This window comes from Kribbella sp. NPDC051718 (genome assembly GCF_040681515.1).
Lineage (GTDB): Bacteria > Actinomycetota > Actinomycetes > Propionibacteriales > Kribbellaceae > Kribbella.
The window spans coordinates 735,982-791,070 of record NZ_JBFAYZ010000002.1; the positions used below are offsets into that span (position 1 = coordinate 735,982).

At 65.7% G+C, this 55,089-nt stretch carries 63 protein-coding genes, 1 tRNA gene and 1 other RNA gene (2 of these 65 cut by a window edge); 18 read left to right on the forward strand and 47 right to left on the reverse strand.

Features of this window, described 5'->3' with window-relative positions:
• Both nadE and ffs read right to left on the reverse strand, forming a co-directional pair.
• Positions 1 to 155: the 5' portion of an ammonia-dependent NAD(+) synthetase gene (gene nadE, locus AB0M15_RS10110; protein ID WP_363815959.1), read on the reverse strand. Its footprint begins 664 nt before the window's first position; 155 of the gene's 819 nt are visible here — the first part of the coding sequence; its start codon is at positions 153 to 155; its stop codon lies off the left edge, out of view.
• A 79-nt stretch (positions 156 to 234) separates the two neighbouring features.
• An RNA gene (gene ffs / locus AB0M15_RS10115) (signal recognition particle sRNA small type) lies at positions 235 to 331 on the reverse strand.
• 216 nt (positions 332 to 547) lie between these two features.
• On the opposite strand from ffs, the gene AB0M15_RS10120 reads away from it, so the two are divergent.
• Entirely contained in the window at positions 548 to 1,396 is an 849-nt protein-coding gene (locus AB0M15_RS10120) for a TIGR03620 family F420-dependent LLM class oxidoreductase (protein ID WP_363815961.1), read from the forward strand.
• Here AB0M15_RS10120 and AB0M15_RS10125 read toward each other — a convergent pair.
• The 3 genes from AB0M15_RS10125 to AB0M15_RS10135 are packed head-to-tail and all read right to left on the reverse strand — an operon-like array spanning position 1,373 to position 2,521.
• Complete coding sequence (locus AB0M15_RS10125) at positions 1,373 to 1,894, reverse strand: GNAT family N-acetyltransferase (protein ID WP_363815963.1); 522 nt, start codon at positions 1,892 to 1,894, stop codon at positions 1,373 to 1,375. The genes AB0M15_RS10120 and AB0M15_RS10125 overlap by 24 nt on opposite strands.
• Positions 1,891 to 2,175: a hypothetical protein gene (locus tag AB0M15_RS10130; protein ID WP_363815965.1), complete on the reverse strand. Its 285-nt coding sequence runs from the start codon at positions 2,173 to 2,175 to the stop codon at positions 1,891 to 1,893. The genes AB0M15_RS10125 and AB0M15_RS10130 overlap by 4 nt, the downstream gene beginning before the upstream one ends.
• 4 nt (positions 2,176 to 2,179) lie before the next feature.
• Positions 2,180 to 2,521, reverse strand: a complete 342-nt coding sequence (locus tag AB0M15_RS10135) for a hypothetical protein (protein WP_363815967.1) — start codon at positions 2,519 to 2,521, stop codon at positions 2,180 to 2,182.
• Positions 2,522 to 2,600: 79 nt separating this feature from the next.
• Between AB0M15_RS10135 and AB0M15_RS10140 the strand changes: the two genes are divergently transcribed.
• Positions 2,601 to 2,688 (forward strand) — tRNA-Ser (locus tag AB0M15_RS10140).
• 145 nt (positions 2,689 to 2,833) lie between these two features.
• Here AB0M15_RS10140 and AB0M15_RS10145 read toward each other — a convergent pair.
• The 16 genes from AB0M15_RS10145 to AB0M15_RS10220 form a co-directional block, all read right to left on the reverse strand.
• The gene (locus AB0M15_RS10145; protein WP_363815968.1) at positions 2,834 to 4,168 is read right to left on the reverse strand and encodes a site-specific integrase; all 1,335 of its coding nucleotides are present in this window, start codon (positions 4,166 to 4,168) and stop codon (positions 2,834 to 2,836) included.
• A gap of 12 nt (positions 4,169 to 4,180) precedes the next feature.
• The gene (locus AB0M15_RS10150; protein ID WP_363815970.1) at positions 4,181 to 4,408 is read right to left on the reverse strand and encodes a helix-turn-helix domain-containing protein; all 228 of its coding nucleotides are present in this window, start codon (positions 4,406 to 4,408) and stop codon (positions 4,181 to 4,183) included.
• A 53-nt stretch (positions 4,409 to 4,461) separates the two neighbouring features.
• Entirely contained in the window at positions 4,462 to 5,772 is a 1,311-nt protein-coding gene (locus tag AB0M15_RS10155) for a DUF3631 domain-containing protein (RefSeq protein WP_363815972.1), read from the reverse strand.
• A complete protein-coding gene (locus AB0M15_RS10160; protein WP_363815974.1) occupies positions 5,769 to 6,644 on the reverse strand; it encodes a bifunctional DNA primase/polymerase in 876 nt (291 codons plus the stop codon). The genes AB0M15_RS10155 and AB0M15_RS10160 overlap by 4 nt, the downstream gene beginning before the upstream one ends.
• A gap of 24 nt (positions 6,645 to 6,668) precedes the next feature.
• Complete coding sequence (locus AB0M15_RS10165) at positions 6,669 to 7,109, reverse strand: RRQRL motif-containing zinc-binding protein (RefSeq protein WP_363815976.1); 441 nt, start codon at positions 7,107 to 7,109, stop codon at positions 6,669 to 6,671.
• A complete protein-coding gene (locus tag AB0M15_RS10170; protein ID WP_363815978.1) occupies positions 7,106 to 7,444 on the reverse strand; it encodes a hypothetical protein in 339 nt (112 codons plus the stop codon). Before AB0M15_RS10170 ends, AB0M15_RS10165 begins: the two co-directional genes overlap by 4 nt.
• Before the next feature lie 197 nt (positions 7,445 to 7,641).
• Positions 7,642 to 9,843, reverse strand: coding sequence for a cell division protein FtsK (locus AB0M15_RS10175; RefSeq protein WP_363815980.1), 2,202 nt, complete (start codon positions 9,841 to 9,843; stop codon positions 7,642 to 7,644).
• A gap of 1 nt (position 9,844) precedes the next feature.
• Positions 9,845 to 10,663: an ABC transporter permease gene (locus AB0M15_RS10180; RefSeq protein WP_363815982.1), complete on the reverse strand. Its 819-nt coding sequence runs from the start codon at positions 10,661 to 10,663 to the stop codon at positions 9,845 to 9,847.
• Entirely contained in the window at positions 10,660 to 10,899 is a 240-nt protein-coding gene (locus AB0M15_RS10185) for a hypothetical protein (RefSeq protein ID WP_363815984.1), read from the reverse strand. The genes AB0M15_RS10180 and AB0M15_RS10185 overlap by 4 nt, the downstream gene beginning before the upstream one ends.
• On the reverse strand, positions 10,896 to 11,513 hold the full coding sequence (locus AB0M15_RS10190) for a Pycsar system effector family protein (RefSeq protein ID WP_363815986.1): 618 nt from the start codon (positions 11,511 to 11,513) through the stop codon (positions 10,896 to 10,898). Before AB0M15_RS10190 ends, AB0M15_RS10185 begins: the two co-directional genes overlap by 4 nt.
• Entirely contained in the window at positions 11,510 to 11,758 is a 249-nt protein-coding gene (locus AB0M15_RS10195) for a DUF6284 family protein (RefSeq protein ID WP_363815988.1), read from the reverse strand. The genes AB0M15_RS10190 and AB0M15_RS10195 overlap by 4 nt, the downstream gene beginning before the upstream one ends.
• 200 nt (positions 11,759 to 11,958) lie before the next feature.
• On the reverse strand, positions 11,959 to 12,441 hold the full coding sequence (locus AB0M15_RS10200) for an HIT family protein (protein WP_363815990.1): 483 nt from the start codon (positions 12,439 to 12,441) through the stop codon (positions 11,959 to 11,961).
• Positions 12,438 to 13,229 (reverse strand): GntR family transcriptional regulator, encoded by a 792-nt coding sequence (locus AB0M15_RS10205; protein WP_363816590.1) that lies wholly within the window; start codon positions 13,227 to 13,229, stop codon positions 12,438 to 12,440. The genes AB0M15_RS10200 and AB0M15_RS10205 overlap by 4 nt, the downstream gene beginning before the upstream one ends.
• A gap of 131 nt (positions 13,230 to 13,360) precedes the next feature.
• A complete protein-coding gene (locus AB0M15_RS10210) occupies positions 13,361 to 13,708 on the reverse strand; it encodes a hypothetical protein (protein ID WP_363815992.1) in 348 nt (115 codons plus the stop codon).
• Between the two features lie 350 nt (positions 13,709 to 14,058).
• Positions 14,059 to 14,652, reverse strand: a complete 594-nt coding sequence (locus tag AB0M15_RS10215) for an RloB family protein (protein WP_363815994.1) — start codon at positions 14,650 to 14,652, stop codon at positions 14,059 to 14,061.
• A gap of 22 nt (positions 14,653 to 14,674) precedes the next feature.
• Positions 14,675 to 15,943, reverse strand: a complete 1,269-nt coding sequence (locus AB0M15_RS10220) for an ATP-binding protein (protein WP_363815996.1) — start codon at positions 15,941 to 15,943, stop codon at positions 14,675 to 14,677.
• Positions 15,944 to 16,645: 702 nt separating this feature from the next.
• Here AB0M15_RS10220 and AB0M15_RS10225 point away from each other — a divergent pair.
• Complete coding sequence (locus AB0M15_RS10225; RefSeq protein ID WP_363815998.1) at positions 16,646 to 16,864, forward strand: hypothetical protein; 219 nt, start codon at positions 16,646 to 16,648, stop codon at positions 16,862 to 16,864.
• Positions 16,865 to 16,944: 80 nt separating this feature from the next.
• On the opposite strand, the gene AB0M15_RS10230 is transcribed toward AB0M15_RS10225, so the two are convergent.
• Genes AB0M15_RS10230 through AB0M15_RS10240 form a run of 3 tightly spaced genes read right to left on the reverse strand, consistent with a single transcriptional unit; the run spans position 16,945 to position 19,824 of the window.
• Entirely contained in the window at positions 16,945 to 18,078 is a 1,134-nt protein-coding gene (locus AB0M15_RS10230; protein WP_363816000.1) for a histidine kinase, read from the reverse strand.
• A 16-nt stretch (positions 18,079 to 18,094) separates the two neighbouring features.
• Complete coding sequence (locus AB0M15_RS10235) at positions 18,095 to 19,252, reverse strand: hypothetical protein (protein WP_363816002.1); 1,158 nt, start codon at positions 19,250 to 19,252, stop codon at positions 18,095 to 18,097.
• Positions 19,253 to 19,281: 29 nt separating this feature from the next.
• Positions 19,282 to 19,824, reverse strand: coding sequence for a hypothetical protein (locus tag AB0M15_RS10240; protein ID WP_363816004.1), 543 nt, complete (start codon positions 19,822 to 19,824; stop codon positions 19,282 to 19,284).
• Positions 19,825 to 19,979: 155 nt separating this feature from the next.
• Here AB0M15_RS10240 and AB0M15_RS10245 point away from each other — a divergent pair, with 155 nt between their 5' ends.
• The gene (locus AB0M15_RS10245) at positions 19,980 to 20,639 is read left to right on the forward strand and encodes a response regulator transcription factor (RefSeq protein ID WP_363816006.1); all 660 of its coding nucleotides are present in this window, start codon (positions 19,980 to 19,982) and stop codon (positions 20,637 to 20,639) included.
• 51 nt (positions 20,640 to 20,690) lie between these two features.
• Here AB0M15_RS10245 and AB0M15_RS10250 read toward each other — a convergent pair whose 3' ends face one another.
• Entirely contained in the window at positions 20,691 to 21,569 is an 879-nt protein-coding gene (locus AB0M15_RS10250; RefSeq protein WP_363816008.1) for a class I SAM-dependent methyltransferase, read from the reverse strand.
• Between the two features lie 195 nt (positions 21,570 to 21,764).
• Between AB0M15_RS10250 and AB0M15_RS10255 the strand changes: the two genes are divergently transcribed.
• A complete protein-coding gene (locus AB0M15_RS10255) occupies positions 21,765 to 22,403 on the forward strand; it encodes a GPR1/FUN34/YaaH family transporter (RefSeq protein ID WP_363816010.1) in 639 nt (212 codons plus the stop codon).
• A gap of 32 nt (positions 22,404 to 22,435) precedes the next feature.
• Here the strand turns inward: AB0M15_RS10255 and AB0M15_RS10260 are convergent, their stop codons facing one another.
• Positions 22,436 to 22,696, reverse strand: coding sequence for a hypothetical protein (locus AB0M15_RS10260; protein WP_363816012.1), 261 nt, complete (start codon positions 22,694 to 22,696; stop codon positions 22,436 to 22,438).
• A gap of 642 nt (positions 22,697 to 23,338) precedes the next feature.
• Between AB0M15_RS10260 and AB0M15_RS10265 the strand changes: the two genes are divergently transcribed.
• From AB0M15_RS10265 to AB0M15_RS10285, 5 genes are all read left to right on the forward strand, one after another.
• Complete coding sequence (locus tag AB0M15_RS10265; RefSeq protein ID WP_363816013.1) at positions 23,339 to 24,535, forward strand: glycosyltransferase; 1,197 nt, start codon at positions 23,339 to 23,341, stop codon at positions 24,533 to 24,535.
• Between the two features lies 1 nt (position 24,536).
• The gene (gene helR, locus AB0M15_RS10270; RefSeq protein WP_363816015.1) at positions 24,537 to 26,726 is read left to right on the forward strand and encodes an RNA polymerase recycling motor ATPase HelR; all 2,190 of its coding nucleotides are present in this window, start codon (positions 24,537 to 24,539) and stop codon (positions 26,724 to 26,726) included.
• A gap of 84 nt (positions 26,727 to 26,810) precedes the next feature.
• Positions 26,811 to 27,731, forward strand: coding sequence for a sugar ABC transporter permease (locus AB0M15_RS10275; RefSeq protein ID WP_363816017.1), 921 nt, complete (start codon positions 26,811 to 26,813; stop codon positions 27,729 to 27,731).
• Between the two features lie 9 nt (positions 27,732 to 27,740).
• A complete protein-coding gene (locus AB0M15_RS10280; RefSeq protein WP_363816019.1) occupies positions 27,741 to 28,685 on the forward strand; it encodes a carbohydrate ABC transporter permease in 945 nt (314 codons plus the stop codon).
• 7 nt (positions 28,686 to 28,692) lie between these two features.
• Positions 28,693 to 30,078, forward strand: coding sequence for a sugar ABC transporter substrate-binding protein (locus AB0M15_RS10285; RefSeq protein WP_363816020.1), 1,386 nt, complete (start codon positions 28,693 to 28,695; stop codon positions 30,076 to 30,078).
• On the opposite strand, the gene AB0M15_RS10290 is transcribed toward AB0M15_RS10285, so the two are convergent.
• The 8 genes from AB0M15_RS10290 to AB0M15_RS10325 all read right to left on the reverse strand — a co-directional run bounded on the left by AB0M15_RS10290 (position 30,079) and on the right by AB0M15_RS10325 (position 37,076).
• Complete coding sequence (locus AB0M15_RS10290; RefSeq protein ID WP_363816022.1) at positions 30,079 to 30,792, reverse strand: phosphatase PAP2 family protein; 714 nt, start codon at positions 30,790 to 30,792, stop codon at positions 30,079 to 30,081.
• Positions 30,729 to 31,424 (reverse strand): phosphatase PAP2 family protein, encoded by a 696-nt coding sequence (locus AB0M15_RS10295; protein ID WP_363816024.1) that lies wholly within the window; start codon positions 31,422 to 31,424, stop codon positions 30,729 to 30,731. The genes AB0M15_RS10290 and AB0M15_RS10295 overlap by 64 nt, the downstream gene beginning before the upstream one ends.
• Before the next feature lie 37 nt (positions 31,425 to 31,461).
• Positions 31,462 to 33,165: a N,N-dimethylformamidase beta subunit family domain-containing protein gene (locus AB0M15_RS10300; protein ID WP_363816026.1), complete on the reverse strand. Its 1,704-nt coding sequence runs from the start codon at positions 33,163 to 33,165 to the stop codon at positions 31,462 to 31,464.
• A 110-nt stretch (positions 33,166 to 33,275) separates the two neighbouring features.
• Positions 33,276 to 34,055, reverse strand: coding sequence for an MBL fold metallo-hydrolase (locus AB0M15_RS10305; protein ID WP_363816028.1), 780 nt, complete (start codon positions 34,053 to 34,055; stop codon positions 33,276 to 33,278).
• A 20-nt stretch (positions 34,056 to 34,075) separates the two neighbouring features.
• Positions 34,076 to 35,542: an ATP-binding protein gene (locus AB0M15_RS10310; RefSeq protein ID WP_363816030.1), complete on the reverse strand. Its 1,467-nt coding sequence runs from the start codon at positions 35,540 to 35,542 to the stop codon at positions 34,076 to 34,078.
• A gap of 91 nt (positions 35,543 to 35,633) precedes the next feature.
• Positions 35,634 to 35,888 (reverse strand): hypothetical protein, encoded by a 255-nt coding sequence (locus AB0M15_RS10315; protein WP_363816603.1) that lies wholly within the window; start codon positions 35,886 to 35,888, stop codon positions 35,634 to 35,636.
• On the reverse strand, positions 35,777 to 36,316 hold the full coding sequence (locus AB0M15_RS10320; protein ID WP_363816032.1) for a nitroreductase family deazaflavin-dependent oxidoreductase: 540 nt from the start codon (positions 36,314 to 36,316) through the stop codon (positions 35,777 to 35,779). Before AB0M15_RS10320 ends, AB0M15_RS10315 begins: the two co-directional genes overlap by 112 nt.
• Positions 36,255 to 37,076 carry a hypothetical protein gene (locus tag AB0M15_RS10325; RefSeq protein ID WP_363816034.1) on the reverse strand — a complete coding sequence of 274 codons (822 nt, stop codon included), beginning with the start codon at positions 37,074 to 37,076 and terminating at the stop codon, positions 36,255 to 36,257. The genes AB0M15_RS10320 and AB0M15_RS10325 overlap by 62 nt, the downstream gene beginning before the upstream one ends.
• Before the next feature lie 124 nt (positions 37,077 to 37,200).
• Between AB0M15_RS10325 and AB0M15_RS10330 the strand changes: the two genes are divergently transcribed.
• Positions 37,201 to 37,743, forward strand: coding sequence for a TetR/AcrR family transcriptional regulator (locus tag AB0M15_RS10330; RefSeq protein ID WP_363816036.1), 543 nt, complete (start codon positions 37,201 to 37,203; stop codon positions 37,741 to 37,743).
• A gap of 296 nt (positions 37,744 to 38,039) precedes the next feature.
• On the opposite strand, the gene AB0M15_RS10335 is transcribed toward AB0M15_RS10330, so the two are convergent.
• The 4 genes from AB0M15_RS10335 to AB0M15_RS10350 form a co-directional block, all read right to left on the reverse strand.
• The gene (locus AB0M15_RS10335) at positions 38,040 to 38,945 is read right to left on the reverse strand and encodes a carbohydrate ABC transporter permease (protein WP_363816038.1); all 906 of its coding nucleotides are present in this window, start codon (positions 38,943 to 38,945) and stop codon (positions 38,040 to 38,042) included.
• Positions 38,938 to 39,882, reverse strand: a complete 945-nt coding sequence (locus tag AB0M15_RS10340) for a sugar ABC transporter permease (RefSeq protein WP_363816040.1) — start codon at positions 39,880 to 39,882, stop codon at positions 38,938 to 38,940. Before AB0M15_RS10340 ends, AB0M15_RS10335 begins: the two co-directional genes overlap by 8 nt.
• Positions 39,879 to 41,156: an extracellular solute-binding protein gene (locus AB0M15_RS10345; RefSeq protein WP_363816042.1), complete on the reverse strand. Its 1,278-nt coding sequence runs from the start codon at positions 41,154 to 41,156 to the stop codon at positions 39,879 to 39,881. Before AB0M15_RS10345 ends, AB0M15_RS10340 begins: the two co-directional genes overlap by 4 nt.
• A gap of 117 nt (positions 41,157 to 41,273) precedes the next feature.
• Positions 41,274 to 42,353, reverse strand: a complete 1,080-nt coding sequence (locus AB0M15_RS10350; RefSeq protein ID WP_363816044.1) for a LacI family DNA-binding transcriptional regulator — start codon at positions 42,351 to 42,353, stop codon at positions 41,274 to 41,276.
• A 78-nt stretch (positions 42,354 to 42,431) separates the two neighbouring features.
• On the opposite strand from AB0M15_RS10350, the gene AB0M15_RS10355 reads away from it, so the two are divergent.
• From AB0M15_RS10355 to AB0M15_RS10370, 4 genes are all read left to right on the forward strand, one after another.
• On the forward strand, positions 42,432 to 43,067 hold the full coding sequence (locus tag AB0M15_RS10355; RefSeq protein WP_363816046.1) for a DUF624 domain-containing protein: 636 nt from the start codon (positions 42,432 to 42,434) through the stop codon (positions 43,065 to 43,067).
• Between the two features lie 60 nt (positions 43,068 to 43,127).
• Complete coding sequence (locus tag AB0M15_RS10360) at positions 43,128 to 44,618, forward strand: DHA2 family efflux MFS transporter permease subunit (RefSeq protein WP_363816048.1); 1,491 nt, start codon at positions 43,128 to 43,130, stop codon at positions 44,616 to 44,618.
• Between the two features lie 261 nt (positions 44,619 to 44,879).
• Positions 44,880 to 47,375 carry a Tex family protein gene (locus AB0M15_RS10365; RefSeq protein ID WP_363816050.1) on the forward strand — a complete coding sequence of 832 codons (2,496 nt, stop codon included), beginning with the start codon at positions 44,880 to 44,882 and terminating at the stop codon, positions 47,373 to 47,375.
• A 123-nt stretch (positions 47,376 to 47,498) separates the two neighbouring features.
• Positions 47,499 to 47,900, forward strand: a complete 402-nt coding sequence (locus AB0M15_RS10370) for a VOC family protein (RefSeq protein WP_363816052.1) — start codon at positions 47,499 to 47,501, stop codon at positions 47,898 to 47,900.
• Here the strand turns inward: AB0M15_RS10370 and AB0M15_RS10375 are convergent.
• The 5 genes from AB0M15_RS10375 to AB0M15_RS10395 form a co-directional block, all read right to left on the reverse strand.
• Entirely contained in the window at positions 47,888 to 48,181 is a 294-nt protein-coding gene (locus tag AB0M15_RS10375) for a cytosine permease (protein ID WP_363816591.1), read from the reverse strand. The two genes, AB0M15_RS10370 and AB0M15_RS10375, sit on opposite strands and share 13 nt — an antisense overlap.
• A gap of 6 nt (positions 48,182 to 48,187) precedes the next feature.
• Positions 48,188 to 48,424: a hypothetical protein gene (locus tag AB0M15_RS10380; protein ID WP_363816054.1), complete on the reverse strand. Its 237-nt coding sequence runs from the start codon at positions 48,422 to 48,424 to the stop codon at positions 48,188 to 48,190.
• A gap of 199 nt (positions 48,425 to 48,623) precedes the next feature.
• Positions 48,624 to 49,142 (reverse strand): cytosine permease, encoded by a 519-nt coding sequence (locus AB0M15_RS10385; protein ID WP_363816056.1) that lies wholly within the window; start codon positions 49,140 to 49,142, stop codon positions 48,624 to 48,626.
• Between the two features lie 260 nt (positions 49,143 to 49,402).
• Positions 49,403 to 50,179: a GNAT family N-acetyltransferase gene (locus tag AB0M15_RS10390; RefSeq protein WP_363816058.1), complete on the reverse strand. Its 777-nt coding sequence runs from the start codon at positions 50,177 to 50,179 to the stop codon at positions 49,403 to 49,405.
• Between the two features lie 91 nt (positions 50,180 to 50,270).
• Positions 50,271 to 50,696 (reverse strand): helix-turn-helix transcriptional regulator, encoded by a 426-nt coding sequence (locus tag AB0M15_RS10395; protein WP_363816061.1) that lies wholly within the window; start codon positions 50,694 to 50,696, stop codon positions 50,271 to 50,273.
• Positions 50,697 to 50,762: 66 nt separating this feature from the next.
• On the opposite strand from AB0M15_RS10395, the gene AB0M15_RS10400 reads away from it, so the two are divergent.
• A complete protein-coding gene (locus AB0M15_RS10400) occupies positions 50,763 to 51,980 on the forward strand; it encodes an MFS transporter (RefSeq protein ID WP_363816063.1) in 1,218 nt (405 codons plus the stop codon).
• On the opposite strand, the gene AB0M15_RS10405 is transcribed toward AB0M15_RS10400, so the two are convergent.
• Entirely contained in the window at positions 51,981 to 52,439 is a 459-nt protein-coding gene (locus AB0M15_RS10405) for a GNAT family N-acetyltransferase (protein ID WP_363816065.1), read from the reverse strand. It lies immediately after the preceding gene.
• Positions 52,440 to 52,885: 446 nt separating this feature from the next.
• Here AB0M15_RS10405 and AB0M15_RS10410 point away from each other — a divergent pair, with 446 nt between their 5' ends.
• Entirely contained in the window at positions 52,886 to 53,086 is a 201-nt protein-coding gene (locus AB0M15_RS10410) for a hypothetical protein (protein ID WP_343967231.1), read from the forward strand.
• Positions 53,083 to 53,397, forward strand: a complete 315-nt coding sequence (locus tag AB0M15_RS10415; protein WP_344844697.1) for a hypothetical protein — start codon at positions 53,083 to 53,085, stop codon at positions 53,395 to 53,397. Before AB0M15_RS10410 ends, AB0M15_RS10415 begins: the two co-directional genes overlap by 4 nt.
• A gap of 159 nt (positions 53,398 to 53,556) precedes the next feature.
• On the opposite strand, the gene AB0M15_RS10420 is transcribed toward AB0M15_RS10415, so the two are convergent.
• The 3 genes from AB0M15_RS10420 to AB0M15_RS10430 all read right to left on the reverse strand — a co-directional run.
• Positions 53,557 to 54,315: a hypothetical protein gene (locus AB0M15_RS10420; RefSeq protein ID WP_363816068.1), complete on the reverse strand. Its 759-nt coding sequence runs from the start codon at positions 54,313 to 54,315 to the stop codon at positions 53,557 to 53,559.
• Entirely contained in the window at positions 54,308 to 54,481 is a 174-nt protein-coding gene (locus tag AB0M15_RS10425; RefSeq protein ID WP_363816070.1) for a hypothetical protein, read from the reverse strand. Before AB0M15_RS10425 ends, AB0M15_RS10420 begins: the two co-directional genes overlap by 8 nt.
• 326 nt (positions 54,482 to 54,807) lie before the next feature.
• Positions 54,808 to 55,089: the 3' portion of a methyltransferase domain-containing protein gene (locus AB0M15_RS10430; protein WP_363816072.1), read on the reverse strand. The gene runs 501 nt beyond the window's last position; only the last 282 of its 783 coding nucleotides appear in the window; its start codon lies off the right edge, out of view; its stop codon occupies positions 54,808 to 54,810.

Genomic DNA, 55,089 nt, shown 5'->3' on the forward strand with positions numbered 1-55,089 from the left:
ATACCCAGCACGTACGCCTTGGCACCCGAGCTCCGAAGCTGGTCGACGAGGAACGCGACCCGGCGCTCGATCTCGACGTCGGCATCGAAGGAGGGCGTCACCCCGAGCTCGCCGATGATCAGTTCCTGCAGGTACCGGCGCTCGAGCTCGCTCATCGGACTCCCTCGTAGGCGTGGATCGTTTCGATCCCAGCCTATTTCGCCGCGGTTGGAGGCTGCGGCGAAGGGGTCCGGACATAAGGATTCCCCGCGCACCCGGAAGAGCTCACTTACCCTTGCTGCCTTCCGGCCCTGGGGGAGTTGGGCGAGATACCGCCACGCGGGGAACCAGCCAGAAGTGTACGTGATCAGTCCCCCCACCTCAGAATCCGGCCCCTCGCCACAGCTCCGGAGCCCTTGCAAGCCCACATCTGGTGGGCTTGGACACCACCCGGTGACCTCGGACACGGTATTTCTTGTTCAAGGTCGCCACGTGGTGTCCAAGCCCACGAGATGCGGCGTTGAGTGCCAGGCGGAATGCCCGGAGTTGCCGGTCGGTTGGCATTGCTATGACGAGCCTCGACTTCGGCCCTTTCGGGATCACCACCGGTCTGACCAGCAGCTCTGACTCCCTCGACGCGGCGCAGGCCGCGGAGGACCTCGGCTACCCCGCCATCTGGCTCTCCGGCGGCCCCTTGCCCGGCCTCCAGACCGTCACCGACCTCATCCGGGCGACCTCGACGATCAGATTCGTCACCGGCATCCTCTCGGTCGACACCTACAGCGCCACCGACGTAACTTCCGCGTACGCCGCCCTGGAGGCCGCCGCTCCCGGCCGCTTCACCGTGGGCCTAGGTGGCGCCCACGGCCCCCACCCATTAGCCCGGCTGAACGAGTACCTCGACCACCTGGACGGCGTACCGGCTGACGGCGACCCGCAGGGCGGCGTACCGGTCGAGCACCGCCTGCTGGCAGCGCTCGGCCCGCGGATGCTGGAGTTAGCCCGGGACCGGACTGCAGGGGCGTACCCGTTCCTCATCACGCCCGAGTACACCGCCGAAGCACGCCAGACCCTCGGCCCCGACAAGCTACTAACCGTCGCCCACCTCGTCGTCCTGGAGACCGACCCCGACCGCGCCCGAGCGATCGCCCGAGACACCATCAGCTTCTTCCCCCGGATCCCCGGCTATGCCGCCTCCCTCAAACGCCAAGGCTTCACCGACGCCGACCTGACCGACCTCCCCGACCACCTGGTCGACTCACTCGCCGCCTGGGGAACCCCCTCCCAAATAGCCGACAAACTCCACGCCCACCACACCGCCGGCGCCAACCACGTCTCCATCAACGTCATCACCGGCATCACCGGCCCCCAGCCGATCGACCAGTGGCGAGCCCTAGCCCCCGCCCTGCTTTCGTAGCAACTGCTTCTCATAGAGCCGCGTCAGGCTTTCGAGCTTGTCGTACCGATAAGGCTTCACCTCACCGGTCTGCCCAAACCCCAGCCGCTCCCAGAACCCCTGTGCCTCCGCGGCATTGGTGTCCACTACAGCCAACCTGAGAGTCCGTATCTCCGACCACTCGCGCCCGACGTACTCCTCCACTCCCTGGTACGCCGCTGCGCCGGCACCCTTCCCGCGATGCTCACCGTGGACTTCGAGCAGGCCAATGAAAGCCGTGCGCTCGTTGGGATATCCCCTGAGCAGATCGACCACCGCGACGAGCTGCACACCATCCCAGAGCCCTAGTACCTTCTTCTGCTCGGCGTGTAAGCCCTCGGGCCGCATCATCAACAGACCCTGCGCGTCGGCCGGCCCTGGCGGATACCCGGTGACCCGCTCCGTGTACCCCGGATCCGACTCGATCAGCTCCTGGAGCGCATCCACCTCATCCGGCGCGAACTCCCGCAGTACCGTCACTCCGCAGCCTCCAACTCCCCAACGCTGCGGGCCATGATCGCCGGGATATGCCGGCCGACCTTCTCCGGCGCCCAGTCCCACCAGGCAACGCCCAGCAACCTGGCGATCTCGTCCTCCGCGAAGCGCTTGCGAATCAACTTGGACGGGTTGCCCCCAACGATCCCGTACGCCGGTACGTCCTCAACCACGACCGCCTCGGCCGCGACGAGCGCCCCGTCCCCGATCCGCACCCCAGGCATCACCGTCGCCCCGTACCCGAACCACACGTCGTTCCCGACCACCGTGTCACCTCTCAGGCAACCCCGTGATCAGGTTGAAGTGCTCCGCCCAGTCCCCGCCCATGATCGGAAACGGAAACGTCGACGGCCCATCCATCCGATGATTGGCCCCGTTCATCACGAACGTCGTCCCCTCACCCAGCGCGCAGTACTTCCCGATCCGCAACATCTCGGGCCCGTAGTTATACAGCACGTTCTTCTCAAGAAACCGCTCGGGCTCCACCGGATCGTCGTAGTACGAGTACTCCCCCACCTCCACCAGGGCCGAGTCCACCACCCCCTTGAGCAGCACCACCCGCTCAACCCCCGCCACCGGATACACAACCCCCGAATCAGGCACACCATCCATACCCCCGACCCTAGGCGCCCCCTCGCCCTCGCCACCCCCGATTTTCATCCCCACCCCAACCTCGCGTATCCTCGCGCCTGGAGGATTCGCCTAGAGGCCTAGGGCGCACGCTTGGAAAGCGTGTTGGGGGCAACCCCTCACGAGTTCGAATCTCGTATCCTCCGCCACTCTGCTGAGTGGCCACCCGATCGGTGTTTCCGCTGGTCAGCGCACTACGTGGTCACTTCCAGGGGACGAACACAGAACGGCCCGGTCGCATCAGCGACCGGGCCGTTTTCATGCTTAGTCTCAACGGCAGTCTCAACAGGTCGTTCAGGCGGACATTTGCAGGCCCGCAGCGCCCTCGTCCGGCTCCGATTTCCTGCCCTTGTCCTTCGCCTTGCGCTTGGACTTCTTGCGCTTCTTCTTGGTCTTCGGCTCCTCCCAGATCAAGCCACCGAGCCGAGCCGCGATGTCCATCCGGATCTGGGCGGTGACGTGCTGATACCGCTTCACCATCGATGACGAGGACCAGCCCATGAGGTCCATCACCGCCCGTTCGGGTACTCCGAGCAGCAGCAGAACCGTTGCCGCCGCGTGCCGGGCATCGTGCAGCCGACCGTCCCGGATCCCGGCAGCCACCAGGATCTCTTTCCACTCGCGGTAGTCCATGTTCGGACTGAGCGCCTCACCGGTTCGCTTGGCAAAGATCCACCCTTCGTCCTTCCAGAGCTGTCGAGCTATCGCCCTTTCGGTGTCCTGCTCGCTCTTGTGCTCCTGCAGAATCCTGGTCAGGGCAGGCGGCAGGCCGATCGTCCGACGCCCCGCACGAGACTTCGTCGGCGCAGTGTCCGGCCGTGCCTTCTGACGACTTGGGCAGAAGCCCGGCTTCCGGCCGCACGGTTTTCCGTCGCAGCCGTGTTTGTACTTCGGCCGATTCAGGCTCCGCCGTACCTTCAGAACACCGGTCTCCAGGTTGACGTCCGACCACTTCAACCCCAGAGCCTCGCCCTGGCGCAAACCCAGCGATAGCGCAATCGCCCACCGCGCCGAATTCCGGCGCTTATTCGCCTCGGCCAAAATGGCCTTGATCTCGTCCACCGAGTAGGGATCGATCTCGTCCTCTTCCTCCAGGTCGAGACGCGGAGGAATCGCCTTCTCTGCCGGGTTCGGAACAGTCAGGGCACCCCGCCTGTCGGCCTCACCCAGCGCCGTCCGGATAGTCCTATGCGCCTGGTGAGCAGTACCCGCGCTAGCTCCCTCCTCCTGCATCTTCGAGTAGAAACGCTCTAGATGCTCGGGCTCCAACTTGTTCAGCTTGTGCGCTCCGAGTCCCGGAATGAGATGCACTCGCACCGCGACCTCATAGGCGTCGTACGAACCATCCCGCAGGTTCGGCCGGGCGATAGTCAGCCAGTGAGTCAGCCATTCCGCGACCGTCCATTTCTTCTTACCGGCCGGACGAATCTTCCCGCTGTCTCTCTCGTTCTCCAGTTCGGTGACACGGTCGGCAACCTCATCTTTCGACTTCCGCATGACGTGCCGTCGGTCAGGCGTGCCGTCATCCTTGATCCCCATAGTCACGCGGCCGTGCCAGTAGCCGTCTTTGCCTTTGTAGATAGTCGATCGACCGTCCGCGTTCTTCGACCGCTTGTCGTTCTCGTTCACTTATCTGCCTTCCTAAGCGGCCTGGTTTTCGGCGCGGGCCCGCGTCCGAAGTCGGTCGATGTATTCGGTGACGCACTCGGTCGGAATCTTCCGGAGGCGACCAAGTGGGATCGATTCGAGTTCGCCAGACTTCACCAGCGCGAAGGCTGTAGTCCGTCCGACGCCTAGCAATCGCGCGGCTTCCTCCACAGTCAGCAGCAACGGCCCAGCGGTAACCGGCAAGCTCTCGGTGACGCTCATCAGGAACTGATCTCCTTCGGTCCGTGTGATCGATCTGTGGATGTGGTGCCTCTTCACGCGGTCTCGCGAATGGGATTGACGTCATCAGCGAGCGTTGGGACGGGCCGGGGTCCCCAAGCCGTCCCAGCCGTCCCAGGCATAACTTCCCTGGTCAGGCCCGGGACGGCTTGGGTGCTTGGGACGGCTTGAGCCGTCCCAGGGGGTGAAGCCGTCCCCGTGCTGACCTGCGAAGGGACGGCTGGGACGGCTGGGACGCCTTCCCCCGCGACTGTCTTTGGCTCCGGGCAGTACCTGTTCCACGCGTCGGCGAAATCGCTGCGGGTGTAGCCCTTGGCCTGTCCGGTGGTGAATCGAATGTTGGCGCTGCGGATCTCGAAATCGCGCAGCAGGTTGCCCATCTTCATCGGGGTCAGCCCGTTGGCTCCGTGGGTTACCCAGGGTGCTTCGGGGTCGGCTTTGAGCCGGTCGAGCAAGACGGCGGTGGGCAGCGCGTCGGCGTCTTGGAACGCGATTCGGCAGTCCGACAGGAGCCGGGTGTGCAGCGACGTTTCGTCGCCCGCGTCACGGTCGCTGGTAAGCGACACAGCGGCCTTGCGGGCAGCGCGTGGCCAGTTGCCTCCCGCAAGGTCGGCCACGGCGATCAGCGGCTCCCACGTATCAGCGGCGCGGTCTTCGAGCGGCATGTCCGGAGCGGCGGCCGTGAGGATATCCAGGTGGGCGGTCAGCCACTCATTGAGCCGCTTCCGCAGCTCGCCTAGCTGCGGACCATCGCGGCGAACCCGATATGGCTCAACCTCTTCACCGGGCGCGCGACGGCGCATCCGGATAATCGCGGCCCGGTCCTCGATCGTGTCCGGCATGACACCGATACCCGCGAGCGCTGCCATGGCGAACGTCTGGATGTCTTCGACGTCGTCCTTGCTCGCGTTGTAGCGCAGAGTCGGCCGGTTGCGTTGGTGCCCGGCGTTCAGCAGTCCGCGCAGGTCTTCGTTGTCGCCTGCCTTCGGCCCAAAGATCGTGTCCGCCTCATCGATCAGCAACGTCGGCGGATCAGACGGGCGCTTGCCGATCGACCGGTAGACCGCTGACGGGCTGGCGTTGGTGGTCATCAGCGGCCGGTGAGACATGCCCTCGACCATGTCCAGTAGCCGGGACTTTCCGCAGCGCTTCTCAGGTGCCCGGATCACCAACCGTGGCGCGCAGTTCCACGCCGGTACGGCATGCGTGGCGGCGATCCACAGCACGACTGCGACCATCGCGGAAGTGCTGGGCAAGATGACGTAGCGAGCCACCGTGGCGCTCACATCATCCAGCAGCTCGGCACCGTCGATGGGCTCGGCCTGGTCGTGGTTGTCGTCGGTCATGCGGCGATCCCTTCGGCTCGGAAACCGCCATCGATGGCGGCTCGAATGTCCCGCTCGCTCTGGGCCGCCTGGTGGCCAACAAAGGTCAGCGCGGCGACAGCGTCGGCCTGGTCGATGGCACCGGCCGCGACCATCCGCGCAACACCTCTGGCAGCGCCGTAGAGAGTCGCGCGGCGCTTGCCCTTCGGGGCACGGCGTACGGCGTCCAGATGCGCGTCTAGGAGCTTGTCCGGGTGGGAGATGCCCCCGCCCCGTTGTGTCGACACCGGGCCGGTTTTCGAGGTGACCGTTTTGGCCGGCGTAGCGGGCTGACATGCCGCGATGAGGAGCGGGGGCATCTCCTGCACTTCGGTGCTGCGGTCGCCCCACTGGTACGGGCGGCCGGTGCGGTGGTGGATCGAGGGCGGCAGCACGACATACCCGCCATCTGCCTTGATGTCGATCCCCTGCTGGTACGGCATCGGCCGCGACGGCATGTGCTGGCCAGGATGGCGGTAATACAGGTGCTGTCCCCACGACCCGGTACGGACCCAGACCGTGCGGGGCAGCAGGTGGCGGAAGTGGAGATTGAGCAGGCTCTCGTTGCCGCCGTGCGCGGGATCGACGTCGACCACCAGGAGGCCGGACACGGCACCGGTGCGGACGGCGAGCTGACCGCGCGGAACGGCCTGGATGATCTTGGCGATCCGGGCCGGGTCGGTGGTCGCGGCGTAGAAGCCGTGGCAGGTCAGGTGCCCGCAGGACGCGGGGTTGTGGTCGGTGGCGTCGCTGCAGTCGTCGCAGTTGGCTACGGGCCGCTTAGAGCGGCCGAGCATGAACACCGGCCAGCCACGGTCGGCGGCTGCGAGTGCGGCGGTGAGGATCTCGTTCATCGGTGGATCTCCCCTCGAGGTATTTCAGGCGGCGTAGGAGTTGGGTGTGGTGTTGCGGTAGTCGCCGGTCATGCACTCGACGCAGCGACCGTCCGAGGTGGGGATGCAGTAGGTGGTGACTTGGCCGCAGAGCTTGCAGCGGCGGCGTGCTTCCATCGCCTTGTCCAGTGCGTTGAGCTGGGCCGGTGACGGCACTCGTGAGGGCTTGGCGAGGTCGAGGCGGTACAGGTAGGCCCAGCGCTGGCCGTTGCGCCACACGAGCAGCGCGTAGGGCTCGTGGCCGCCCGGACACATCCGCATGGCCTTGAGCTGACGGCGGGTGGCGAGGCCACCGGGTGCCCACTTGAACCGGAACACCGGCGTTCCGTGGTGGTCCCAGCCAAGTGCCGTTTTCCCATCCCACAAGGTGATGTAGCGGGCTCGGGCCGGGTGAAGGCTCGCCTTGTCCATCAACCGGCCGGTCACTTCTTGTCCGCCTTGCTGGTCGAGTTGCTTCCCAGGCTGCGGGTACGCCGGTAGTAGCTGATGACCTTCCGTCCGAACCGGACCCGCAGCCCGGAACCGTCGCACCGTCCGCAGTGCCGGAACGCGTTGCCGAACGGCGACTTGAACTTGCCGACCCCCTTGCAGCGGCGGCACTTCCCGAACGGCCAGACAGCACAGCTCAGTAGGTAGAAGGCGATGCAGACGGTGACGATCAGAGCGACCGTGGCGACCTGTCCGGCCGTGTGGACGGTGGCCGCCAGGCCGCTACCGTGGGTAGCGGCGGTAGAGATAGCGGTAGCGGGGGTGGTGGGCATCGAATGCCTCCAGAGGGCTGTTTTTGGGCGTGAGGAGCCGTGGCCGCTACCCGCTACGCGGGGATGAACGGCCTGGTCAGGTCTGGGTTGCGGGGTAGCGGGACGGGTAGCGTTGCCGCTACCGGTAGCGGGGTGGCCGCTACTCCAGATGTCCCGCCACCCCTGTTGAGTTGGTTACTCTCTGTTCCCCGCGGGGGCTAGCCGGTGGTGCCAGCTCGGCGGTTGATCGCGGCGCGGATGTCGTCGGCCTTAGCGCCCTTGCGGGTCGCGCCGTCGCGCTTGACGTTGACGCTGGAGACGTTCAGCCCGCGCGCCTGAGCCGAGATGGCATCGGGGGTCGTGCCGTCGTACTGCTCGGGCATCTGGTCGGCCAGCCGACCGGCGATCGTGTCCCAGTGCGCGGCGGTGTCGGCACCCATCACGGTGAGGATGTCGGCCAGGACGTCACGGCTGGCGCGTTGCATCTCCTCGCCTGCGGCCATGCCGGACAGCAACCCGAGCCGTTCCCGCAGCACCCTCGCGGCGGTGAGGATCTTGTCCGCGTCGGTGGCGTCGGCCAGCTCGGTCCGTACGGTCGGTGTCGCGTCGGATGCGCCGTAGAGGTAGCCGACGCCTCGGTACTCGTCACCCACCGGGAGGGTGGCTGCATCGAAGCCTTCTTGGTAGGCGTCGCCGCCCAAGATGGCCTCGGACACGACCCGGTTGCCGCACTTGAGCGCGAACCGCAGCGTGTGGTTATCCCTGTACCGGTTGAAGAGTCGGGCCACGTCGCCCGCGCCGACACCGGATGGCTTCTGTGAGCTGGACTCGATGATCACACCGGCGCTCGGGCCGACGGCTTGGATGCGGGAGAGCTTGGCGGCGATCTCCTTGTTGACCGCCTGGTCCTCGGTCTCGAAGTAGACCTGAAACTCCTCCATCACCAACACCAAGACGTGCAGGTCTGGGTAGCGGGGGTCGTTGTGGAGTTCCTCGGTGAGCTTGCCTTCGGGGCACAGCTCCACCGGCAGCGTGGTCAAGATGCTGTTGACGTGGTCGATGTGGGCGAGGATCTCGTCCAGGATCGCCCGGAACGTCTCGATCGGGTCATCGGTGTTCGGGTTGGGATGGGTACCGAAAACGATGCGGTAGGCAACCTTCTTGAACGCCAGCCAGTCCGGCGAGTTCTTGCCATCCACAACGATCAACCGGACGTTCGGGTCAAGTGCCGCGTAGAGCGCGAGCAGGCGGGCGAAGTACGTCTTGCCCTTACGGGGTTGGGCACCGACCAGCAGCGAGTTCCACATCAGCGACAGCTTGACCGGCGCGTCACGCTCATCGCGGCCAATCACGAACGCCTTCCAGATCGAGCGGCGCTTGCAGTCCAGCAGCGACGTACGACCCACCGGCACCGCCAGCGGATCACGGTCGGCCACAAACAGCGTGTGCCGTCGCGAGCTGGTCTTGTCCGGCGTCAGAAACACCTGATTTACATGGACATCCAGACCGGAAGCGATCTTCTCCCGCGAGCCCGAAACATCCGACCAGCCCTTGCCGTACGGGAGATCCACCAGCACCTGCGACCCGGTGTTGCGGGCATCCCGCGACATCTGCGACCCGAAGCGCACTTCCTGGTCGGTCTTGTCGGGCTTGCCGAGTCCGGCTGCGTAGTAGGCGCGCAGCACGATGTCCGAGTTCAGCTTCCGGAACCGGGGCGCGACGACCGCAGTACCGACCAGCGTCTGACCGGCCGGGCGACCATAGTGCGCCGCCGCAGCGACCAGACCAGCCCCAGCAAGGGCGACAGCGGCCGGAGGAGCCGAGTTCAGGGCGATCGGCGCACTGACGGCTAGGCCGATGTTCTGGGCCGCCAGAACGCCACCCCGCCACAGGCGGGTCCGCTTGAGTTCGCGGTGGATCTTCTCCCACTCCTTGAGCTCGTTGCCGTCTGCGGCCTTCTGCTCAAGGGCAAACGAGTTCGGCACCCACCACCAAGCGAGCTGATTGCGGACCAGGCGAGCGAAGCCGCGACCGGCGAACCACGTCAGCTTCGCGCCGTACCAGGGCGACCGGACCGCGTGGAACGCGGCCACGTGACCCGACCGGGCGACCGCGCGACGAACGGTGGCGCGAAGGTTCTGCGGGAGCAGGTGCACCGGGATGATCGGCAGCCGCTCGCCCGGCGTCACCGGCACCGCCAGGCCCGGCGTGTCCACCGGAACAAGGACCTTGCCCGCTCCGGGGTCGGTGTCGTCTAGAGCGACTTCATACGCGGTGTCCATCCGCTCGACCTCACCAGCCGACAGCGGCACCGCCACGCCGGCCGAATCGGTCTCGGGCTGCGAGGTGTCGTCGCGACGGGCGCGGTGCGCGTCCAGGTTGATCGGCTCGGGCACGTTCTCGTTCGGCAGCTCGCTCATGTCAGTTCCCCTCGCTCTGGGCGGGACGGGCGTGGATGAGATGGGCCAGCGCGGCACCCATGCCGAGCACGGCAACGGGCAGGCAAGCGACCACGGTGGTGATCTGCCACGGCGCACGAGTGACCCCGGCCGCCTCCAGCAGGTGATAGGCGACCTGACCGAGCGCACCCAGCACGAGCGCGGACAGCGCCGACCACTTCGCGAACCGGCGAGCCGACGCCGGGACCTGACCCGACAGCCACACCCGCAGCGCGAATGCGGCGTACGTCTCGACCCCGATCGGGAGCGTGATAGCGGAGTTGATCGTGAACCCGTCCGCGATGCCGGGCAGCGGGTGGACGGCTCCGAAGCCGGTCAGGGTGCCGAGTCCGACCCAGCCCGACCAGACCGCGACGAACGCGGGCAGCGCCAGCAGAAGCACGGGCCAGGTGCGCACGAAAGCAGGTCCGTCAGAGACGCCCGCGGGAACCTCCTCAGACTGAGACGAGTCAGCAACGATCACCGGTTCTGAAGACGCTGTGACCTGCGGAGATGCCTTCCCCGGCTCCGCGCGGGGCATCTCATCGCCTGTCGGCACAGCCTCGGTTTCAGGTGCGGTTTCAACCGGGTTCGGCACAGTGTGCAGATGCGCGCCGGTGGCCTTGGTGTCGTCCTCGATCAGCGCGAGGCGGATTGCCTTGGCCTTGTCCTTGCCGATCCGGAAGTGCTTCATCAACCGGTTCTGCGATGGGATACCACCGGTCTTGGCAGCGAGCTTGCGAGCGGCCGGGATCAGGTCTTCCACCGGTACCGGGTACGTCGTGCGAAGCGGAGTGCTCATGCGTGAATCTCCTTGCCTGCGAGAACGCGGCGGACATCATCAACGAATCCGGCGAAGACCCACAGGTCCGCGTGAGCCGCCGCAATAGCGGCCGAACTAGCACCCGGTACATCGCCGGACACGATGGCCAGCAGCTCTCCGAGCCGGGCTTCCAGCTCATCACTGAGGCGGTCTTCATCGACGCCCAACCGCTCGGACAACACGGCGCAGAACGTTGTCGGCCGCTGGCGGCTCATCGCGCGCCACCGGTCAGCAGAAGGGTCAGGCCGGTGATGCTGGCCCCGGCGATCGTGGCCAGCATGGCCACCTGCAAGAGCCGGTGCTTGATCCAGCTCAACCGGCTCAGGACAACCGCCTGAGCGCACATCTCGCGAGCCGTGTCCTCACCGGCAAGCCGGTCGGCCAGCTCCTCGGTGGTGTAGTGCCGGACGGTCCCGAAGTACAGGACGTTGCCGCTGCCGTGCTTGGTGTGGCGAGCCCGCAGGATCGGCAACACAACAGCAACCGCGCACAGCAGCGCAGCGACCATCAGAGCCACACCCAGCGGCACCAGAACCCGCCCCGCCGTACCAAGCCGGTCCAGGTGAACCAGCGCCACAACACCGGCCAGAACCGCAGTGTTCAGCGTGGCCACGAAACCAGCCTTCGCATCGGCCTTGCCGATCGAACCGGCAACCGAGTCGTGGACCTTCTGAGCCTTCGCCAGCTCGCCGTCACTGACGGGCGCGAGGGCAAGAGTCGCATGGACCTGGGCGCGGCGGAGGCGGTACAGCTCGCTCGCGGCGCTCAGCGCGTCGTCAGCGTCCTTCAGGTTCAGGACGGCTTCCTGTGTGTGATCGATGCCAGTCATGCCACGTCCTCCGACTCCGGCGCACGGTGAGCCAGCTCGCGGGCGATCGTGAGTACTCGGTACTCGGCGCGGCGGATCCGGCGACGGTCCAGCTCCGACACGGCCGACCCCGCGTTGTTGTACGAGATCTCGGCGTCCAGCAAGTCCAGCTCGGCCGCCAGCAGCGGCCACTCACGCTCGATGTCAGCCAGGTCGGCCGGGGTCGGCTCGTCGTGCTCGACGGCCGGAAGGGAGATGATGTTCACGGGTTGTGCTCCTCTGCGAATGGACTAGTGCGACCCGGACGCCTCGGCGGCTGCAACCGCCGGGGCGTCACTTGTTCTCGACACTGGTCATCCTAGGACTACCAATCCCTAGGCTGTCAAGCGCTGGTAGTCCTAGGCACGCAAAAGCCCCCTCCGAACGCGCTTGGCAGCGGGCGGAGGGGGCTTGGAGGAGCGCAGATCTAGTCGGCTTGCAGAAGACTCCGGAGGCCGGTCACTTCGGAGATGAACCGATCCTCTGGCATCTGAATCTCGTTGTCAGTTTGCGCGAGCAGCGGGAACGGCTGGCCGGGGCGCGGATCGATCTCGAATCGAGGCAGCAGGTGTGTGTGAAGATGTGGAGCGGTGTTTCCTAGCGTCTCGTAATTCATCTTCATTGGCTTATAGAACTCTATTAGCGCGCGAGCAATGACGAGCGTTTCCGCCCAATAGCCCGCCGCCTCTTCATCGCTCAGTTCGGTGGGCTCGACCACATGTCGAGCTTTCCAAATAGCAAGTGTGTATCCCTGCTGGATATCGGCACTTTGCAAATATCCGTCTACATATTTCCCAAGGAAGATTCGAGCTCCGTACTCGTTTCTCTCCTGACCTCCACCTTCACAGAACTCACAACTGGCACCCGAGATTCTGTCTTGCCAGTTCGCGGGCCATTCGAGCGCGGTCATTTACTGCCACCTTCCGGTTCAGACCAGAGAAAGGCGAACTCGTGCTGATCCGCCGCGTACAAATCGTCAGCCACCTGAAGCGGGCGACTGTCCGGGTCATAGTCAATGTGGAACATGCGAACAACGGGGACACCCGGATCCAACTTCAGCAGTCGGCGCTCATGAGGCGTAGGCATCCGAGCCCGGAAGACTTCGGTGCCCCATGAGAATTGGTGCCCCAGGTTCTCAATCGTTGCGTCTGGGCCAACTTTCAGGGCATCCGGCGACTCAAGATCAGTGTCTGCGGCCAACCAAAGCGGGTAGTAGCTGGTCGACAGAACGGCCGGCCGATCGTCGAGCAGTTGGAGGCGTCGCCTTATGACGGCCTGGTCCCCAGAGGAGCAACCGAGCCACGATGCCACGTCGGCCGGGACCGGGCCGCGCTCGACGCCGAGAATGCGGCGAGACGGCACCCTGCCTTGCATATCCGCTTCCGCATCGAACACCGGTTTGCCTGAATTGCGGTGAACATCGTGTCGGGAGTTGGAGGAAATTCGGCGAACTGGAGGCTGTTCGCGCACAAAAGACCCATACCCTTTCCTCTTGACGACGATGCCCTCAAGCACCAGTTCGTCTAAGGCATCCCGGACAACCGTCCGGCTGATTCCGTAATCCTGCTCAAACTCCCGCTCACTAGGCAATTGGCTTCCTTGCTCACGCTCGCCCGAATTGATCTCGCTACGCAGCATGTCAGCCAGCTGGTCAGTTAGAGAGCGATCAGCCGAAGGATCCAGAGAAACGCGACTCATGATGCGCACAAACTCCTTAGGGTCCTAGCACTACAGGCCCAATCAGCGTATACCCGCTTAGCAGCCGAAGCCAGCTCAAGACCAGGCGCAACAGTCCGTGATCGACATGGGACAAGGGGGAGGCGACTCACTCACTCGCCCGGCGTCAGCTTGTCCGCCGACTCCCATCGGGCCTGCATCTCACCGTCTACCAAGACGAATCCCAGCCAGCCATCAGGTCCAGCCGCCCATGCCGCGATAGCGCCTTCCTGCGACCCGATTCGAACCGCACGAGGCGGAACGACGGCGCGGACGAGATCCGCGTACCGCACGTCCCGCGTCGCGGCGGCAGCCATGAGGGTCGCGGCCACCGTAAGCGCCTGAACGGCCGGAAGGTCTACCTCGGTCAACCACCGGCCGCTCTCAGCGTCAATAACGCCGTAGCCGACGTAAGGGCCCTTCGGTGACTGAACTCGGAAGCGTTCACGGAAGTCGAACATGTGTACGACTATACGGCGTTTCGCGATGCCGGGCCGATCAGGAGCTGGTCATCTTCGGTGCCTTGCGCAGTCTCAGCCGCCATCGTTCGCGAGCGTTCAGGGAGGTTCTATCCCCCACACCCGCGCAGCGTCCGGCTCACTAGAGCGGCCGACCGACAGTGGCTCCGTGTGCACTTTGACGCCGCCTGGCTTCCCGGTGTCGCAGCAGGAGATAGCGCCTTGTTCGCCAGCGGAGTTAGCGGTTCCGTCGGGACCATGCACGGTGGTTCTAGGCCTACGGCACCGATGTCATCAAAGGATGGATGATGGTTCCACACCGAAGACACTTCCCGCACGAGCGCCGGGCGTCGCTACTCCGAAACTGCCGGATAGATCAGTTCGACCAGCCGCCAAACACCACTGGACGGATTTTTCACGGACAGCTCATCGCATTCGGGCAATTTTTTTGCTCTTCCGTGGGCAACCGAGACGAGATCTCGAAAGTCATCGAAGTCGAGTTTTGTCTTGTCGTAATTCACCACATACTTACGCAAAGCCGCCTTGGCGTGCTCCGCATCCTCAATATGCCTCTTGACATCTTCAAAATGGAGAAGCAGATACAGCTCGAAACACGGCGAAGACACGGCCACCTTCACACCTTTTTGGCGACCTGCTATTAGCGCTTTAGGAACGTTAAATGAGTCAACATCACAGACGGTCCACACTTCATCGAAATCTTCTTTGTCGAGATGACGTAACTTTGCCGCCAGCTTGACGACATCCAGCGGCGAACCATCATCACTTTTGAATTTGACTTTCACAGCGGAATTCCTGACATCAAGAGCGAGCGCCTCAAGATAGTCCTTCTCGGTCTTCCGAGCTGCGCAGACGACAAGCACCCTCCGGGTAAACGATCTGCGATTGGTGGGGCGCCGCGATCCGCTACTGCCCTTTTTGAAAGTCAACCGATCCCCCTCAACCCAGCCCTTACTCGTCAGCCGTCATCGCGTAGCTGCGAGCAGCCGCCACCAGGCGTTCGTCATCCACAAAAGGAACCGCCCCAACGGCTCCCCCTAGATAGCGCCTTTCCCAGTTCAACCCGTCGCGTGGCCGGAAGTCCGTGAGAGAGAAGAGGCTGGACGCGCCCGTCTGGTGATCCTTCTCAACGAACCAAACCTCATCTCTGCGCAAAAGCTCTTCTCCACCATGCCGGCCCATGAGTGAAGTGTCATGCGTGCTAAGCACAAGTTGAGAACTGTTTACATTGATCGAAGGATCCTGAAATAGGCGGATCAGACGCGCAACCAGCAGTGGATGCAAACTTGTATCAATCTCATCCACCACAAGCGTAAAGCCACCCCGCAACGCTTCCAGAGTGATTCCGACAAGCTTGAACCAGGTCCGAGTTCCATGCGATTCATCCTCGAACCCAAAATCACTGTTTACTACACCAGCATGGGTGAACCGAAGTCGCTGCTCTATGTTGCCGTATTCGAGAAAATGCCGAAGGTCCTCTTCTTCGCCATCAAAGGTGAAGTCAATCTGCCTTCCATCCGGACTCACCATTCTCACTTTGGCAGGCGTCTTCCCTCCGATCTTAAAATCATGAACGGGCGCGGTCGTCTCAACGGCAGCAATTCCAAGGTCCGCGAACCTGAGGAGGCTGAGAACGTCTTCCGAGTCTCCCGAACGACGCAGCAGGCGACTAGTTAGGTCGTGCGCATACCTACTATCATCCTCAGGGTTCAGGAACCAGAGCTTCTCAGAGAACCATCGATATACCGGCGTGAAGGCATTATCTTTAGACCTTGCAGCCGTTGAGATAAAAAGCATGTTGGCTGGCGTTATCTCAGCAAGTAACTCACTCTTCGAGTTATTAGTTGTCACGCCGAAATTGATGCCGTCACCGTCGCGCTCAAATAGCCGCCGCGGCTGCTTCTTCGGGTAAGAGATGCACCATTCTTCCAGCACCTTCTCGTCATCAATTGTGAATCCATAGGCATATCGCACGCCATCCAACAGAAGTTCCACCTGGAACGACGAAGGTCTTTCAGGCGAAACCTCGTCTAGCATGAATGGGTACCTGGGAATCTTCTTACCCGGCCGCCAGTTGTTATTTTGTTCCAAAACGGCATCATGCATGAACCGCAGGGCAGCTAAGACCGTAGTCTTTCCTGCTGCGTTTGCTCCATACAATGCCGCCACAGACAGCGCAGATCGTTCGTCCTTGTTGTACGCGGGACGCAGGTCGAGCATCTGCTCATCCCGCAATGAGCGATGGTTCTCCACCCTGAAGCTAAGTAACATGCGGCCTCCCTCGGTCGCCAGCAGGGCCTTGTGAACAAGTGAATCGCAGATTGGCCCTGGTAGGTCCGAGAGTAGACGCTGTACCGGCCAGTAGGCTAGCTCTCGGGTCTCGATTTGGCTTCGATCATCCCGGGAGCGTGGTAGGCAGGTTGCGGGGCGGCCGTGGTGGCGCTAGGGCGAACTATCTCACCCCAGGATCAGTGGCCATCGCAGGGATCGAACATGTATTCGCCTACGCTGCTAGACGATCGATGTGGAACTAGTGCCGGCAGTCTCAAAGTTAGTCTCATTCGCGCACGTTCGAGGGCGTTCAGAGACGTTCTAAGACTCCCCGGTCACGTCTAATCGGCCCTCGTCGAACGGAGACGAACTCTCAATCGAGGGATTGGAAAGCGTGTTGGGGGCAACCCCTCACGAGTTCGAATCTCGTATCCTCCGCCACTCTTCAGAAGAGCCGGACGCACCTAGTGTCCGGCTCTTTCTGCGTCAGAGGAATGACGCCGCCCACGCCGCTCGTACCTCGCCGCTCCCCACCCCAGCTCCCACGGTGCTCCTCCGTCGCCCCGCCCGCTGCCTTGCCCGCAGCGTGCCCCCGCATGGCGATGACTGTCGTTCGTCGGCTGGGAAGTCGACGGCCGTGTCGTCGCCAGGATGGCAATCATCGTCCCAGAAGCCGACTTCTGGACCCCCGAGGAACTAGCCGAACCGCAGACCTACATCAGCCGCTTCTTCTTCGTAGAACACGGCAAGGACTACGGCCCAGACCTTCTTGACGCGGTGAGAGAACAGGCCCGCAGCGACCACAAAGATTGGGTTCGCCTGAACTGCTGGAGCACCTGCGCGCACGGGCTGACGAGCGCAACCAAGTAGCTGTGCGGCGGCGCGGCAGGGGCGACTGTTTCCCATCAAACATCAAGGATGTTGCGTCCAATCGCATCTGTACGGAATGGTCAGGTGCGGCGGGTTGTGGTTGAGCGGATGCGGCCGTCGGGCAGGGTGGCCTTGACTTGCCAGCCGCCGCCGGGGACTGGGCCGGCGGTCAGTTGGCCGCCTAGTGCCTGTACGCGTTCGCGGAGGCCGATCAGTCCGTGGCCGGTGCCGGACAGGCGTGGATGGTCGTGAGTCGCCTGGCCGTTCTCGACGGTGACGGTGAGGCTTCGGTCCGACCCGTTGACCAGGACACGGACGGCGGCTCCCGGTGCGTACCGGAGTGCGTTGGTCAAGCTCTCCTGGACGACCCGGAACGCGATGTGCGCGGTCGGAGCGGCGAGGCCGTCGCGGTCGCCTTCGAAGCGGCATGACACGTCCAGTCCGCCGCGGGCGGCCCGGGTCACGACCTCGTCGATCAGGGAGAGATCCGGGCCGCTGACCTCTGATCCGCCGAGGAGTTCGACGAGTCGCTGCAGGTCGTCGTGGCCCTGGCGCGCCGACTCCGCGATGCCGGCGAAGACCTGGTCGGCCTGGACCGGATCCTGGTCGACCAGTCGTTGTCCGGCGGCCGCCTGGATGACCATGACACTGATGGCGTGGCCGACGATGTCGTGCAGTTCGGCGGCGATCCGGCTCCGCTCGTGACGGACGGCGAGCTCAGTGAACAGCTCCCGCTCCTCTTCCAGTTCCTCGCTCCGACGGGCGAGCTGGTCGGCCGCCTCACGCCGGAGCCGCAGTACCGTGCCGGCGAGAAAGCTGGGGACGGTGAACATGATCAACGGTATGTCGCTGGTGGAGCGGAGGATCAGCTCGAGGATCAGCAGGTACGCCGCAAACCCGGCCGCAGCGCCCCAGGCGGCAGCCCCCGACCAGCCCAGCGCGGCCACCAGCGCCAGGACCGCCATGATCGCGAAGCAGATGTCGGGAAACCACCCATAGCCGTTGAGCAGCGTCGCCAGCAGCAGGAACCCGCCGCCCCCGAGAGCAACCGCTCGGGGATGGGTCCGCCAACACACCAGCGTCAGCCCACTCGCCAGCAGCAGCGCGGTGAAGACGTTGCCCAGGAACGTGGTGGGCCAGCCGTGGTACGCCGTCGAGCCCACGACCAGCACGACGGCCAGGAGCGCGATCCCCACCCGCTCGAGCCCGCGCACGACCCGCCTCCTCGGCTCAGCCGACGACCGGCAGCTGGGCGACGGCGCCGACTCGGCCCTTGACGACCTTCACCTCGACGGAGCCACCGAGCAGCTTGGCCCGCTCCTTGGCGCGGGCGACGGCGGCCTTCAGTTCGGAGCTGTGGCCGACCTGCCCGTTCACGCGGATCTCGAGCGCATCGGCGTCGACCCGCACAGTGACCTCGATCGGGGCGTCGGCCTGATCGGCCAGTGCGGTGATCAGGTGCTCGACGATCCGGTACGCCGACAGCTCCACCGTCGCCGGCAACGCCCGGGGATCGCCCGTCACGACCAGCCGCGAGTGGACGGTCCGCAGCCGCGCGAGCAGGGTGTCGAGGTGGGCGACCGTCGGAGCCGGCGCCAGTGCCACGTCATCACCGCGGAGCAGGCCGACGATATCCCGCATGTCGTCCAGAGTCTGGCGACTGCCGGATTCGATCGACTCCAGTACGGCTTTGGCCTGCGTCGGTGGGAGCCCGCCGGCCGACTCGGCCACTGTGGTCAACCCCGCGAGCCGTTCCTGCAGCATGCCGTCGAGCTGCTGGGACAGCCGGGCTCGGTCGTCGGCCACCTCGATCGCCGCCCGCTCGTCACGCAACTGCCGCAGTTCCTCCTCGCGGATCGCCAATTCCTGGTTCAGCGCGGTCCGGTGGCGGGCGGCCAGTCCGACGGCGAAGACGATCACGACGATCGGCAGGGCCAGCAGTGCGGCACCCGGCCCGATGGTCGCGTCGACCACCAGGACGAGCACGGTCATCACGACGCTCAGCCCGCAGACGATCCAGGCCGTCGCCCGCTCGGTGGCAAGTGCTCCGAGGAACGCCAGTACGAAGGCCAGTGGGAGCCCGGCGCCGCAGCGGGTCACCCAGCCGAACAGCACGACATGCAGCGCCATCGCCGCCACCGAGATGCTGGTGACGGCGATGAGACTCCGCCGCCACCAGAGCACCGGAAGCGTGGCGGCCGCGAACACCGGGATCATCCAGAGCGAGCGCGAACTCATGGTGTGAACCATCGACCCCTCCGCGATGGCTTCGTCGACCATGGCGCCGGTCGTCTGCGTGTTGAACCACATCAGTACGACGCCGAGCGCGGTGAGACCTCCCGCCAGGACCCAGTCGCGGGGCTTCACACCGCGGAAGATCTCACCCATCGCCGGCTCCTACCCGCAGCAAGTGCCGCTCAGGCGGCCAGGCGCTGGTCGACCGGCACGGTGCCCGTGGCGTGCTTGCTGACTCGATTCTGCACGAGAACACCGGCGCCGTAGAAGAGCGCGATACCCGGCAGGGCCACCGGCAGGGCGGACGCCACGGTGTCGATCGACGCGTCCCTGGCGAGCATGACCAGCTCCAGGACCACGATCGCGGCGAGCCCGAACAGACGGTTGCGCCAGGCCCCGCCGAACCGGCCGACGGCGTATGCCAGCGCGAACCCCAGCGGGAGGAGCACGCCGCACCGGGTGATCCAGCCGAAGGCGAGCACGTGGGCCACGGTCGCGACAGTGGTGATCCCGACGACCGCGAGGATGTTGCGCCGGCGCCACAGGATCGGCAGGGTGATGACCAGGAAGGTGGGCACCACGGCCCACGACGTGGTCGAGAGTGCGTGTGGCAGATCCTCGTCGGAGGCGGCGACGTTGCCGACCATCAGGAGGACTCCTGCCGCGGTCATCAGGCCGGCCAGCACGTAGTCGAGTGGGCGGATGCCCCGGAAGATGTCGTTCATCGGACTGTCCTTTCGCTGCGGGTCCCCCTGACCCGATGCAGCGACAGTAGGTTCGTGACCGTGCCGCCCACGTCTGGCGCAAGCACGATTGTCCGGCCCGCGCGTCCTCCGCAGGGATGACGCGGTCGCCGCAGGGATGAGGGCACAATCAGCGTGTGCCCGACAAGATCCGCGTGCTGGTGGCCGACGACCAGACCCTGGTGCGTACCGGTTTCCGGGTGATCCTGGAGGCCGAGGGCGACATCGAGGTCGTCGCCGAGGCCGACACCGGCACGGAAGCGATCCGGCAGGCCCAACTGGTCGAGCCGGACGTGATCCTGATGGACATCCGGATGCCCGAGCTCGACGGGCTGTCGGCCACCGAACAGATCCGCCGGCATCCGAACCCGCCGACGATCATCGTGCTCACCACCTTCGACCAGAACGAGTACGTCTACCGCGCGCTGCGAGCCGGCGCGGCCGGTTTCCTGCTCAAGGACTCCCCCTCGAGCCGGCTGATCGCGGCCGTCCGGGCAGCGGCCACCGGCGACTCGCTGATCGAGCCGGCGATCACCCGCCGACTGGTCGAGCGCTTTGCCGAGCCGGTACAGCCGCAGGGACTGCCACCCGAACTGGCCGCACTGACCGACCGCGAACTCGACGTACTCCGGTTGCTCGCCCGCGGTCTGTCCAACGCGGAGATCGCGGCGGAACTGGTGGTGGCCGAGACGACGGTGAAGACACACGTCGCCCGGGTCCTCACCAAACTTGGCGTCCGCGACCGTGTGCAGGCCGTCGTCGCCGCCTACGAAACCGGCTTCGCGAATCGATCCTGACCCGCGCCACGCTGGACCTTGGTGACGTCTGCTGAGCGACGGCGGGGTCGGCTACTTGAGGGTTGCTATTACTCGCATGGAGCCGCTGGTAACGCGGATGCGGCGGTCGCGGAGCAGGCGGGTTCGTTCGAAAGGCGGGATCAGGCGAGACGCCGGGTGGAGGAGTTCACGGACCCGGGACGTGACGAACGGGAGGGCGTAGTACTGGTAGGCGCTGTCGATCGCGGTGACCTGGAAGTTGGTTCGATGGAGTAGTTCGGTGATTGTTTTGTGGTCGTAGTAGCTGACGTGTTCGGGGATTTTGAAGGAGACCCAGCGGGAGCCGGAGATGCGGGACAGGAGGCTGCCGATGTTGGGGGTGACCATTACGACCAGGCCGCCGGGGTTGAGCAAGCCGCTTGCGGTGCGGAGGAAGGCTGCCGGGTCTGTGACGTGTTCGATGAGGTGGGAGGCGAAAATTACGTCGTACTTCTCGGCCTGGATCTCGGGGATCTCTTCGACGAGGCCGCAGTACACGCGACCGGGGTAGCGCTCGTCGGCGAACTTGACTGCTGAGGGGGACAGGTCCACGCCGTATGCGTCGTAGCCGGCGTCCAGGGCGGCCTTCAGGAAATAGCCGTAGCCGCAGCCGACCTCGAGGATGCGGCCGGTTGGGAGAAATTCGGCGATCCGGCGGACGTCCTCACGGAAAGTGGCCAGGTACTCGGCTTCCTGGTCCTCGTACTGCGAGTAGCCGGAACCCTCGCCGCCGAAGTACGACTCTTCCTCGTACAGGGCACGCAGCGTCTCCGGCGTGGGCGTGGGCACCAATTGCACCAGTCCACAGCCCGGGCACTCCTCGATGCCGTAGCCGTCCTTCGCGCCACGCGGCCGGAAAGGGCCGCCGGTTCCGCACAGGATGCAGACGACGTCGGCAGATGCATCGGTCATTGATCAATCCCCGCCTCTGATCGCGCTGAATTAGCGCGGAGACCAGGACGGTACCGCGTCCGAGGTCCCCCGCGCCGGTCCCGGAGCTGACCGGCCAGGCCGGCGGTCGCAAGCGGTGTCTCAAAACGAGACCTACGGTGATCGGACGGCTACCTACGCTCTCAATATCGGGACTTCACCCCTGAAGGAGCGGCCATGACGACCATCGACGCCGAGATTCAAAGCGCTCAGCACGCTACTGAGGTTGAGGTTCCAGCGGTGACCGGGGATCCGGCTCTGATCGGCCTGCCGAGCTTCATCGTGGGGTCGGTTGCGCTCGGGCTTGTCCTGGTCGGGTATGTCTCCGCGGCGGGGGTCGGGGCGTCCCTGCCGATCATCGTCGCGGCGACGGCACTCGGGCTGACGATCGCGGCCGTTTGGGCGGCGGCTGTTGGGCAGAGTGCGGTGGCGGGGGTGTTCGGGATCTTCGCCGGGTTCTGGTTGAGTTACGCGACGCTCGTGCTGGGCTTGACGCATAACTGGTTCGCCATCGCCGCTGGCGACGCCCTTCACACGCAGGGTTTGTTCGTCATCTCGTGGCTCGTGGTGATCGGCATGCTGACGCTGGCGACCCTGCGGCTGCCGGCCGTCTACACCGTGCTCTTCGCGCTGATCGAAATAGCCTTGGTGCTGGTTCTGATCGGCACGCTCCAGCAGTCTGCCGGCACGTTGAAGGTCGGCGGGGTTGTGGTGTTCGTCTTCGCGGCGGTGGGCGTCTACCTGTTCTTCAACTCGGCTTCCCAAGCAACTGGCGGGAAGGCCCTGCCGCTAGGAAACCCGCTCGTCCGCAGCTGAGCTATCGGACTTCCGTCGACGTTTCGCGCCGGTCAGTGTGTGTCGCTGGACAATCCGAGACGGGCGCGGATCAGCTGAGCGTCGGCGCCACCGCAGTTGGGAGCCGCCGTTATGTCCGCCCGGTCCGTGAGGCGACTCATCGTGTCGAACCATGCAATGAGTGAAGCTGTGCAGGTCGAGAGGCTGGCTGTGTTTTTCACAACCGAGGCCGGCCAGAGGGTCTTGTCGAGGGTGTCCAGGAAGTGACGGTCGGCCGTTCGAGCTAGTGCGGCATCCGCACGCAAGGTCTTCATCGAGGCACTGGAATCCACATCGTCGCCCAACTTCTCGGAGGCCCTGTTCCTCGGGGCGACGGCTGTCAGATAGACCTCTGCCGCCTGAGCGATCGTTAGCGGAGTCGGCTTTGGTGGCGTCGGTTTCGGTGTGGGTGTTGGTTTTGGCGACGCCGCCGGACTCGTCGTGGCCGGCTGTGGGGCAGCCACGGGCGCTTCCTTGGCGCCGCATCCCCCCAAGATGAGCACAGCCGTCAGCGCTGAAGCGATAGCTCGGTTCACGATCGTTCCCCCGTTTTTCAGTTTGATCACTCAACGTAGCCCTGACTTGATGCTGATAGCGAGGCCGGACCGGCTCGGGCTCCGGGCAGAACGCCGGAATGGACGGAGAGGACAGCTTGAGGATGTGCAGGAGTACGCGAGTGGGTTCTCGGTGGGAGTGGAGTTACGTCCGGTCACAGAGGGAGAACGACCTCGGGACGCTGGAGTGCTGATGGGCGTGCTCCAAGAGGAGTGGCGGCGCACGCAGAGTTAGGAGCAAAGCAAAAGGCAAGGAGAAAGGATCTCCCTGCCGTGTCTAAGTTATAACGCACAGGGGGACTTGCCGCAAGGCCCCGGTGATGGTCCACACTCGCTGCCTGTAGCCGAGCTGGGGAGTTGTGGATGCGGGTTTTGTTGTCGACGTACGGGTCTCGCGGGGACGTCGAACCGATGGTGGGGCTGGCGCTGGAGTTGCAGGCGCGGGGTGCGGAGGTGCGGGTTTGCGCGCCGCCGGACTTCGAGGAGTTGCTGGCCGGATTCGGCCTGCCCATCGTGCCGATCTGGCGGTCGGCGCAGGGGCTGACCAAGTCGAGGCCGGCGGCGTCGTCCATTCCGGAGCGTGCGGCAGAGATCATTGCTGCTGAGTTCGAGGTGCTCACGAAAGCAGCGCGTGGGTGTGACGTGGTAGTTGCCACAGGCATGCTTCCGGCCGCGGCGGGTGCACTGTCGGTGGCTGAGCTGCTGGGGATCCGCGCTGTCTCGGTGACCTTCCAGCAGCTCACTCTGCCATCGCCGACGCGTCGGCCGATGGAACTGCCGGGGCGGCCTCTGCCGGCCGGTGTCACCGACAATCAGATGCTCTGGAAGCTGGATGCCGAGAGCAACAATGCGCTGTTCGGCGAGGCGCTCAACAGCAGCCGGACGAAATACGGGCTGCCGCGGGTCGATGACGTTCGCGCATACGTAGTCGGCGATCAGCCATGGCTGGCGACCGACCCGACGCTGGATCCGTGGCAAGGCCCCCAATCAATCATCCAAACAGGCGCCTGGATTCTGCCGGACGAGCGCCCGCTGCCTGACGACCTCAAAGAGTTTCTCGACAAGGGCGAGCCGCCGGTGTTCGTCGGCTTCGGCAGCATGCCCATGCACTCCTCGACAAACGCCGCCACCACAGCAATCGAGGCAGTACGCGCGCAAGGCAGCCGACTGATCCTCAAGCGCGGCTGGGCCGAGCTCGAGCTGATCGACGACCAGGACGACTGCTTCGTCGTCGACGAGATCAACCAACAAGCGCTCTTTCCACAAACAGCCGCCATCGTGCATCACGGCGGCGCCGGTACGACGATGACCGCTACCAGGGCCGGTACGCCGCAAGTCGTCGTCCCCCAGCTCGCAGACCAGCCGTACTGGGCCGGACGCGTCGCCGAACTCGGCATCGGTGTCGCGCACGACGGTCCGACCTTCACCACCGAGTCCCTGTCGACCGCCCTCAAGGCAGCACTACAACGAAAAGCAGAAGCACAAGCGATAGCAGCCAAGATCCGCACCGACGGAACAGCAGTCGCCGCAGAGCTGCTGCTGCGAGATGGGAGCCGCTGACGTGAACCCGTTGAAAACAAGTGCTTTCGACCTCCCCGACAACCTCAGCGCCAAAGCAAACCCGGCCCTGATCGCCAAGGACGAAGACCACTTCGCCGCGATCGCCGACAGCCTGCAGCAGACGATCGCCGAACTCACCGAACGACTCGACGAGACCCGCAAGGCCCCCGGCGGCGAGGGCCAGGAGGCACTCGACCGCGACCTCGAGGTCCACCGGCTGACCGCACGGCTCCGCACACTCAAAAGATTCGGCCTCGACCTGACCCTCGGCCACATGGTCACCACCGACGACGAGGTCGTGTACGTCGGACGCCTGGGCCTCACCGACCGCGACGGCCGCCGCCTCCTCATCGACTGGCGATCCCCCGCAGCCGAACCGTTCTTCGGCGCGACGCACGCCAACCCGATGGGCCTGTCGAACCGCCGCCGCTATCGCTGGACCCGCGGCCGCATCACCGACTACTGGGACGAGGTCTTCACCGCCGAAGGTTTCGAGGGCCACGCCGCAGCACTCGACGACCAGTCCGCGTTCATCGCCAGCCTCGGCAGCAACCGCTCGGCCCGGATGCGGGACGTCCTCGGCACCATCCAGTCCGACCAGGACGCGATCATCCGCGCCGGCTCCCGCGGCGCGCTGGTCGTCGACGGCGGCCCCGGTACCGGCAAGACCGTCGTCGCGCTGCACCGCACGGCGTACCTCCTGTACTCCGATCCGCGCCTGGACCACAGTCACGGCGGCGTACTGTTCGTCGGCCCCCACCAGCCCTACCTGGCCTATGTCTCGGACGTACTCCCCAGCCTCGGCGAGGAAGGCGTGCAGACCTGCACCCTGCGAGACCTACTCCCCGAGGGAAACAATGCCCCGGACGAGCAAGACCCGAAAATCGCGCAACTCAAGGTGACCGCCGACATGGTGAAGGCGATCGAACCGGCCGTCCGGCTGTACGAAGAGGCACCCACCAAGCGGATGACGGTCGAGACGCACTGGACCGACATCGCGCTCACACCCGCAGACTGGGCCGAGGCGTTCGGATCGGCCGACCCCGGTACGCCGCACAACGAGGCGCGCGACCAGGTGTGGGAGGAGCTGCTCACGATCCTGCTGGACAAGCACGTCGAGGAGTACGAGGACGAAGACCTCTCGAACGAGCTGATCCGCCGATCCCTCGAGCAGAACGAGGATCTCAGAGACGAGTTCGACAAAGCCTGGCCGCTGATCGAGCCGACCGACCTCGTCGGCGACCTCTGGTCCGTCCCCGCCTACCTCCGCATGTGCGCCCCTTGGCTCAGCCCGGAGGAGGTCAAAGTACTCCAGCGCAAGGCCCCCCAGGCGTGGACCTCGGCAGATCTACCACTCCTGGACGCAGCCCGGCAGCGACTCGGCGACCCCGAGGCCTCCAGGAGAAAGCGTCGCCAGAAGGCCGCCGCCGCGGTCGAACGCGAGCGGATGAAGGATGTCATCGACCACATCATCGAGGCCGACGACGACAACGAGGGCTGGATCCCGATGCTGCGCGGCGCCGACATCCAGGAGGCGCTCGTCGACACGGGCGGCCTGCCCACGGCGGACCCGGACTTTCTCAAAGGCCCGTTCGCGCACATCGTCGTCGACGAGGCGCAGGAACTGACCGACGCGGAATGGCAGATGTTGCTGCTCCGCTGTCCGTCCCGGAGCTTCACCATCGTCGGCGATCGCGCGCAGGCAAGACATGGATTCACGGAGTCGTGGGAAGAGCGGCTCGAGCGAGTCGGGCTGGATCGGGTCAACCTCGCATCCCTGAGCATCAACTATCGGACGCCGGCAGAGGTGATGACGGAGGCCGAACCAGTCATCCGCAAAGCGCTGCCGGATGCCAACGTGCCGACCTCGATCCGCAGCAGCGGAGTTCCGGTCAGATACGGGGAGGCGGCCGAGCTGCACCAGATCGTGGACGGCTGGCTCGCCGAACATGACGAGGGGATCGCGGGTGTGATCGGCGATCCGGCGTACCGGCCGGCTACTCCGCGGGTACGGTCGCTCACACCCGAGTTGTCCAAGGGGCTCGAGTTCGATCTCGTCGTACTGATCGACCCGGAGTCGTTCGGCGAGGGCATCGAGGGGGCCGTCGATCGGTACGTCGCGATGACCCGGGCGACGCAACAACTCGTAATCCTCAGTGTGCCCCTTGTCACACTCGATGAAATGGATTAGTTTCAGCCTGGAAGTAATTCCGTCCAGGCATGTCCAGGTGGTCAGTCTCGCCGGCGCGTGCCGCAGTACCGGCAAGGAGACAACATGGCCAGTACGACGCCGCCCACGGCGGCACCCGCTCGTCGTACCCGGGGCAGGGCGCGTGACGACACGCGCCTCGCCCTGCTCTTCATCCTCCCCGCGACCATCGGCTTCGGAGTCTTCCTGGTCTGGCCGACCCTGCGCGGGATCTATCTGAGCTTCACCAAGTTCAACCTGCTCACGCCGCCGCAGTTCAACGGCCTGGACAACTACATCCGGATGGTCCAGGACCCGGTGTTCTGGAACGCGTTGAAGGTGACGCTGTACTACGTAGTCCTCAACATCGGCATCCAGACGGTACTGGCCCTCGTGATCGCCGTGATGATGCAGCGGCTGACCCAGAAGACCTGGCTGCGCGGGATCGTACTGACGCCGTACCTGGTCTCGAACGTGGTCGCCGCGATGGTCTTCCTCTGGATCCTCGACTACCAGCTCGGAATCGGGAACAAGCTGCTCGGCGCGATCGGGATCGACCAGATCGCGTTCCTGTCCTCGGACACCTGGGTGATCCCGACGATCGCGCTGATCAACGTCTGGCGGCACCTCGGCTACACCGCGCTGCTGATCTTCGCCGGGCTGCAGACCATCCCGAACACGGTCTACGAGGCCGGCAAGATCGACGGCGCGAGCGAGATCCGGATGTTCCGGCACCTCACCGTGCCGTTGCTGCGGCCGATCCTGTCGCTGGTCCTGATCATCACCGTGATCGGCTCGTTCCAGGTCTTCGACACCGTCGCGGTCACCACCCGCGGTGGACCCGTCGACTCGTCGCGGGTGCTGCAGTTCTACATCTACGACGTCGCGTTCGGCCGGTTCCAGTTCGGCTACGCGTCGGCGATGTCGGTCGCGCTGCTGCTCGTGCTGATGGTGATCACCTTCGTCCAGTACCGGTTGACCCGGGCCGACTCGTCCGACCTGGCCTGAGGAGCGAGCATGAGCATCATTCTCGACAGCACGCCGGCCATCGCGACACCGGCCGACGACGTACCGCCCGAACCACAACGCCGATTCGGTATCGGCCGCGGCCTGGCCTGGGCCTTCATGATCCTGGTGATCCTGGTCAGCCTCTTCCCCTTCTACTGGATGCTCCGGACCGCTCTGTCCAGCAACAACGCCCTGTACGCCGGGGGCGACAGCCTGCTCCCCGTCCAACCGTCCGCCGGTGGATTCGAGCGCGTCTTCGGCCTGCAGACCGGGCAGGCGGCGATCGACGCGGGCGGCGCCGGTCAGGAGATCCACTTCTGGCGATACCTGTTCAACTCGGTAGTCGTCTCCACCCTGATCACGGCCGGTCAGGTGTTCTTCTCCGCGATGGCGGCGTACGCCTTCGCCCGGTTGCAGTGGAAGCACCGCGAGCGGGTGTTCGCGTTCTTCCTGGCCGGCCTGATGATCCCGTCGATCTTCACGCTGCTGCCCAACTTCGTGCTGATCAAGCAGCTTGGCCTGGTGGACACGCTGCTCGGGATCGCGTTGCCGACCATGTTCATGACGCCGTTCGCGGTGTTCTTCCTGCGCCAGTTCTTCCTCGGCATCTCCCGCGAGGTGGAGGAGGCGGCGCTGATCGACGGCGCCTCCAAGACCAGGGTGTTCTTCACGCTGATCCTGCCGATGTCGGTCGCGCCGATCACGACGCTGGCGATCCTGACCTACATCGCGTCCTGGAACGAGTACTTCTGGGCGCTGCTGGTCAGCTACACCGACAAGTCCCGGGTACTGACCGTGGCACTCGGCGTCTTCAAGTCGCAGACCCCGCAGACCGGGCCGGACTGGTCCGGGCTGATGGCGGCCACGCTGGTCGCGGCTCTTCCGATGCTCTTGCTGTTCATGGTCTTCGCCAAGCGCATCGTCAACTCCATCGGCTTCAGCGGGATCAAGTGAGGACGCCATGACGACTATCAGGCAACGGATCCGGGCAGCGGCCGTCGGCGTCATCGTGGCTGCGAGCACGCTGACGGCGTGCAGCGGCGGTGGGGGCTCCAGTACGAACGGCACCATCGAGTACTGGCTGTGGGATTCGGCGCAGCAGCCGGGGTACCAGAAATGCGCCGATGCTTTTCATGAGCAGAATCCGGACTTGAAGATCCACATCTCGCAGTACGGATGGGACACCTACTGGTCGAAGCTGACCGCGGGGTTCATCGCCGACACCGCGCCGGACGTCTTCACCGATCATCTGTCCAAGTTCGCGCAGTTCGTTGATTTGAAGGTACTTCGGCCGCTCGACGACCTTGCGCCGACTGCTGACATCCAGGACGGCGACTACCAGGAAGGCCTGGCGCAGCTGTGGAAAGGCCAGGACGGTAAGCGTTATGGCGCCCCGAAGGACTGGGACACGATCGCCATCTTCTACGACGCCAATGTTTTGAAAGCCGCTGGTGTGGACCCGTCCGAGCTGCAGAATCTCAGCTGGAACCCGACTGACGGCGGTACGTTCGAGAAGCTGGTCGCCCATCTGACCATTGACGTAAACGGCAAGCGCGGTGACGAGCCGGGCTTCGACAAGGAGCACGTCAAGATGCACGGGCTGTCCGCGGAGGGCTCGGGCGGTGGCGGTTGGGGGCAGACCCAGTGGTCCGCGTTCGCCGGCAGCGCCGGGTGGCAGGCGACGGACAAGAACCCGTGGGGCACGAAATTCAACCTCGACCAGCCGTCGCTGCAGGACACACTGAGCTGGTACTTCGGGTTGGTGAACAAGGGCTACATGCCCAGCTACGCCGAGATCGGTGGTACCAACTCCCTCGGCACCGACAAGCAGATCCAGTCCGGTACCGCCGCGATGGGGCTCAGCGGGTCGTGGATGATCTCCACCTTCACGAAGCTGACCGACGCCAAGGGCAAGAAACTCGACATCGGGTTGGCGCCGACGCCGATCGGCCCGAGCGGCAAGCGGGCGTCGATGTTCAACGGCCTGGCCGACTCGGTCACCACCTTGTCGAAGCAACCCGAGAACGCGGCCAAATGGGTGAAGTTCCTGTCCGGCGAGGAGTGCCAGAACATCATCGGTCAGTCCGGCGTGGTGTTCCCGGCTCGGCCGGCCGGCACGGATCTCGCGATCAACTACAACAAGACCGAACGCAAGCTCGACGTCACGCCGTTCACTCAGCAGGTGAAGGACAAGACGACGTTCCTCTTCCCGGTGACCACCAACGCCGCCGACATCACGGCGCTGATGGCACCACGACTGGACGCCGTCTACATCGGCAGCTCACCGGTCTCGTCGCTCACCAAACTCAACAACCAGCTCGACAAACTCTTCGAGGTCGCTTCGTAGTCAGGCGGCGGCTCTGCCCCGTCGCCTGCCGACGGGGTGGGGCTGTTGGCTGTCGTTGAGCTGCCGCGTTCGGTGGTTGTACCAGGCGTACGCGATCAGCGCGCAGGTGATGCCGTTGAGGAAGGCAGCGGCGATGTCGGTCGGGTGGTGCATGCCCCGGTAGAGGCGGGCGTAAGCGACCAGCAGAGGCATGCACAGGCAGACGATGATCGTCAGGGTGCGGAGCCACGAGCGGTGGATGGCCAGGGCCAGGAGTGCGAACGACAGGTACAGGCCGGTGGAGGCGCCGGTATGGCCGCTGGGGTAGCTGCCCGTCGGGGGTGAGGGGTCGAGTTTTTCGACCTCGGGACGTTGCCGGCCCACGGTCTGGGAGGCGATCAGGAAGATCAGGCCCTGCATCGCGATCGCCAGCACCGGTACTGCGGCCAGCCGCCAGTTGCGGGTGCGCCAGAGCAGGATGGCGGCGACGATGATGCAGACGCCGATCACGGACTCGGTGTTGCCGATGTGCGACCAGATCAGGGTGATCGTGTTCCAGGTACTGCTCCGGTCCGCAGCGAGATCCTTGTTGACTGCCTCCTCGGAGTGGGACAGCCCGTCGAGCGGTCCCTTCAAAGCGAACCCGAAGCCGACGATCACGCCGCCCAGCGCTACGCAGGGTGCGACGGCCCGGGTGAGGAGGTCGCTGCCGTCTTGCCGATGAAACCGATCCATGATGAGTACACGATCCCTACGCCGAGGATGAATCCCGCGACCACGTCGGACGGGAAATGTGCGCCGATGAAGATTCGGTCGAGCCCGACGGCAACCACCACCAGGGCGGCCACCGCGATCCCGATCCGCCGGCCGGCAACCGACAGCAACGGCCACAACAGGAACACCATGACGCTGGCCGCCAAGGTGATGTTGAGTGCGTGACCTGAAGGAAACGAGTACCCCTGGACATGCGGCACCGAATCGTCGACGATCGGCCGCTCCCGCTGGACGACGAGCTTCGACCCCGCACCGATCGCCCAGCCGACCATCATCGTGACACCCGCCCACAGCGCCCGGCCCTTCAACTTCTTCGCCCGCCACGCCCAGATCACGACGCCGAGCGAGACGGCATAGACGCAGACCGGCTGGCTGATCGCCTGCACGACCTCCAGGGCCGTCACCAGTCCATGCCGCACGGAGAAGCTGGTCGCGCGGGCGATCGCCGAGTTGTCCACATCGATCAACGGATCGAACTGCTGCCGCACCGCGAACCCGAGCACCAGCACCGGCAGCGCGAACGCACCCATCGCGACGACCCCACGCAGCAGCCGCCACCCACGCGTCCGCACCACCACACCAGCCGTCGTCATCAAGCCCCAGTGCCCGCGCCCCCGCGCTCGAAACGCTCTACGGCTGGCTGGCCGTTGCGAGTGCCTGCTTCGGGACTGCGGCGCGCATCAGCGAGGTGTCGATCGGTACGACGAGTTCGCCGCGACTCACCCATTCGGCGATGTTGGCCACCATCGCGCCGACGGCCTGTTGGGATTGCGGCGATGGGGTGGGGACCGACCAGTTGGACGGGCAGCGGGCGACCAGGAAGCAGCCGTACGCAAAGGTCGAGCCGTTGAGGACCCGCGCCCCGGACGGTGCCGTGTAGGTCGTCACGTGCATCGGCGCCGGCTGGCCGCTCGTTCGGCAGGCGCCGGTGGCGGACGCGATGGTCGTCTGCCCCGGCTGTTGGTAGAGGCCCGGCTGGACGTAGTCGACCTCGCCCGCGATGAATCCGGGTAGTTCCGTGCCCTGCTCGACTCCATCGAAGAGCCAACCGTCCCCGGTCGTCAGGGTGTTGCCGACGACCGCGCAGATGTACTCCGCACCGAGCAGCGGCTGTGACGCATAGCCATCACCGAGGTACCTCCAGGTGCTGGATGTATAGCCAGCTGTATAGAGATCGATGTCCCAGGCCCGCCTGCTGTCATCGGTGTAGGTGATTCGCCGGTACGCCGTATTGGCCCCCAGGTTGGCCACATTGACCCCGTGGCCGTTGTCCGTACCGCCCGTGACCGGATCCGGCTGGACGACAGTCGGCACGCCGTCCTGCCGCCAGATCTCCCTCGCTCCCAGGCCTTGGTAGTAGCCCATCCGGTACGCGACGATGCTCACCGGATCACCCGAAGTCATCTTCAGGCCGACGATGTCTCCGCAGGTGGCGGACGTCTGGGTGAGGTAGGCGGCCAGCGCACCGTTCATCGCGGGCGGGATCACCCAGTCCGCGGTCCCGGTCTTCGCATTCTCGGTGGCGGTGGTTGGCCAGCTCGCCGGACATCCTGCCCGTGCGCCGGGCATCGATCCGGGCGGGATGGCGGGCATCGCGGCGGGCGGAGCGATCAGGGCGAGGGTCGTGGTTCCGCTCATCAAGGTCGTGCCGGTCGAGGTCGATGCGGACATCGCCAGGGTGAGAATTCCGCCGTACTTCGACAGTACGAGCCCGTTGACCGGGATCGACAAGCGGGCACCTGCTTGGACGGAGAGGGACGTCCGTGGCTTCCAGGTCGCATAGCCGCCCGAGGTGGCCAGCGTTCCGTTGATGCTCGTGACAGCGCCCGATGCCCCGGCCGGCAACTGCATCCGCACCGAGCCCAGTACGCCGGCTCGCCCCACCGTGCCCGTGTAGGTGAGCGTCGTCGTCTGGCCTGGTACAGGATTTGAGGCGATGATCCGTACCGCTGCCGGCGGAATGCTTGCCTGCAGCCCCAATATGCCGGTACCTGTGGACAGTACCGCCCCGGTTGTCCCGGTCGCCTTGAAAACAAGGCTCCACGAGCCGCCCCTCGGCAAGTGCACGCCGTACAGCGGGATGGCGAGCCGCGCGCCGACGCCGACAGTGATCGGCTTGACCGGACGCCAGCGAAGTACTCCGGGTGACGCCGTCGTCACGGTGCCGTTCACGGAGGTGATCCTGCCTGTCGATCCGGGAGGCACCGCCATCACGATGTCCCGCAGCACGCCTGCACGCGTGACCGTTCCCCGGTAGGTCAGGGTCGTCGCGGACGCGGTGATGGTGACGTTGGCGCTCACCGCGGCAACTGCGGTCAGTAGCGAACTCGTCACCGACAAGATGACAGCAGGAAACAACACCCTCCGGACCATGGTTCCCCCCTGGACCCCACTCCCCTTCTTTCGAGGTTAAGCACGTTGGGCCGTTCCGGAGCCGCGAGAGGTCAGTCCGTGACCCAATTGATCCCGGAACCCACTCTGCCGGCGGCGAGCCCCGGGAAATGCGCGCCCACCCCCGGCGTACTCCGCAGCCGCTCCCAGAGCCCGTCCCGACTGCGTTGAGCAGCAGCGGCGTCAACGTCACCGTAGGAATGCCAACCCGGCTCGGACAACTGGATCGGACAGGTGATCGCGTCCCCCAGCAGCAGCAGAGATTCGTTGCCTGAGGCAATCTCCAGGCACAGGTGACCCGGCGTGTGCCCAGGAGTCAGTACGACGCTGACGCCGCCGGCGATCGCGGTGTCGTGCGTCAGCGGATGCTGCCGATCGGCATGCGCCAGTAACCCATCCCGAATATGCGCCCGAATATCACCCGGCCCGTTGACGAAGTAGTCCCAGTCCGCCGCCCCGTACCAGATCACCGCATTCGGAAAGACCGGCTCAGCCGCCAGGTCGAAAAGCCACCCCACGTGATCGGTATGAAAGTGCGTGATCACCACATCGGTGATGTCGCCGGCCGCCACCCCCAACGCCCCCAGCCCGACAAACAGCTGCCCGCCGACCAACCGCATCCCCTCCGGCAACTCATCCTGATCGGGCCCCAACCCCGCATCCACCAGGATCGTCCGCTCCCCCGCCCGAATCAGAAAGCATCCGATCGGCAACCACGCAAACCCATCCCGCGCAAAGAACTCCGGCCGCGCCACCCCGTCCCCGAAGTAGGTCGGATGCACGACGAACGTCCCATCGCTGATTGCGTCGACCCGAATCTCACCGATCTGCATGAAAGCCCTTCCCGAAGAACTCAGGCGTATATGTCCGTGACAGTCACGAGCACGACATCCGCACGCTCGGACTCGGCCGTCCGGAGCGCGTCGGTGAACCCCGCACCACTGAAGCAGGCCAGCACACAACGGCCTGTGTCCACCCCTCGCGCACCGAGAACGTCACGGGCGCGGGCCAGACGATCAAGGTGGTCGACGCCCATCTTCCTGCCCCACTTGGCCTCGCCGAGCAGGGCGACTCTCGCTTCACCACGTCCGCCCTCGGTCACGGCGACATCGATCTCGGTCTGCCGGCGCGTGGCCGGATCGGAGACCACACCGCGGCCTACTTTGCCGAGCGGCGCATCGATCAGCGCCGCGCCAGGACCAAGCATGAACTCGCGACAGATCGCCTCGAAGTGTGGGCCGGCGACCTGGGAAGAGAACCGCTCGGCCGACTGCGCCCACACCTCGCGTCCCTGCCCGGACTCCAGTCGCGCCCAGGCCGGACGCATCACCGCTTCATAGAAGTTGATCAGTGGCTCGGTGATCCGGTACTGAGCCCGCCCCGATCGGAACAGGTCCTCCTCGTGTTCGAGCAGGTGGCTGTCCTCGAGCACATTGAGCGGGTGGGAGATGTCGACGGCCTTCCGGCCGATATAGTTGGCGATGCCACCTCGGGTCGAATTACCGCCGGCGACAGCCGCGAGAACCGAGTGATACAAGGCGGTGTCCCGGACATCCATCTCCTCGGCCAGCAGATAGCGTGCCTCACGGAAGAGCGGGCTCAATGGCGACAACACCGTGCGGGTGATCCAGTCGTCGAACTCGTCGAGGCTCCCCGGGGCATCCTCGGCAAGGAACTGGCGCCGGTACGCCGGCGTGCCGCCGAGCACGGCATGCAACCTGGCCGCCAGCGCGGGATCGTCCTGGACGCCCCAGAAACGGGCCGACGCGCGATAGTCGAAGGGCCGCACGACCAACTCCAGCTGGGCCCGTCCACGAAGTGGCGCAGTACTGGCCAGCAGCCCGCCCATCACCGACATCGCTGATCCGCAGAGCAGTAACCGCATGGAGCTTTCCTCGCGCTGGTACCGGTCGACCTCGCGCTGGACGATCGACGGCAACTCCGGTGCCGTCTTCGCCAGATAAGGAAATTCGTCGATCACCGCCAGCAGCGGCCGGCCCGGCGTCGCCAGGCTGAACAGGTAGCTGATCGCGTCATCCCAGTTGGCGAAGGAGAACGGCGAGGGCGACCTCGCGTGGGCAGCCAGCGCCGCACCGAACTGGCGAAGGGATTCGCCAGTGGTCCCGGCTGTGGCAGCGAAGTAGAACCCAGCCTGCTGTTCGACGAGAGCGCGTAGTAGGTACGTCTTGCCCATCCGCCGACGGCCGCTGACCACACCGAGCATGGCGTGTGGCAGCGGCCGGGTGGCGAATGCGGCCAGTCCCGCCCACTCGGCGTCCCGGCCGAAGACGTGGGCAGGCTTGGCGATGGACTCGGCCACACAGCCTCCTGCGTTTCCTAGGACTACACTTTTAAGAAGTGTACCCCTAGCAATTGCGCCTCAGTCGAGCAGCGGGAGGATGCCCTGGGATTCACCGGGAGTGATGGTGATGGGGGCCTTGGCAGAGCTTCAGGCAGTTGATTCTGAGTTGGGCGCCCAGGGCTGTGGCGGCGCCGGCGGTCAGCACTTCCTTGCGGATCAGGGCCAGTTCGCGACGGAAGGCGTCGTGGACCTTCAGGAGTAGCTCGCCGACCGAGCCGGTACGTCCGCCAGGCGGGCCGGTTGTCGCGCTGACGAGGGCCACGACCGGGATGGTGCGGGTGGTGTCGACTGGTACTTGGCCCACCCGGGATCCGCCTCGGCCAGTCGGGCGAAGGTTTGGTCGCGCTCGGCGTCTCGTAGTACGAGAGCTTCGGCCGGGTAGGTGAAGAGCCCGGTCTCGACCGTGCAGGCGGGATTGGCGAGCAGGTTGTGATACCAACCGGGCTGCTTGGGCCCGCCACCGGCGGAGCCGACTACGAGGACGCGGTCGGAGATATCGGGGTAATACCCAAGAATCACCGTCCGGGACTTGCCGGTGCGAGCACCAGTGGTTGTCAGAAGCAACAATCGCGCCCCTTCGAACGGACCACCGACCCGCGCGGCGAGGCCGAGCGTGCTCGGCCTCGGCCACAGCCGATCAGTACGGGATGGCCCTGCAGTCGGCGGGATGTCAACCTTGTCCGTCCCGATACCTCCCCGCAGCAATCGACTGAGCGACAGCCTGCATCGCATCGGCGCGCTTGCCTGTGTCTTCGATCTTCATCAGCAACCGCTCTGCGGCCAGAATCTTCGAGAACTCGAGCGGCTGATGGAAGTACTCCTTCAGCTGCACACCAGTGGATTCCTGCATTCGCAAGAAGGTGCTTCCTATGTACCCCGCCAGCCCGCCACCGGAGACCCCAAGGACGCCGACCACGACGGCTGCCGGCGTCGAGGATGTCGCCGCGGCAAGGAACGCACAGACCACGATGAACGCCAGACCGAACAGAATCGCCCGGCGCGCGTTGTGGAAGCTCTTCTCCGCTTGCGAGGTGGCGATCCGGTGGTAGTAGTCGAGGCGCTTCTGGGTCACCTCCCAGAGCGCACCGAACTCAGCCATCTGATCGATCGAGCCGATGTTCGCTTGGGCTGTCCTCAACTGGTTCCGGGCATTCTCCGTCAACAGCTCGTCGAGCCACTCGACATAGGCAAGCCGAATCCAGACAGCGCTGGACAGCCCTGCGAGTCCGAAGCAGATGAGACCGACAGTCAGTGTCCCTGCGGCCAGACCTGGCGGTTCTTCCTGTGATCTACCCAGGAAGAACCGGGCGAGTGGTATCGCGAAGAGGAATCCGATGGCCAACCCGACCACCAGCGCGACTCCGCACAAGATGAAACTCAGCGTCCAGACCCGCCGACGGACTGCCGAGTCCCGCCAGGCCTTTCGCCGCTCAGCCAGCTGAGAGCGCTCCCGATCCAAAGAACCCAGGGCGTCCCAATCGATCCAAGCCATCTCGCCTGCTTTCTCAGCGCCAGAAGGTGATGATTCTATGACCCACCGGCGTCATCACCACCGGGTCATAGAGGCTGACTCCGCTTCATCGCCAGCCGATGCGGCGTGCTAGACAATGTCTACTGTGGACTCATTGCGGGACAGGCTGGTGGCCGCCGGTGTCGAGCTTCTCGAGGAGGAGGGGCTGGGTGAGCTTTCCTTGCGCGCGATCACCCGGCGTACCGGCGTCTCGCACGGTGCACCGCGGAGGTACTTTCCTACGCATAACGCTCTGCTGGCAGCCATCGCCGGCACCGGGCTCGCTGATCTGGCTGACAGGCTCGGTACGCCGACCGCCGCCGCAACCGCCGAGGACCAGCTGATCGAACTGGGCCTTCGCTACCTGGCCTTCGCCCAGACCCGCCCCGCGATGTTCCAGCTCATCTTCCGCCACGACCTCCTCGAAGGCGCCGGCGGCAACCTGCGCGAGACCTCCCTCCCCCTACTCGCCACCATCACCACCCTGATCGAGCAAACCGGCGCCCCCGAAGCCCCTACCCGAACCATCGCCCTCTGGACCAACCTCCACGGCCTCGCCACCCTCACCATCACCAATGCCTTGGCCCTCCTCGACACCGACCCGGCCACCCTGATTCCAGGCATCGTTCGCACCCATACCCGAATCTGATTACGGAGCGTTATCTGCCCGATTCCGCGGGTAGCGGAATTGCGGTGAAAAGGGGTGGCGGGAGGAAAAAGTGCGGGGATTCGGGGAAATTGTGGAGAAAGGTGTAACGGGTCTCAGGTTGTGACGATAAAAGGTTGAGACGTCCTGGTCTTGAGGGGGGCAAGTGGACGCTCCGGTGGTTCTTCGGAATCGCCGGTGGTTTGGAGGGGGCCCCAGCAGGTGCTCGCCCGGGGCGGGGTGAGCACCTGCGGAGGGGGCCTTTTTGCTGTCCGGGGCCGGATCGGCCCGGCGCGGTCTCAGCCCTTGATGCCCACGTTCGCCATTCCTTCGACGAAGCGCTTCTGGGCGAAGACGAACATCACGATCATCGGCAGCGTCGCGAGCGCCGTGCCGGCCATCAGGTACGGCCACTGGATCTCCGCCGGGTTCTGCGCGAAGATCGCCAATCCCAACTGCAGCGGGCGCATCGAGTCCGACGTGGTGATCATCAGCGGCCAGAGGAAACCGTTCCAGGCCGCCTCGATCTGGAACACGCAGATGGTGATCAACGCCGGCTTGACCAGCGGCGTCATGATCCGCCAGAAGATGCCGAACTCGCCCAGCCCGTCGACCCGGGCCGCCTGGGCCAGCTCGTTCGGGATGGAGACGTAGAACTGCCTGGCCAGGAAGGTGAACAGCGGCGCGGCACCGAGCGGGATGATCAGGCCCCACCAGGAGTTGAGCCAGCCGATGCCACCCTGGCCGATGATGTTGTTGCCGCCGAACAGCGGGATCGACTTCACGATCAGGAACAGCGGTACCAGGATGATCTGGAACGGCACCAGCAGCAGCAGGATGAAGTAGCTGAGCAGCGCCTTCGAGCCGCGGATCGGCAACTTGGCCAGCGCGTAGCCGGCCGTAGTACAGACGGCCAGGGTGAACGCCGTCTCGCCGACCGCGATGAACAGGCTGTTGCGGAAGTACCGCAGGAACGGCGCGGTCTGCATCGCCTCGACGAAGTTGTGCCAGCGCAGCTCGCCCGGCAGCCAGGAGAACTTGGCGATCTCCAGGTCGCTCTTGAAGGCGGTCAGCACCATCCACAGGAACGGCGTGATCATCAGCAGCGCGCCGATGCTCAGCGCGACGTACAGCAGCACCCGGCCCGGCCGCAGCCCCGGCGGCTTGGTACCGACGACGGGACCGGTCAGCGTTGCGCTAGTCATTGACATCCGCCTTCTGGAGCAGGCGTCCGAGCCCGATGAACGCCGCGATCAGGATCATCATGATGACCGTCTCGGCGGACGCTGCACCGAGTCGCAGGGCCTGGAACGCGTTCTGATAGATATCCAGCACCAGCACCGTCGTCTCGGTACCGGGACCGCCCTTGGTCATCACGTACACGAGGTCGAAGACCTGGAAGGTACCGACGATCGAGGTGACCAGGACGAAGAACTGCACCGGCCCCAGCGCCGGCCAGGTCACGTTGACGAACTTCTGCCAGCGGCTCGCGCCGTCCAGCGCGGCCGACTCGAGCAGGTCGCGCGAAACGCCTTGCAGGGCGGCCAGATAGATGATGATCTTCGTGCCGAGCCCCTGCCAGATACCGACCACCATCAGCGACGGCAGTGCCGTGTTCGGGTCGGACAGCCAGCGGCCGGGGGCGAAGCCGAACAGGCTCAGGAAGCCGTTCGCCAGACCCGAGCCCGGGTTGTAGATCCACAGCCAGATGGTCGCGATCGCCACCGTCGCGGTGACGGTCGGCAGGTAGAAGGCGGTCCGGAAGAAGCCGATCGCCTTGATCTTCTGGTTCAGCCCCATCGCGACCGCGAGCGAGATCGCCATCGACAGCGGGATGACGACGACGGCGTACAGGATCGTGTTCTTCAGCGCGGCCAGGAAGTCCTGGTCGCGGAACAGGTCGGTGTAGTTGGTGAAACCCACCCAGGACCAGGAGTCGCCGAAGCTGTAGTCGGTGAAGCTCAACGTGATCGCGGCGACCACCGGGATCACGATGAAGATTCCGGAGTGCAGCAGCGCGGGCGCGAGCAGCACCCAGCCGGCCCGGACCTGACTCCGGATCAGCTTGCGGCTGTCCTTGGCCGGCGCGGCCGAACGCTTCGTACTGACTGCAGGGGTGGCACGTTCGAGGGTTGCGCTCATCGGGACTGTCCTGCCAGGTTGGCCAGCACCTTGGCGGGATCCTTCTGACCGAGGACCGCCTGGGTGAGCTGGGAGTCGAAATTGGCCCGCATCTCCAGCCAGTTGGCCGAGCCGCCCTCGTAGATGGCGAGCTCGAGGCCGCCGGCGACGAACTTGCTCAGCGGGTTCGACTGCGCCTGGGGCGAGTTGACCGCGTCCTTGTACGCCGGGATCTTCTTGTTCAGCTTGGCGATCGCGTCCAGCGAGGACGGCTTGGTGAGTGACTGGATGAACGACCAGGCCGCCTCCTTGTGCCGGCTGCGGGAGCCGATCGAGGCCAGGTCGCCACCGACGAACTCGACCTCCTTGCCGGAGTTGAAGCGGAAGAACTTCAGGTCGTCGCAGTTCTTCTGGCCGATCCCCTTGTCGGAGCAGTCGACCGCGCCACCGACGATCCCCATCGCGGCATCACCAGACAGCACGAGGGGTTGCTGGGCGGCGTTCTGCTGGCCGTACGGCTGGACGTTGTTGATCATCGACTTCAGCCAGTTGAGGACCTCACGGCCCTTGTCGTTGTTGTAGTTCGGCTGGCCGTCGACGTACAGCTGGGTGCCGGTGGAGGCGAGCAGCGTGGTGTAGGTCTGCCGGAAGCTGGTCGGCGCCGCCAGGTCGAAGCCGGACCGGGTGATGGTGCCCTTGTCGTTGCGCTTGGTCAGCTTCTCCGCCGCGGCCTTCAGCTCTTCGAGATTGGTCGGCGGCTTGTCCGGGTCGAGACCGGCCTCCTTGAAGGCGCTGATCCGGAGCGCGGCGGCGCGGGCGTCGGCGACCACGGGGTAGGCGTAGAGCTTGCCGTCGTACGTCGCTGCCGGTACCAGTGCCCCGACGCTCTTCTCCTTGATCACGTCGGGTGTCACCCCGTACGGCGCCAGGTCGGCGAAGATCCGCTTCGACGCGAACGGCTGGATCCAGCCGACGCCGGTGACCATCACGTCGTACGGGATGCCGGCCGCGATCGAGGTCGACATCTTCTCGTTCAGGTTGCCGTAGGTCGCGAAGTCGGGCTCGACCTTCATCTTCGGATAGGCCTTCTTGAAGTCCGCGACGACCTTGTCGAACTCCTCGCGCCCCTTCGTACTGGACGGGAAGGACGGGATCAGCACCCGCAACGTGCCGGTCGCCTCGGCCGGCGGCACGCCGTCGGTCGACTTGTCGATCACCCCGTTGCCACAACTACTGGCGGCCAGGCCGAGTACTGCGGCCAGCACCACCAATCCACTCCGGGCACCACGTCTCACAGGGGAACTCCTTCGCTGCCGAGCGGGACCGGCGCCAGCTACGTGACGGCCAGACCACCGAGTGCAGCGAAAGTATGGGGAAAGGGCTTTCCCGTCAATACCCCAGCGCTCGAATGATCAAATTCGATCAGCTAGTGCCGCCCCACAGGACTCGCGGACGCGGAGTTCCGGTAGGAGGCTCAAATGCTGGGTCGCGGCGGCTTGATCGGGCGGTGTCCGGAGCTTGCGGAGGAGCAGTTCGCAGGCCGCCTCACCGAGTTTCAGCTTGGGCGGGCAGACGGCGGTCAGCGGAATGACGGCCAGTGCGGCGGTCTCGTCGTTGTACGCCACGATCGCGAAATCGTCCGGGATCCGCAGGCCGCGTTCCATTGCCCGCTCGGTCAGCCGCGCGGCGTGCTCGTCGGAGTGCACCAGCGCGGCCCGGGCCCCGAACGCCTCGCATTCGGCCATGAACTTGTCGTGCTGAGCGAGCGTGGTCGGGTCCTCATCGCGAGCCGGCAACGCGACCGGCGAGATGAACAGTTCCACCCCGAGCGACTCGGCCGCCTGGGTGATCCCCTGCCGCAACCAGTACGCCGTGACGCTCGCGTTCAGGTTGATCCCGATCCGCCGATGGCCGAGCGAGACGAGATGACGCAGCGCGAGCATCGCGCCGTACGCGTGATCCGTGCGCACATGATCGTATTCACGTCCGACATCGGGGAACCCGAACGCCCGCTCCATCAGCACCACCGGTACGTCGATCGAGTCCAGCGTCCGGCTGATCTCGGCGGCGCGGCCGTCGCCGAGCGCAGTACTGAGGAGCAGCCCGGCGACCCCGATGCCGAGCACCTTCTCGAGGCGCTCGCGCTCGACAGCGACGTCGTACCCGGAGACGCCGAGCACCAGGCGGGCGCCGTACCGCTCGGCCGTCGCCTCGGCGCCGCGGATCACGTCGGTGTAGTAGAAGGTGGAGCTCGGCACGATGATGCCGATGGTCGGCTGGTTGCCGCTTTGGCCGGTGCGGCTGGTGGCCGGCGTGGTGCCGACCGCGCCGCCATGCACGCGGCGCAGGAGTCCGGCCGTGTCCAGTTCGGCGAGGTCGCGGCGTACTGTGATCGCGGAAACGCCCAGCTCGGCCGCCAGCTCGGCCACCCGCAGCCGGCCATGCCGGCGCAGGCTGCGCAGGATCAGCTCGTGGCGTTCCGGTGCGAGCATGCGGTCCTCCGGGGACGGTGATCCGGATGTGATTGTTTGTGATCATACGATCATGAGCTTCGAGGTGAGGGAGAACGTGTGAGCCAGACCGGTGGAGCCGGCCGGACCAACGCCGTGCTGTCGAAGCTGTCGGTGGTCGGTGATCTGCTGATGCTGCAGATCGTCTTCCTGGTCCTCAGCCTCGGCATCGTCACGCTCTACCCCGCGGCATTCGCGTTCCAGCGGGTGCTGCCGGACGCCCTCAGCCAGGACCATCCGCAGCTGCTCCGGCGCTTCTTCCGCCAGTTCAGGTGGGCCTTCCCGCGCTTCTGGCTGTCCGGCCTCGCCCTGTACTTCGGCAGCATCGCGCTCGCCTTCGGACTCATCTTCTGGGCGAACGCGAACGGCCCGATCCGGGTCGTCGCGCTGGTCATCCTGATCCCGCTGACCGGAATGATCATCGGGCTGTACCTCAGCGCACTCGCCGTGCTGCCCGCCGCGCCTGAGGACAGTACGCCGCGTTCGCTCTTCCGGGAGGCCAATCTTTTCCTGCTGCGGCGGTCGCTCGGGGTCGCCGGTGGCGTGATCGGTTTGTTCACTTGGTTCGCCTTGGTCAGCCAGCTGCCGACGCTGTTCGCGGTCGGTTCCGGCCTCGTTCCGGCGCTGATCGGCTACTGGATTTCGCGCAGCCGGATCGTACCGGCGAAAAAAGATTCGGGAGACGTGTCAATCTGAGCCCTTCTGGTTCGACGTAGGTGTGTAAGGCCCCTACCGGACCAGAAGGAGTACCCCGATATGTACGCGACGACCGACACCCTGGCGACGACGCCGGCCACGCAGGGCGGCCGCTCGCGCTGGCTTGCTCTCTACGTTCTCTGCGCGGGCATGCTGATGATCGTTCTCGACGTGACCATCGTGAACGTGGCGCTGCCGGCCATCCAGGACGACCTCGGCTTCAGCAGCTCCAGCCTCGCGTGGGTGGTGAACGCGTACCTGATCGCCTTCGGCGGGCTGCTCCTGCTGGCTGGGCGGTTGGGTGACCTGCTCGGTCGGCGGACCATCTTCGTCAGCGGGCTGATCGTCTTCACCGCGGCCTCCGTGCTCTGCGGGCTCGCTTCGTCTTCTGCTGTGCTCATCGCTGCACGCTTCCTGCAAGGGGTCGGCGGGGCTCTCACCTCGGCGGTCATCCTGGGCATGATCGTGACGCTGTTCCCCGAACCGCGTGAGCAGGCCAAGGCGATCGGCGTCTTCGCCTTCGTCGCGTCGGCCGGTGGCTCGATCGGCCTGCTCGCGGGTGGCGTCCTGACGCAGGCGATCAGCTGGCACTGGATCTTCTTCGTGAACCTGCCGATCGGGATCGTGACCGCGCTGCTGGCCGTTCGCGTGATCGAGAAGGACAAGGGCCTCGGGTTCGGGCGCGGTACCGACGTACCGGGTGCTGTGCTGATCACCTCGGCCTTGATGGTCGGCGTGTTCACGATCGTGAAGCCGGCCGCCGAGCTGGGCTGGACCGCTCCCCGGACCATCGCGCTGTCGCTGCTGACGCTGACCCTGCTCGCCTGCTTCATCGTGCGGGAGGCGACCGCCGCCAACCCGCTGGTGCCGTTGCGGATCTTCCGGTCGCGGACGCTGACCGGGGCCAACCTGATCCAGGCGCTGTCCTCGGCGGGGATGTTCGGGATCTTCTTCCTCGGGTCGCTCTACCTGCAGCGCGTACTCGGGTACGACGCCCTCGAGATCGGGCTGGCGTTCCTGCCGACGACGCTGGTGATGGGGCTGCTCTCGGTGAAGTACTCGGAGAAGCTCGTGATGCGCTTCGGACCGCGCCGGCCGCTGATCGGCGGACTGATCCTGATCGTGATCGGCCTGGCGCTCTTCACCCAGGCCCCCGTCAACGGCAACTACTTCGTCCACGTGATGCCGGTACTCTTCCTGCTCGGCCTCGGCGGCGGAGTCTGCTTCCCCGCCCTGATGGGCCTGTCGATGGCCGACGTGAAGCCCGAAGACGCCGGCCTCGCCTCAGGCCTGATCGGCACCATGGGCGAGGTAGGCGCAGCCCTCGGCCTAGCCATCCTGGCTACCCTCTCCGCCACCCGCACCGAGTCCCTGACCGCAGCCGGCAAGCCCGTCCTCGACGCCCTGACCAGCGGCTTCCACCTCTCCTTCGCCGTCGCCGGCCTGCTCGTAGCCGCCGCCGTCGTCATCGCCTGCACCCTGATGCGCCCGGCTCGCTCGGCCGCCGCTGAGATCGAGGTCGAGGACGACCTCGCCCTCGACGCCGCCTGACCCAAACTGCGGCTCGTTCTGGTGTGCTTGAACACCAAACGGCGACCTTGAACAGGTAATAACTTGTTCAAGGTCGCCGTTTGGTGTTCAAGGTCGCCAGTTCTGGCTGGCGCTCAGGCGGGCGGAGCACTGGAACTGGGGTGGTTGTCCACAGGGTGGGGGCGGTGGTCGTGTTCTGTCTGCGGGATAGGGAAGGATGTGGGGTGCGGCGAGCGGGGCAGAATGCTCGTCTGTCATCGGATGTAGAGGGGATGCGGGACAGTGGCATTGCAGTCGATCGAGCAGAGGATCGCCGACGAGCTGGAAGTCGGCGTGGGGCAGGTACGGGCGACCGTCGGCCTGCTGGACGAGGGCTCGACGGTGCCGTTCATCGCGCGGTACCGCAAGGAGATCACCGGCGAGCTCGACGACGCGCAACTGCGGACGCTCGAGGAGCGCCTGCGGTACCTGCGGGAGCTCGAGGAGCGTCGGCAGACCGTGCTCGAGTCGATCGAGAGCCAGGGCAAGCTGGACGACGCCCTGAAGGCGTCGATCCTCGCGGCGGAGACCAAGTCGCGGCTGGAGGACATCTACCTGCCGTTCAAGCCGAAGCGCCGGACCAAGGCGATGATCGCCCGCGAGGCTGGGTTGGAGCCGCTCGCGGACGGGCTGCTGGCCGACCCGAGCGTGCCGCCGCTGGCCGCCGCGACGGTGTTCGTCAACGACCAGGTCGCCGACCCGCAGGCCGCGTTGGACGGCGCCCGGTCGATCCTGGTCGAGCGGTTCGCCGAGGACGCCGACCTGATCGGCGAGCTGCGTGAGCGGGTCTGGTCGCGCGGTCGGTTCGGGTCGAAGGTGCGTGAGGGCAAGGAGACCGAGGGCGCGAAGTTCTCGGACTACTTCGACTTCGACGAGCCGTTCACCAAGATGCCGTCGCACCGGATCCTGGCGATGTTCCGTGGCGAGAAGGAAGAGGTCCTCTCGCTGACCGTCGAGCCCGAGCCGGCCGGCGCCGAGGAATCGGACGGCCCGACGGAGTACGAGGCGACCATCGCCCGCAAGGTCGGGGTGGAAAACAAGGGCCGCCCGGCCGACCAGTGGCTGGTCGAGACGGTCCGCTGGGCCTGGCGGACGAAGATCCTGGTCCACCTCGGTATCGACCTGCGCACCCGGTTGCGCCAAGCCGCCGAAGACGAGGCGGTCCGCATCTTCGCGTCGAACCTGCGCGATCTGCTGCTCGCGGCACCGGCCGGCACCCGTGCGACGATGGGGCTCGACCCAGGCTTCCGTACTGGCGTCAAGGTCGCCGTGGTCGACGCGACCGGCAAGGTCGTCTCCACCGGGGTGATCTACCCGCACGTCCCGCAGAACCAGTGGGACCGGTCGATCGCGACGCTGGCCGCGCTGGCCGCCGCGCACAAGGTCGACTTGATTGCCATCGGCAACGGTACGGCGTCGCGGGAGACCGACAAGCTGGCGGCCGAGCTGATCGCCAAGCACCCGGAGCTGAAGCTGACCAAGGCGGTCGTGTCCGAGGCGGGGGCGTCGGTGTACTCGGCGTCCGCGTTCGCCTCGGCCGAGCTGCCCGGGATGGACGTCACGCTGCGCGGCGCCGTGTCGATCGCGCGCCGGCTGCAGGACCCGCTGGCCGAGCTGGTGAAGATCGATCCCAAGTCGATCGGCGTCGGGCAGTACCAGCACGACCTGCCGGAAGCCTCGCTGTCGCGTTCGCTGGACGCGGTGGTCGAGGACGCGGTGAACGCGGTCGGCGTCGACCTCAACACCGCCTCCGCGCCGCTGCTGACCCGGGTCTCCGGGATCACCCAGGGGCTCGCGGACAACATCGTCATCTACCGCGATCAGAACGGTCCGTTCAAGACGCGGACCGCGCTCAAGGAGGTGCCGCGGCTCGGCCCGAAGGCGTTCGAGCAGGCGGCGGGCTTCCTGCGGATCCCTGACGGTGCGGACCCGCTGGACTCGTCCAGCGTGCACCCGGAGGCGTATCCGGTGGTGCGCCGGATCATCGACTCGACCGGTACCGACCTGAAGTCGCTGATCGGTTCGCCCGCGTTGAAGGCGCTGAAGGCTGCCGACTTCGTGGACGACATGTTCGGTCTGCCGACGGTGACCGACATCCTGGCCGAGCTGGAGAAGCCGGGGCGCGACCCGCGGCCGGCGTTCAAGACCGCGACCTTCGCCGAGGGCGTCGACAAGATCGGCGACCTGAAGCCGGGGATGCGGCTGGAGGGCCAGGTCACCAACGTCGCGGCCTTCGGCGCGTTCATCGACATCGGTGTGCACCAGGACGGTTTGGCGCATGTGTCGGCGCTGTCGAAGAACTACGTCAAGGACCCCCGCGAGGTCGTCAAGCCGGGCGACATCGTCAAGGTGAAGGTCCTCGAGGTCGACATCCCCCGCCAACGCATCTCCCTGACCTTGCGCCTCGACGACGAGGTAGGCGCCCCCAACTCCGGCCCCCGTACCGGCGAAGGCCGCTCAGCCCGCTCCGGCGAAAACCGCGGCGGCCCAGGCGGTCCCAGCGGCTCGGGTGGCGGGCGGGGTTCCGGCGGCGGCCGAGGCCCGGGTGGTTCCGGCGGCGGAGGTCGCGGCCCGGGCGGCGGCGGTGGTGGTCGCGGCGGGCAGGGTGGCAGCGGCGGTCAAGGTCGCGGTGGGCAGGGCGGCCGGCGTTCCGGCAACTCGCAGCCGGCCAAGGACGTACCGATGGACGAAGGCTCCCTCGCCGACGCCTTCCGCAAAGCAGGCTTCACCGTCCGCTGACCAGCAGCCCGAACGGCTGGCGGGCTTCACGTCCGCTGGCCTGAGACCGAACGAACCGGCCGGCATCCCTCGGGGTGTCGGTCGGTTTGGTTGTTGGGGGTTGGGGGTGGTGTTGTGGCGGGTATGCATCTTGAGCAGTTTGCGGTGATTGTTGATGAGTACGACGCCGCCATCCGGTTCTATGTCGACGTGCTGGGGTTCGAGTTGGTCGAGGACTCGCCGTCGCTCACCAACGACGGCCGGCCGAAGCGATGGGTGGTTGTCCGGCCGCCCGGCGCGACGACCGCGTTGCTGCTCGCCAAAGCGGATGGTGAGCGCCAGGAGCAGGTGGTTGGGAATCAGTTCGCCGGGCGGGTGGGGTTGTTTCTGCGGGTCGATGACTTCGAGGAGACTTATCAGCGGATGCGCCGGATGGGGGTTGAGTTCGTCGGCGAGCCGAGGGACGAGCAGTACGGCCGGGTGGTCGTCTTCGTCGACGTCTCCGGGAACCGATGGGATCTCCTCGGGCCCCGTCAGGACGGGTAGATCATCTGGGTTGGTGGGTTCGCGGTGCGGCGAGCCCAGGGGTAGTAGATGGCAGCGGTGACGAAGAGGCCGACGAGCCAGGAGATGTCGGCGCCGCCCAGAGCATCGGTAATCGGGCCGGTGTAGAGCTTTTGGGCGAGGAACGGGATCTGTAGGGCGATGCCCGCGAGGTACGACACCAGGGCGGCGCCGTTCCAAGCGCCGTACCGGGCCCCCGGGTCGTACAGGGCAGGGATGTCGACCCGTTCCTTGGAGATCAGGTAGGAGTCGGTCAGGTTGATCGCGCTTCACGGAGTGAAGACCATCAGCAGGACCAGGACGAAGTTCTTGAAGTTGTCGAGGAAGTTCGCCGACGCGAAGATCGCGATCAGCACCGAGACGAGCAGGAAGACGATCGTGTACGCCGAACGCGCGGCCGGACCGATCTTGGCAGCTCGCGTGAAGGCGGAGACCGTGGTGAGCAGGGTCATCGAGCCGCCGTACGCGTTGAGGCAGTTGACGGACAGCTTGCCGACGACGATCACCAGGTAGATCAGTAACGCGATGCCGCCGGGGCCGGCGAGCGTACCCAGGTAGCCGACCTGGTTGGACAGGAAGCCGGCGCCACTGGCCGCGACGAGGGCGCCGGGACACTTGCGTCATCGACCATTGGGAGCCGATCACCGAGCCCGCGAAGGTGGCGAGGAAGGTCGTCCGCTCGGGGGTGTCGCGCGGGAGGTAGCGCTAATAGTCGGCGACGTACGGGCCGAAGGTCAGTTGCCAGCCGGCGCCGAGCGAGATCGCCAGCAGGAAGGTCATCCAGTCGAACGGCTTGGCGCCGAACAGCGCACCGACGTCCTCGGTGATCAGCAGCCGGATGCCGAGATAGGTGAAGCCGAGAATGCCGACACGGTCGCGATCCGTCCGAGCCGATGGATCCAGCGATACCCGAGCGTGGCGCCGATCGCGGTCAGCGGCCCCGAAGATGACGATGCCGATCGCGGCCGCGCCGACGTGCAGGATCTTGTTGACCGCCTGCCCCGCGAGCACGGTCCCCGTGGCGGCGAACCCGAGATACATCACCACGACGAGCACCAGCGGCACCACAGCGCCGTACACCCCGAACTGCGCCCGGCTGGAGATCATCTGCGGCAACCCCAGCCGCGGCCCCTGCGCCGAATGCAATGCCATCACGATCCCACCGAGCACGTTGCCCAGCAGCAGCCCGATGATCGCCCACAACGCATCGGCCCCGAACACCACCGCCAGCGCCCCGTCGACAACCGCGGTCCTGCATATTCGCGCCGAACCACAACGTGAACTGACTCAACAGCGTCCCATGCCGCTCCCCCGCCGGCACGACATCAATACTCCGCCGCTCCACCACCACCTTGCCCACAAAAACATGTTGCCACCGACAACGAGTCCCTAACCCGCACTACGAGACACCACAGCCAGCCGACGACGCGTGGGCCCCAGGCGTGCCCCACCGACTCGGCGCGGCGCTGTGGGTGCTCGGAGGGCTAGCGGAGGTCGGCTAGGTGGCCGTTTGGGTCGCCTAGGTGGATTGCTGTTGCTTTGGGGGTGTAGCCGAGGCGGCGGTAGATGCGGTCGGCGCCGTCGTCGCCGGGGGTTAGCCAGGCGAGGGTGGCGTGGCCGGTTTCGAAGGCTTGTTGGGTGGCGTAGGCGGTGGCTAGCGCTCCTAGGCCTTGGCGTCGGTGGGAGTGCAGGGTGCCGACGCCGGCGACCTCGGTGACGCCGTCGGCGATGGCCGTCCAGGCGGCAGTGGCGACCGGTACGCCGTTCTGGCGGATGAGGATGCTGGCGCCGTTGGCAGGGTCGGGCTGGAACGGGTTTGCGGCGTCCTCGGTCTCGTAGGCGTCAGCGGCGACCGCGTCTGCCTCGGACTGCTCGTCGGGGGAGGTGATGACCGAGGCGGTGATGCCTTCGGGGAAGTCGGGGAGTTCGAGTTCGGCGGGCTCGACCACCAGCAGCGGCGGACGCGAGGCGATCGTCATGCCGTTCGCCACGAGAGCCTCGGCCAGCCCCGGGTTGGCTTCCTCGATCAACTCGACATGCAGCCAACGCCCCTCGGCGGCGAAGGCCTGGCGAATCGTCTCCAGCGCCCACGTCACCTCTTCGGGATCGAAGGGCGTCCCCGGATCGGCGGCGACAGCACTGGACAGGAACCACACATCCTCGTCGTGCAGCATCCCGATCAACGGACCAGCCACGATCTGCCGTCGGGACCGACCCAGACCGACCATTTGAGCGGACGCAATCCGCGCAGCAATCTCCACTTTCTTGACCCTAGCCGGGTCGGCAACCACCTGCTCGGCAATTGGCGGACAGCGCCATCGGCCGCACCCGCCGCCGGCTACAGATCAGCACTCAGCCTCTGCCTGCGAGGAGGAGTAGGTCGAGGAGGCGGTCGAGGTCGGCTGAGGTGGGTTTGGCTGGGAGGAGGGCAGCGAGGGCGTCGAGGATTGTGATCAGGTGGCGCTCGACGGAGCGTTTGGTTTCGGCGCGGGCAGCTGCCAACTCCGCGATGACTCGGCGGGCGCGGGGGGAGGCGGCCAAGAGGTCGGCGGCGGCCGATGGCTCTGACTGTGCTGATGGTGTCTCGTCGACGATCGTGAGTTGCAGCTGGGCGCCAAGGGCGGACACCAAGCGGTCCAGTGCGGAGAGGGTGGGGTTGCCGCGGCCGTTCTCGAGGTTGGCGATGTACGGGACGGAGAGGCCGGCGTCGACGGCGACGGAGGCGATCGTGCGGTTGGCTGCCTTGCGGCGGTCTCTCAGTTCGGCGCTCAGGTCCACAGAAGGAGACTATCCTCACAGAACACTATTGCCAAGAAGTGTCTCCTGAAGATAGTTTCAACCGACGTGAGGCTCCTCAGGAACGGTGACTTCAGGCGGCTCTGGATCAGCGGCACGATCTCCGGCATCGGCTCCTGGCTGCTGGTGGTCGCGATCCCGGTCCACGTGTTCCAGCTGACCGGCTCGGCGGCGGCAACGGGATTGACGGTCGCCCTGGAGGCCGTACCGGCGCTGATTGTCGGACCGTGGGCCGGCGTACTGCTCGATCGCTGGAATCTGTCGCGCGCCATGTGGCTGGCCGATCTCGCCAGCGCGGCGGCCGTCGCGTTGATCCTGTTCGCCGACTCCGCCGACCGCATCTGGCTCGTGTACGTCGCAGTACTGGCCGAGAACCTGGCGACGACGGTCTTCAGACCCGCAGCCCGGGCACTCACCCCAGCCGTCGTGGGCACCGGTGAAGACCTAGCGGCAGCTAACTCACTCAGCGCCTTCTCCGGCAGCGTGATCCGCCTGGCCGCACCACCCCTCGGCGCACTCGTACTCACGGGCCCGGGAATCACCTTCGTCCTGATCCTCGACATCATCAGCTATTTGTTATCGGCAGCAATCATCGCCTCGATCAGCTATCGACGACTGGTCACAGAAACCCAAACAGACAAGGGATTCCAGGCACTCAAGGAAGGGCTGCGAGGAGTCGCCAGGAGCAAGATCCTCTCCGGAATTCTGATCGCGAACGGCGTCTTCCTGACCGCCAACGCCGGAGCAACAGCACTCCTGGTCCCGTTCACCGTCGAGCGACTCGAAGCACCCGGCCAAACAGTCGGCTACCTGATCTCAGGACTAGGTGCCGGCTTCCTACTCGGCGCCGCACTGAGCCCAAAAGCCCTTACCTGGTTAAGTATTCGCGATCTACTCATCGTCACCCAGCTAGCCGTCGGCGCAGCATTCTTCGCCTTGTTCAACGCCCCCAACATCCCCTCGGCGATCGCCGCCACCGCGCTGATCGGATTCCCCGGCAGCATCCTCTTGATCACCGCAGAAACCACAGTCCAACGCGTAGCCCCCACCGAACTGCTAGGCCGCATCGGCTCCCTCTTCTTCGCGATGGACTCCCTCACCGTAGTGATCGGTGCCCTGACCGCCCCCGCCCTGGCCGGCCTCATAGGCCTACCACTCACCCTCAACACGATCGCCGCTTTCGCAGTACTAGCCGCCCCCGTCACGCTCGTCGCAGTACCAAGCCATCCAGCAAAGCTCAGCCGGACAAAGCACCCGACACCGTGATCACATGCCCATCCCCAAGCCGAAACGCGAACTCGCGCCGAGCCCACGGCATATCCGCCGGGAAAGCCCCAGCCGAGCGAACTCCACCTCCGGCTCGCCGTACTGATAGAGCACCTGCAGCCCCAGCACGCGCACCAACAGCTCCGCAGTGACAGCCACATCCCACACAGCCAACTGCGGCCGAACCCCAAGCACGGTCGGCACGACAGGCTGCGCCGCCCGAACCATCACCACCCACTGCGAGACCTCACCAAGATTCAACCGCGGCAGCCGCGCGGCAACCTCCAGCCGGGCCTTGCGAGCCACCCCGATCGATCGGTCGTTGCGAGCGTCGATCCAGGCTTCGACGCCATCGATACCCGGCAGCGTCAGCAGGTGCTCGACGACAGCACGCGCCGCCTCACCCATCAGCCCCTGGCTCCACTCATCCGGCCGGAGGTACTCGGTGGTCAGGTGCATGGCGTCATTCTGGGTGACACCGGGCGCTACGCGGTGTAGTTACGGCCCTGGTTGTAAGTATTTGTGGACAGGGTGTGCGACGGCCTGATCGGCGTGGCGCGAAGGGAATCCTGCGGGCCGATCAGCGGGTCGCGAGCGAACAGTTCGGAGCGTGGCCAGGTGTGCGCCTGGAGTTACCAGGAAGCCCTACATTTGCAGCGGGGTCTAATAGAACCGGCTGTCCGAATCGTTATTGGCAAATTCCTGCAAACATTCTTGACAGGCCATAAAGCCAGCCACTTCCCGGAACCGCTACCGGTGCCCTGACCAGCGGTTTCACGGTGCGAACCAGAGCAGCGTAAGGCCTCTGTAAAGGTCCCTGCCAGTCTATTCCGGGGGCAGGCTTTATACGGTGTTCTTTCCTTATGCCCAGCGTCGGGCAGCCCCCTCGAGAACTGGTGACCACGATGACCGAGTCGATCGAGATTCCCGCCTCGCACCGCCGCGTGCGGGTCTGGTTCGGCCACACCACGATCGCTGACCACATCGCCGACGTCGACCACGCAGCGCAGTACGAAGAAGCCATGCGCCGCCGGTTCGCCTCGCTGCGAGTGACCAGCGAGCCGGTTCTCGTCGACGCGGTCGGCGCTCCGGAGCGCTCGCGATGACCACCCGTCCGACGCTGCTCGGCTATGTCCGGGCCGACGCGCTCAGCTGCGCCGAGGAACTGGCCGCGGCCACGAACTCGCTCGCCGCGTTCGCCAGCGCCGAGGGATTCACCCTCGGCACGGTGTACACCGAGCGCGACGCCGCCGAGTCCGCCGCGTTCCACGCGCTGCTGGACGAAGTGAAGCGGACGGACGTACGAGCGGTCGTAGTACCGACCCTGCAGCACCTCGGAGCCAACGGTGCGCCGGTCGGAATGCAGAAGGACCTCGAGTTCCACCAGGCGCACGTCTGGGCGGTCGACGCGAGATAACCCCATAAGCAAGCGGAGCTGGCGTCTTGACCCCTGCATCGGCGCCGGTTCCGCTCTCCACCTCCACAGCTGCACCGGAACGTTCGGGCGGTAGTGGACCAATCAAGGCCCCACCGGCTGCTACCGGTGGGGCCTTGTCGTTGTCCAGAACTGCAAAGCTCAAGCAGTGATCGTGTAGCCGTACCGCTTCATCTGATCGTCCACACCGTCGACGAAGATCCCGGTCTGCGGCAGCTTGAACTTCAGCTGCACCCGCCGCAGCACCTGCTGGAAGTGCAGATGCCACGGCACCCCGGCCGGCGGTACCGTCTCGTGCTGGCTGATCGCCGCGACCTTCGGATGCGCGGCCCAGGCGACCACGCGGGCCCGATCGGCGCCCCACGCGCCGGTCATCGCGTCATGCGTTCGCGCGTATGCCATCGCCCCGAGCGAGATCGACGAGTCCGGTGCTGCGGGTGGCGGCGGCGCCGGATGCGCCTTGAGGTAGATCTCCCAGGTCATCGAGTAGTACCCAGGCGGCCCGTCGTCCTTGCCGCGATTGGCCAGTCCGTTGCGCTTGCGCTTGTACTCGAGTACCTGAGCCGCCGCGCCCCGGGACAGGTCCTTGTCCCCGATCGCGATGGCGTGCACGTGGTACGGCCAGCGCCCCTGGGCCGGCGTCCGGAGCCAGGCGGCGAACCCGACCTGGCGCAGCGCGAGCACGATCGCCCGGCGCTGGGCCGCGCTCTGGCTCGCCACGCCGATGTCGACCGCGCCGCCACCGTCATGGGTGCCGGCCGAGGCCTCCACGCCGCCCTTGTTGTACGAGCCCTGCAGATACTTGAATTTCGAGTGGTAGATCTTCTCCGCGGCGATCAGCATCGCCACCGTGCGCTTGTTCAGCAGCGTCTTCCGCCAGACGATCCTTGCCTCAGGCATCTATTTGCCCGGCGTCGCCCGGTCCGTCGCCGCCAGATCCGGACTGGACCGGCTCGAAGGCACCGAGGATCAGCTCGGCATCCTCGGCGGCACCGAGCGCCTCCAGTTCGTCCAGCTGGGCCTCGGTCAACTCGTCCTCGTGGATCTCGTCGAAGACGTCCGTCATCGCTTTCGTCCCTCCCCTGACGCCCCGCTGCCTCCCCCGGCCGCGGAATCGCCATTCAGGTTAGGGCGGCGCGGTGCCATCCGTCCATGTCCGCCCGGGCAGCCGGGTGTACGAGAAACGTCAAGTTTTCCGGTCGGCCGTGTGTGAGCCGCGACGAGTGGGGTACGAGTAGATGGTCCCGCGGTTCAGTCGGCCCCATTCGGGCATGGGTGGTGCTCACCGAGCCGCGAGTTCTCCCACTGAGGGGCGGGAGAACGACCGACGGCGGCGGGCGTATCCCACGATGCGCCCGCCCCTGGCCGTCGCCGCAAGGAGGGCCGTCCCGCTCAGAGCGCGGAGGCGACGAAGAGGTAGCGGTTGAGGCTGAAGAAATAGCTGTCGCCGAGGGAGCGGAGATCGTCGGCCCAGGCGGTGGCCTCCGGACCGGTGACCTTGGCGCGGCCGGGGACGAAGGCTTCGACGATGTCGATCAGGCCGGCGCTGTAGGTGCGGGCGTCGTAGCCGGTGTTGAGCATCGGGACGACCTGCTGATGGGTGACGGTGAAGTCGGCCTTGGTCAGCGAGTCGCCGAGGGTGCGGGGCAGGTGCGGGTCCTCCAGGTGCTCCTC

Coding starts and splice junctions, on each gene's coding strand:
- AB0M15_RS10175 (WP_363815980.1), bottom strand. CDS start 9,843: ATGAGCGAGCTGCCGAACGAGAACGTGCCCGAGCCGATCAACCTGGAC.
- AB0M15_RS10415 (WP_344844697.1), top strand. CDS start 53,083: ATGACCACCCGTCCGACGCTGCTCGGCTATGTCCGGGCCGACGCGCTC.
- AB0M15_RS10155 (WP_363815972.1), bottom strand. CDS start 5,772: ATGACCGACGACAACCACGACCAGGCCGAGCCCATCGACGGTGCCGAG.
- AB0M15_RS10285 (WP_363816020.1), top strand. CDS start 28,693: ATGACGACTATCAGGCAACGGATCCGGGCAGCGGCCGTCGGCGTCATC.
- AB0M15_RS10410 (WP_343967231.1), top strand. CDS start 52,886: ATGACCGAGTCGATCGAGATTCCCGCCTCGCACCGCCGCGTGCGGGTC.
- AB0M15_RS10180 (WP_363815982.1), bottom strand. CDS start 10,663: ATGAGCACTCCGCTTCGCACGACGTACCCGGTACCGGTGGAAGACCTG.
- AB0M15_RS10250 (WP_363816008.1), bottom strand. CDS start 21,569: ATGACCGATGCATCTGCCGACGTCGTCTGCATCCTGTGCGGAACCGGC.
- AB0M15_RS10320 (WP_363816032.1), bottom strand. CDS start 36,316: ATGCGATGCAGGCTGTCGCTCAGTCGATTGCTGCGGGGAGGTATCGGG.
- AB0M15_RS10190 (WP_363815986.1), bottom strand. CDS start 11,513: ATGACTGGCATCGATCACACACAGGAAGCCGTCCTGAACCTGAAGGAC.
- AB0M15_RS10370 (WP_363816052.1), top strand. CDS start 47,499: ATGCATCTTGAGCAGTTTGCGGTGATTGTTGATGAGTACGACGCCGCC.
- AB0M15_RS10420 (WP_363816068.1), bottom strand. CDS start 54,315: ATGCCTGAGGCAAGGATCGTCTGGCGGAAGACGCTGCTGAACAAGCGC.
- AB0M15_RS10350 (WP_363816044.1), bottom strand. CDS start 42,353: ATGCTCGCACCGGAACGCCACGAGCTGATCCTGCGCAGCCTGCGCCGG.
- AB0M15_RS10335 (WP_363816038.1), bottom strand. CDS start 38,945: ATGACTAGCGCAACGCTGACCGGTCCCGTCGTCGGTACCAAGCCGCCG.
- AB0M15_RS10340 (WP_363816040.1), bottom strand. CDS start 39,882: ATGAGCGCAACCCTCGAACGTGCCACCCCTGCAGTCAGTACGAAGCGT.
- AB0M15_RS10280 (WP_363816019.1), top strand. CDS start 27,741: ATGAGCATCATTCTCGACAGCACGCCGGCCATCGCGACACCGGCCGAC.
- AB0M15_RS10150 (WP_363815970.1), bottom strand. CDS start 4,408: ATGAGCGTCACCGAGAGCTTGCCGGTTACCGCTGGGCCGTTGCTGCTG.
- AB0M15_RS10160 (WP_363815974.1), bottom strand. CDS start 6,644: ATGAACGAGATCCTCACCGCCGCACTCGCAGCCGCCGACCGTGGCTGG.
- AB0M15_RS10290 (WP_363816022.1), bottom strand. CDS start 30,792: ATGGATCGGTTTCATCGGCAAGACGGCAGCGACCTCCTCACCCGGGCC.
- AB0M15_RS10255 (WP_363816010.1), top strand. CDS start 21,765: ATGACGACCATCGACGCCGAGATTCAAAGCGCTCAGCACGCTACTGAG.
- AB0M15_RS10425 (WP_363816070.1), bottom strand. CDS start 54,481: ATGACGGACGTCTTCGACGAGATCCACGAGGACGAGTTGACCGAGGCC.
- AB0M15_RS10220 (WP_363815996.1), bottom strand. CDS start 15,943: ATGCTCGACCTGCGTCCCGCGTACAACAAGGACGAACGATCTGCGCTG.
- AB0M15_RS10200 (WP_363815990.1), bottom strand. CDS start 12,441: ATGACCGCGCTCGAATGGCCCGCGAACTGGCAAGACAGAATCTCGGGT.
- AB0M15_RS10170 (WP_363815978.1), bottom strand. CDS start 7,444: ATGCCCACCACCCCCGCTACCGCTATCTCTACCGCCGCTACCCACGGT.
- AB0M15_RS10205 (WP_363816590.1), bottom strand. CDS start 13,229: ATGAGTCGCGTTTCTCTGGATCCTTCGGCTGATCGCTCTCTAACTGAC.
- AB0M15_RS10265 (WP_363816013.1), top strand. CDS start 23,339: ATGCGGGTTTTGTTGTCGACGTACGGGTCTCGCGGGGACGTCGAACCG.
- AB0M15_RS10405 (WP_363816065.1), bottom strand. CDS start 52,439: ATGCACCTGACCACCGAGTACCTCCGGCCGGATGAGTGGAGCCAGGGG.
- AB0M15_RS10360 (WP_363816048.1), top strand. CDS start 43,128: ATGTACGCGACGACCGACACCCTGGCGACGACGCCGGCCACGCAGGGC.
- AB0M15_RS10185 (WP_363815984.1), bottom strand. CDS start 10,899: ATGAGCCGCCAGCGGCCGACAACGTTCTGCGCCGTGTTGTCCGAGCGG.
- AB0M15_RS10210 (WP_363815992.1), bottom strand. CDS start 13,708: ATGTTCGACTTCCGTGAACGCTTCCGAGTTCAGTCACCGAAGGGCCCT.
- AB0M15_RS10305 (WP_363816028.1), bottom strand. CDS start 34,055: ATGCAGATCGGTGAGATTCGGGTCGACGCAATCAGCGATGGGACGTTC.
- AB0M15_RS10260 (WP_363816012.1), bottom strand. CDS start 22,696: ATGAAGACCTTGCGTGCGGATGCCGCACTAGCTCGAACGGCCGACCGT.
- AB0M15_RS10240 (WP_363816004.1), bottom strand. CDS start 19,824: ATGAACGACATCTTCCGGGGCATCCGCCCACTCGACTACGTGCTGGCC.
- AB0M15_RS10325 (WP_363816034.1), bottom strand. CDS start 37,076: ATGGCTTGGATCGATTGGGACGCCCTGGGTTCTTTGGATCGGGAGCGC.
- AB0M15_RS10235 (WP_363816002.1), bottom strand. CDS start 19,252: ATGGGTGAGATCTTCCGCGGTGTGAAGCCCCGCGACTGGGTCCTGGCG.
- AB0M15_RS10120 (WP_363815961.1), top strand. CDS start 548: ATGACGAGCCTCGACTTCGGCCCTTTCGGGATCACCACCGGTCTGACC.
- AB0M15_RS10225 (WP_363815998.1), top strand. CDS start 16,646: ATGGCAATCATCGTCCCAGAAGCCGACTTCTGGACCCCCGAGGAACTA.
- AB0M15_RS10275 (WP_363816017.1), top strand. CDS start 26,811: ATGGCCAGTACGACGCCGCCCACGGCGGCACCCGCTCGTCGTACCCGG.
- AB0M15_RS10135 (WP_363815967.1), bottom strand. CDS start 2,521: ATGGATGGTGTGCCTGATTCGGGGGTTGTGTATCCGGTGGCGGGGGTT.
- AB0M15_RS10295 (WP_363816024.1), bottom strand. CDS start 31,424: ATGACGACGGCTGGTGTGGTGGTGCGGACGCGTGGGTGGCGGCTGCTG.